Source organism: Sodalis sp. dw_96 (assembly GCF_018449575.1).
Taxonomy (GTDB): Bacteria; Pseudomonadota; Gammaproteobacteria; order Enterobacterales; family Enterobacteriaceae; genus Acerihabitans.
Genome location: NZ_JAAVUT010000003.1, coordinates 173,015 through 230,685, shown reverse-complemented (window position 1 = coordinate 230,685; position 57,671 = coordinate 173,015). Strand labels below are relative to the sequence as shown.

43 protein-coding genes (2 of these 43 running past the window's edge) are annotated in these 57,671 nt (G+C 54.5%); 13 read left to right on the top strand and 30 right to left on the bottom strand.

Features of this window, described 5'->3' with window-relative positions:
* The 14 genes from sctT to HB631_RS06365 all read right to left on the bottom strand — a co-directional run.
* Positions 1-208, bottom strand: the 5' portion of a protein-coding gene (gene sctT / locus HB631_RS06430; RefSeq protein WP_213990327.1) for a type III secretion system export apparatus subunit SctT. Its footprint begins 584 nt before the window's first position; only the first 208 of its 792 coding nucleotides appear in the window; the start codon lies at positions 206-208; its stop codon lies beyond the left edge, outside the window.
* Positions 205-471, bottom strand: a complete 267-nt coding sequence (locus HB631_RS06425; RefSeq protein ID WP_213990326.1) for an EscS/YscS/HrcS family type III secretion system export apparatus protein — start codon at positions 469-471, stop codon at positions 205-207. The genes sctT and HB631_RS06425 overlap by 4 nt, the downstream gene beginning before the upstream one ends.
* A gap of 33 nt (positions 472-504) precedes the next feature.
* Positions 505-1,161, bottom strand: a complete 657-nt coding sequence (locus HB631_RS06420) for an EscR/YscR/HrcR family type III secretion system export apparatus protein (RefSeq protein WP_213990325.1) — start codon at positions 1,159-1,161, stop codon at positions 505-507.
* Positions 1,151-2,086: a FliM/FliN family flagellar motor switch protein gene (locus HB631_RS27285; RefSeq protein ID WP_213990324.1), complete on the bottom strand. Its 936-nt coding sequence runs from the start codon at positions 2,084-2,086 to the stop codon at positions 1,151-1,153. Before HB631_RS27285 ends, HB631_RS06420 begins: the two co-directional genes overlap by 11 nt.
* A complete protein-coding gene (locus tag HB631_RS06410; RefSeq protein WP_213990323.1) occupies positions 2,083-3,030 on the bottom strand; it encodes a hypothetical protein in 948 nt (315 codons plus the stop codon). The genes HB631_RS27285 and HB631_RS06410 overlap by 4 nt, the downstream gene beginning before the upstream one ends.
* Positions 3,018-3,470 carry a hypothetical protein gene (locus HB631_RS06405; protein WP_213990322.1) on the bottom strand — a complete coding sequence of 151 codons (453 nt, stop codon included), beginning with the start codon at positions 3,468-3,470 and terminating at the stop codon, positions 3,018-3,020. Before HB631_RS06405 ends, HB631_RS06410 begins: the two co-directional genes overlap by 13 nt.
* Positions 3,454-4,749, bottom strand: coding sequence for a type III secretion system ATPase SctN (gene sctN, locus HB631_RS06400; RefSeq protein ID WP_213990321.1), 1,296 nt, complete (start codon positions 4,747-4,749; stop codon positions 3,454-3,456). Before sctN ends, HB631_RS06405 begins: the two co-directional genes overlap by 17 nt.
* Positions 4,750-5,151 carry an SPI-1 type III secretion system chaperone SpaK gene (gene spaK / locus HB631_RS06395; protein ID WP_213990320.1) on the bottom strand — a complete coding sequence of 134 codons (402 nt, stop codon included), beginning with the start codon at positions 5,149-5,151 and terminating at the stop codon, positions 4,750-4,752. It abuts the gene before it with no gap.
* 20 nt (positions 5,152-5,171) lie between these two features.
* Positions 5,172-7,226: an EscV/YscV/HrcV family type III secretion system export apparatus protein gene (locus tag HB631_RS06390; RefSeq protein ID WP_213990319.1), complete on the bottom strand. Its 2,055-nt coding sequence runs from the start codon at positions 7,224-7,226 to the stop codon at positions 5,172-5,174.
* Between the two features lie 41 nt (positions 7,227-7,267).
* Complete coding sequence (gene sctW, locus HB631_RS06385; protein ID WP_213990318.1) at positions 7,268-8,374, bottom strand: type III secretion system gatekeeper subunit SctW; 1,107 nt, start codon at positions 8,372-8,374, stop codon at positions 7,268-7,270.
* Positions 8,365-10,074: a type III secretion system outer membrane ring subunit SctC gene (sctC, locus tag HB631_RS06380; RefSeq protein WP_213990317.1), complete on the bottom strand. Its 1,710-nt coding sequence runs from the start codon at positions 10,072-10,074 to the stop codon at positions 8,365-8,367. The genes sctW and sctC overlap by 10 nt, the downstream gene beginning before the upstream one ends.
* The gene (locus HB631_RS06375; RefSeq protein ID WP_255556844.1) at positions 10,071-10,841 is read right to left on the bottom strand and encodes a helix-turn-helix domain-containing protein; all 771 of its coding nucleotides are present in this window, start codon (positions 10,839-10,841) and stop codon (positions 10,071-10,073) included. The genes sctC and HB631_RS06375 overlap by 4 nt, the downstream gene beginning before the upstream one ends.
* Positions 10,842-11,152: 311 nt before the next feature.
* On the bottom strand, positions 11,153-11,617 hold the full coding sequence (locus HB631_RS06370; protein WP_213990315.1) for a transglycosylase SLT domain-containing protein: 465 nt from the start codon (positions 11,615-11,617) through the stop codon (positions 11,153-11,155).
* A gap of 10 nt (positions 11,618-11,627) precedes the next feature.
* Positions 11,628-13,364 carry a winged helix-turn-helix domain-containing protein gene (locus HB631_RS06365; protein ID WP_213990314.1) on the bottom strand — a complete coding sequence of 579 codons (1,737 nt, stop codon included), beginning with the start codon at positions 13,362-13,364 and terminating at the stop codon, positions 11,628-11,630.
* 1,086 nt (positions 13,365-14,450) lie between these two features.
* On the opposite strand from HB631_RS06365, the gene HB631_RS06360 reads away from it, so the two are divergent.
* The 4 genes from HB631_RS06360 to HB631_RS06345 are packed head-to-tail and all read left to right on the top strand — an operon-like array spanning position 14,451 to position 23,478.
* Positions 14,451-15,704, top strand: a complete 1,254-nt coding sequence (locus HB631_RS06360) for an MdtA/MuxA family multidrug efflux RND transporter periplasmic adaptor subunit (RefSeq protein WP_255556842.1) — start codon at positions 14,451-14,453, stop codon at positions 15,702-15,704.
* Positions 15,701-18,934, top strand: coding sequence for an efflux RND transporter permease subunit (locus tag HB631_RS06355; protein ID WP_213990312.1), 3,234 nt, complete (start codon positions 15,701-15,703; stop codon positions 18,932-18,934). The genes HB631_RS06360 and HB631_RS06355 overlap by 4 nt, the downstream gene beginning before the upstream one ends.
* Positions 18,934-22,038, top strand: a complete 3,105-nt coding sequence (locus tag HB631_RS06350) for an efflux RND transporter permease subunit (RefSeq protein WP_213990311.1) — start codon at positions 18,934-18,936, stop codon at positions 22,036-22,038. The genes HB631_RS06355 and HB631_RS06350 overlap by 1 nt, the downstream gene beginning before the upstream one ends.
* 48 nt (positions 22,039-22,086) lie before the next feature.
* On the top strand, positions 22,087-23,478 hold the full coding sequence (locus tag HB631_RS06345) for an efflux transporter outer membrane subunit (RefSeq protein ID WP_213990552.1): 1,392 nt from the start codon (positions 22,087-22,089) through the stop codon (positions 23,476-23,478).
* A gap of 164 nt (positions 23,479-23,642) precedes the next feature.
* On the opposite strand, the gene HB631_RS06340 is transcribed toward HB631_RS06345, so the two are convergent.
* On the bottom strand, positions 23,643-24,311 hold the full coding sequence (locus HB631_RS06340) for a TetR/AcrR family transcriptional regulator (protein ID WP_213990310.1): 669 nt from the start codon (positions 24,309-24,311) through the stop codon (positions 23,643-23,645).
* Positions 24,312-24,959: 648 nt separating this feature from the next.
* On the opposite strand from HB631_RS06340, the gene HB631_RS06335 reads away from it, so the two are divergent.
* The 5 genes from HB631_RS06335 to cydB all read left to right on the top strand — a co-directional run bounded on the left by HB631_RS06335 (position 24,960) and on the right by cydB (position 32,095).
* On the top strand, positions 24,960-25,214 hold the full coding sequence (locus HB631_RS06335) for a hypothetical protein (RefSeq protein ID WP_213990309.1): 255 nt from the start codon (positions 24,960-24,962) through the stop codon (positions 25,212-25,214).
* A gap of 926 nt (positions 25,215-26,140) precedes the next feature.
* A complete protein-coding gene (gene fdhF, locus HB631_RS06330; RefSeq protein ID WP_213990308.1) occupies positions 26,141-29,113 on the top strand; it encodes a formate dehydrogenase subunit alpha in 2,973 nt (990 codons plus the stop codon).
* Positions 29,114-29,599, top strand: coding sequence for a DUF1641 domain-containing protein (locus HB631_RS06325; protein ID WP_213990307.1), 486 nt, complete (start codon positions 29,114-29,116; stop codon positions 29,597-29,599).
* A gap of 49 nt (positions 29,600-29,648) precedes the next feature.
* The gene (locus HB631_RS06320) at positions 29,649-31,061 is read left to right on the top strand and encodes a cytochrome ubiquinol oxidase subunit I (RefSeq protein WP_213990551.1); all 1,413 of its coding nucleotides are present in this window, start codon (positions 29,649-29,651) and stop codon (positions 31,059-31,061) included.
* Entirely contained in the window at positions 31,061-32,095 is a 1,035-nt protein-coding gene (gene cydB / locus HB631_RS06315) for a cytochrome d ubiquinol oxidase subunit II (RefSeq protein WP_345945694.1), read from the top strand. The genes HB631_RS06320 and cydB overlap by 1 nt, the downstream gene beginning before the upstream one ends.
* On the opposite strand, the gene HB631_RS06310 is transcribed toward cydB, so the two are convergent.
* The 4 genes from HB631_RS06310 to HB631_RS06295 form a co-directional block, all read right to left on the bottom strand.
* Entirely contained in the window at positions 32,020-32,964 is a 945-nt protein-coding gene (locus tag HB631_RS06310) for a lysylphosphatidylglycerol synthase domain-containing protein (RefSeq protein WP_213990550.1), read from the bottom strand. The genes cydB and HB631_RS06310 overlap by 76 nt on opposite strands.
* A 62-nt stretch (positions 32,965-33,026) precedes the next feature.
* Positions 33,027-34,271, bottom strand: coding sequence for a cardiolipin synthase ClsB (gene clsB / locus HB631_RS06305; RefSeq protein WP_213990306.1), 1,245 nt, complete (start codon positions 34,269-34,271; stop codon positions 33,027-33,029).
* The gene (locus tag HB631_RS06300) at positions 34,268-35,029 is read right to left on the bottom strand and encodes an endonuclease/exonuclease/phosphatase family protein (protein WP_213990548.1); all 762 of its coding nucleotides are present in this window, start codon (positions 35,027-35,029) and stop codon (positions 34,268-34,270) included. Before HB631_RS06300 ends, clsB begins: the two co-directional genes overlap by 4 nt.
* A gap of 339 nt (positions 35,030-35,368) precedes the next feature.
* Positions 35,369-35,593: a hypothetical protein gene (locus HB631_RS06295; RefSeq protein ID WP_213990305.1), complete on the bottom strand. Its 225-nt coding sequence runs from the start codon at positions 35,591-35,593 to the stop codon at positions 35,369-35,371.
* 28 nt (positions 35,594-35,621) lie between these two features.
* Here HB631_RS06295 and HB631_RS06290 point away from each other — a divergent pair, with 28 nt between their 5' ends.
* Positions 35,622-36,716 carry a DNA alkylation repair protein gene (locus tag HB631_RS06290; RefSeq protein WP_213990304.1) on the top strand — a complete coding sequence of 365 codons (1,095 nt, stop codon included), beginning with the start codon at positions 35,622-35,624 and terminating at the stop codon, positions 36,714-36,716.
* Positions 36,717-36,827: 111 nt separating this feature from the next.
* On the opposite strand, the gene HB631_RS06285 is transcribed toward HB631_RS06290, so the two are convergent.
* The 4 genes from HB631_RS06285 to umuC form a co-directional block, all read right to left on the bottom strand.
* Complete coding sequence (locus tag HB631_RS06285; RefSeq protein WP_213990303.1) at positions 36,828-38,054, bottom strand: anaerobic sulfatase maturase; 1,227 nt, start codon at positions 38,052-38,054, stop codon at positions 36,828-36,830.
* Positions 38,055-38,093: 39 nt separating this feature from the next.
* Positions 38,094-39,608 (bottom strand): sulfatase-like hydrolase/transferase, encoded by a 1,515-nt coding sequence (locus HB631_RS06280; RefSeq protein ID WP_213990302.1) that lies wholly within the window; start codon positions 39,606-39,608, stop codon positions 38,094-38,096.
* The gene (locus HB631_RS06275; protein ID WP_213990301.1) at positions 39,605-41,290 is read right to left on the bottom strand and encodes a solute:sodium symporter family transporter; all 1,686 of its coding nucleotides are present in this window, start codon (positions 41,288-41,290) and stop codon (positions 39,605-39,607) included. Before HB631_RS06275 ends, HB631_RS06280 begins: the two co-directional genes overlap by 4 nt.
* Positions 41,291-41,559: 269 nt before the next feature.
* Positions 41,560-42,825, bottom strand: a complete 1,266-nt coding sequence (gene umuC, locus HB631_RS06270) for a translesion error-prone DNA polymerase V subunit UmuC (RefSeq protein WP_213990547.1) — start codon at positions 42,823-42,825, stop codon at positions 41,560-41,562.
* A gap of 546 nt (positions 42,826-43,371) precedes the next feature.
* Between umuC and HB631_RS06265 the strand changes: the two genes are divergently transcribed.
* From HB631_RS06265 to HB631_RS06255, 3 genes are read left to right on the top strand one after another with little or no spacing between them, the layout of a single operon-like run.
* On the top strand, positions 43,372-45,828 hold the full coding sequence (locus HB631_RS06265) for a DmsA/YnfE/YnfF family dimethyl sulfoxide reductase (RefSeq protein WP_213990300.1): 2,457 nt from the start codon (positions 43,372-43,374) through the stop codon (positions 45,826-45,828).
* Positions 45,829-45,837: 9 nt separating this feature from the next.
* Positions 45,838-46,455, top strand: a complete 618-nt coding sequence (locus HB631_RS06260; RefSeq protein WP_213990299.1) for a DMSO/selenate family reductase complex B subunit — start codon at positions 45,838-45,840, stop codon at positions 46,453-46,455.
* Between the two features lies 1 nt (position 46,456).
* A complete protein-coding gene (locus HB631_RS06255; protein ID WP_213990298.1) occupies positions 46,457-47,317 on the top strand; it encodes a DmsC/YnfH family molybdoenzyme membrane anchor subunit in 861 nt (286 codons plus the stop codon).
* 104 nt (positions 47,318-47,421) lie between these two features.
* Here HB631_RS06255 and HB631_RS06250 read toward each other — a convergent pair whose 3' ends face one another.
* The 7 genes from HB631_RS06250 to xylF form a co-directional block, all read right to left on the bottom strand.
* Complete coding sequence (locus HB631_RS06250) at positions 47,422-48,444, bottom strand: hypothetical protein (RefSeq protein WP_213990297.1); 1,023 nt, start codon at positions 48,442-48,444, stop codon at positions 47,422-47,424.
* Positions 48,445-49,259: 815 nt separating this feature from the next.
* On the bottom strand, positions 49,260-49,925 hold the full coding sequence (gene darD / locus HB631_RS06245) for a darobactin export ABC transporter ATP-binding protein (RefSeq protein ID WP_213990296.1): 666 nt from the start codon (positions 49,923-49,925) through the stop codon (positions 49,260-49,262).
* 1 nt (position 49,926) lies between these two features.
* Positions 49,927-51,183, bottom strand: coding sequence for a darobactin export ABC transporter periplasmic adaptor subunit (gene darC / locus HB631_RS06240; RefSeq protein ID WP_213990295.1), 1,257 nt, complete (start codon positions 51,181-51,183; stop codon positions 49,927-49,929).
* Positions 51,174-53,567 (bottom strand): darobactin export ABC transporter permease subunit, encoded by a 2,394-nt coding sequence (darB, locus tag HB631_RS06235; RefSeq protein ID WP_213990294.1) that lies wholly within the window; start codon positions 53,565-53,567, stop codon positions 51,174-51,176. The genes darC and darB overlap by 10 nt, the downstream gene beginning before the upstream one ends.
* 368 nt (positions 53,568-53,935) lie before the next feature.
* Positions 53,936-55,114: a xylose ABC transporter permease XylH gene (xylH, locus tag HB631_RS06230; RefSeq protein WP_213990293.1), complete on the bottom strand. Its 1,179-nt coding sequence runs from the start codon at positions 55,112-55,114 to the stop codon at positions 53,936-53,938.
* On the bottom strand, positions 55,092-56,636 hold the full coding sequence (locus HB631_RS06225) for a xylose ABC transporter ATP-binding protein (RefSeq protein WP_213990292.1): 1,545 nt from the start codon (positions 56,634-56,636) through the stop codon (positions 55,092-55,094). The genes xylH and HB631_RS06225 overlap by 23 nt, the downstream gene beginning before the upstream one ends.
* A gap of 83 nt (positions 56,637-56,719) precedes the next feature.
* On the bottom strand, positions 56,720-57,671 hold the 3' portion of the coding sequence (gene xylF, locus HB631_RS06220; RefSeq protein ID WP_213990291.1) for a D-xylose ABC transporter substrate-binding protein. Its footprint extends 44 nt past the window's final position; the window shows 952 of its 996 coding nt (coding positions 45-996); its start codon lies beyond the right edge, outside the window; it ends in the stop codon at positions 56,720-56,722.

Below are 57,671 nucleotides of genomic sequence, written 5' to 3'. Positions count from 1 at the left end.
AATCAGCGGCATTCTCAAGGGGCAAGGCGTTTATGGGATGTGGCCATAGCGACATCCCTATCAACATGATTACCGGCATACGGATAGTGGCGCTGACCACGCTGCTGCTTAAAAAGGGCAGCAAAAAAAATGCCGGCGTGATCCTGACCGAACCCAGCACCATGGCGGCCATCCCATGCTGTATGTCGAAAATCGATGAAATATTCATTGTCCAGATCGGCTCAAGGCCATGCTTATCACTTCCCGGCCGAAGCCAAGCAGCGTTTCACCGTACCAACCGGATAAAAGAAAAAGGCAAAGCGTCACGCTTAATAATTTTATGCCGAAAGGCAATGTTTGCTCTTGTAATTGCATTACGGTTTGAAATAATCCCACCAGCAACCCCACCAGGGTCGCCACCAATATCGGCCCGGCTGACAGGATAAGCACCAGGTAAAGCGCTTTATTGCCTGCGAAAACGACATCATTCATTATTACACCTGATTCTATTCAGTAATCTAGTCATTAAGTAACCAAATCTATGTATTGTAAAATAAGTCCCTTGGATAGCAGTGTCCAACCGTCAAGCACCACAAATAAAATAAGCTTTATAGGAACAGAAATGGTTATTGGACTCATCATCATCATGCCCAGGGCCAGCAAAATGCTTGATATCAATAAATCCACCACCACAAAAGGCAGATAAAGATAAAAACCTATTTTAAAGGCGTTTTTTATTTCGCTCAGGGCGTAAGCCGGCAGCAGAGCCAGCATTGAGGGAGAAGAAACACCATCCGCAATGTCCGCATCGCTGTTTTTTTGTGATTGCGCTTTTTCAAAAAACTGGGCCAATTCGGGATCGGTATATTTCTGTAAATAGCTTTTATAACCATCCAGACCGTTTTCCATGAAGTTCATCACGGATTCCGAGTTGGTCATATCCACCCCCTGCTCGTGAAACGACTGATAGGCGTCTCGCGCCACCGGCGCCATAACAAATAACGCCAGCAGCAACGCCACGCCGTTAAGGGTCATATTCGACGGCACCTGTTGTAGCCCCAGCGCATTTCGCACCATGACAAAAACGATGGAAAATTTGATATAACAGGTGCCGGATGCAATCAGGAACGGTAATAGCGATAAGAACGATAAGGTGCCGATCAGGCCTATATCAGTGTTCATTGGGGCTATCCGTATGTAATGCCGTTATTTCAACCCCAAGCCTGTCCTCCAGTTGCACCAGTTCGCCAGTCGCCAGCAAATGACCGTTGGCGCGGATTTCGATATTTTTTTCACCCGCGGGATCGATCTCCATCACTTTGCCTTTGAATAATTGCTGTAGCTCGCCGATGGCCAGATAACGTCGCTGCAAGATGAACTCCAGCTTCAACGGAACCGTTGCCAATACGCCGGAAAGGGGTTCTGCCGCCGACGACGCAATGGCATCGTTCTCCGGCACGTCGCTAATCTGTTGGTTTTCTTTCATCATAATCTTCTCTTCATTTTGCCAATAAGTACCGATTATCATCCCCTGGCAGCGTAGCTGATATTGTGCCTGGTTAATCAGCAGGACATCGCCAACGGACAGTGTTGCCGCCAAAGCGCCGTGCAAAAAGCTTGAGCCGATAATCCACTCCGCCGCCAAAGGCATCTCCCAGAGGCAGGCCGTGGCGATGGGGGGGGGCATCACTAAACGGTCGGTGATGGCGGTGAGCCACAGCGTGCATTCCCGAGCGGACAACCGGGGCAAAGGTTCTGACTGCCCTTGGCCGCCATCAATGAAACCTTCGGCCTGCAACACCCGGTAAGTCAGGACGCCGTGGGCGAAGGTCAACGGCCGGGATCGGGTATTGAACAGCGCCATGATTTTCTCATCGTCACAGGCCGCGCCGGCCAGGGCCGCCAGCTCGGGCAATTCATGGCTCAGCCACTCTCTGGGATCGATAACCGCCCGCCAGGCGCCGTTATCCGCGCTGATTGCCATGCGGCGCCCAACCTGAGGCGGCGGCTGCAGAGAGGCGGCGATATTATGTACTTGCCAGCCCGCCAGCACGCGCTGCCAGCTCACCTGCGCACGAGTCAAGGTTCGCAGTTGCCGATAGCTCACTGATCCTCTCCCGGTTCATCATCCCGATCGTGCCGCTGCCGCTGCTGCTGTTCTCGGTCGGAAGCGGACTTAACCACATATCCCTGCGCCTCGCTTTGGTTCGCCAGCAGGTTTTCCTGGGTGGTTCTGTTGGAGGGCGTCAGTACCGTCGAACCTTGGAATGAAATCTGCACCTGATTGACCGTCATGGCATCCGACGAAACGGCGTTGCCTTTGTTGAAGGTATACAGCAGCGTACCGCCGCGATCGCCGCTATGGTTTTTCATCTCCGGCGCGAACTGCGTCGTGGCAAGCTGTCGCTGGCTCAACAGCGGATCGGGCGCTTTTAACTGCGCCGGCAATAACTCTCCCGCCGGACGTGAATTCACCGGAACGCCGGCGGGAACAAGGCCGCTAAACGGATTCTGGTAGCCCTCGCCGGTAACCTCGCCGGCGCCCAAGGCTGCGGGCTCCGTCATATCGTTAATCTTGAGGTCGGCGACATTATCCACCGGCGACAGCGGAGCGGCCCTCAGGGCGGCTGCGTTTACCCGTCGACGGCCTTCCGCCTCGGTTAAGGCGCCGGGGATGTCTTGACCCGCGCCGCGAAGCGAGAAGCTTTGCCGGGAAGCGGGTTTCCCTTCCCGCAAAGCCGCCGCGTCTTCTTTGAGCATGACGCCGGCAAAAGCCTGTCCCGCGTCACCCTCCAACCCGAGCGGCTTCTTTTTCCTGCCGATTCGCCCTTCGTGAGGTGAATCTTGCCCGGAGGGCGCCGAGGCGTCGCCATCCGCCGCCAATTTATCCCAATCCGCCGTTTTTTCCCCTGCCTGCGGGTTGGCCGACGGCCCGTCGATTGCCGGTTTATTTGCGCCTGAATTGGCGATGACCTGTTGTATATCGACGACGCTATGCCCATCGCTGTATAGATTGCTGTCAACGCGTCCTGAAGCCGTTAAGATTTCCACGTAATGATCTCCTGCATTTCAATGTCTTCCTGGCGTAGCCGCACTGTCCGACGCTGCTGTCGCTGTCGGTCGGCCCAACGCTGATATTTTTCCTGCTGCCGCTGCCAGTGCTGTCGGCGGTCCTGGATCTCCCGCATTTGCCGGGAAACAGCCTCAATATCTTCATTGAGCTTTTTTTCCTGGAGCTGCATATCAAGAATTTGCCGGCGCAATACCGCCAAACGGCGCTGGCGCAAAAAAAGCTCTGCGCGGTCCAATTGGCCTTGCGGCCGCTCAAGCTCGATTAACTGCCGCACACCCTCGCCGTGCTGTTGCAATTCGGTAATCTCATCGATAAAACCTTTTCGCCGCCGCTCGTCGTTAGCCAACTGCAGTTCACAGCGCTGACGACTGACGTCGCAACGGCCGATTAGGGCTTTTATCTTATGAAATAACGTCATACATCCCCTGCAGCGTTGCCGTGAAATCGGTCTCTTCGGCGGTGGATTGGCATAAAAAATCCCGCAATACCTGGCGTTTGTTGATAGCGCGATCGTTTTCGGGATTTTCGCCGGGCTTGTATTCACCCAGGTCGAGGAAAATCTGCAGTTCCTCAAGCTTGGCCAGCAGTTTGCGTACCTCTCCCGCCATAAGCTGCTGGTTATTGTCCGTCACCTGTCCGGAGACTCGGCTGATGCTGCGCAGGACGTCGATGGCGGGGTAATGGTTCTGCGCCGCCAGTTTGCGGCTCAGATAAATATGGCCGTCGAGAATCGAGCGAATTTCATCGGCAATGGGGTCCGGCTCGTCGTCGCTTTCCAGCAAAATGGTATAAAAGGCGGTAATGCTGCCCCGGCGGGTGTTGCCCGGCCGTTCAAGGATGCGCGGCATGGCATCGAACACCGAAGCGGGATACCCCCGCCGGGCGGGGGCCTCACCGGCGGCCAAGGCCACATCGCGTAGCGCGCGGGCATAACGGGTGATGGAGTCGATAAACAGCACGACTTTTTTGCCCTGATCGCGGAAATATTCCGCCACGGTGGTGGCGACCATGGCGGCATTGCAGCGGTCCAGGGAAGAATAGTCCGAGGTGGCGTACACCAGGACCGCTTTGTGCTGCCGTCCGGAAAGGCGCAATGCCTCGGTGAATTCGGTGACTTCACGTCCGCGTTCGCCGATCAAACCGACGACAAACACCTCCGCATCGGAGCGCTCGATAAGCATGTGCATCAGCACGGTTTTGCCGCAGCCGGCGGAGGCGAAAATGCCGACCCGCTGACCGATACCGCAGGTCAATACGCTATCGATGGCCCGAATACCGGTAAAAAAAGGCGAATGGATACCGATACGCTGCAGATAGGTCGGCGCATTGGTGTCGATGGGCCTGATTTCCGGGGGGAAATCCTGATCCGGCCGGCCGAGTCGCTCGGTTATATTGCCTTGCGGATCGACAACCGCGCCCAGCAGGGCATCGCTGACGCTTACCGTCAGCTGCGCACCGGTGGGATGCAGGACCACGTCCCGCGACAGCCCCCGACTGTTGCCGATTAAACTCAGCACGGTACGTTCATGGTGGAATCCCATGACCTGGGCGCGGGCAATCACCTCCGACGAGGTCCAGTTGCGGCGGATTTCGCAAATCTCACCCACCTTGACACCCGGCAAAGCCGCTTCGATGATGGGGCCGGCCAGCCGCAGGGGCATGGCCTGCCGACGCAACAACCGCAAGGTGCCGGTCATTTACTGTATCACCTCGACAAAACGTTCAAGTCTCTCAAAGAAGCCGCTCAGGGCAACCGCAAAATTCTGCCCGCTGTTCAGGCACATGGGTTTCAGCAGGGCCTTGAGTTCGAGGTAGCCCTCGTTCTTGGATAAATGAAACTGTTCGCCGCGGATAAAATCAGCGCCGCTCATTAATTCATCAAGCAGGGCATGGGCCCGTTGCTCCAAAATATTATCGTTATATTCAGTTAGACGCGACCAGAGCCAAATATCCTCCTCCTGACTGCTGATATAGATACTTGGCAAATCATTAAAATCCAGGGCGATAGTTGAATGACTATCAAAGTTATCCAGCAGATTCGGATCGCAACCGCTTTCTAACAATGCTTCGCGGACCAACTCTGCAATATCAACATGCATGTATTATACTCCAAGGTTAATTAAATGGTTTTGATAACATTAACATTGACAACCTCTGTCAATTCGCCGAAAGACATCACTTCAAGATCGCGGAATCGCGTTTCAATCAATTTTTTAACAAAACGGCGAATATCCACCGACGTCAATAAAACCATGTCTTTATGTGCAATCAATATGTTTTCTAAACCTACAGTAAATAGATCCATTAATTCATCCGAAACTGCCGGTTCGAGATTAAGAAAAGCCCCCGAGGAGGTATTTCGGATACCGCCACGGATCGTTTCTTCAACTTCAGCTGAAATAATTATCGCCCTAAGCTCATTATTCACAGCGAATTTATGACAAATATAGCGCGCCAGCGTATTGCGCACATGCTCAACCAGGGTGATAACATCCTTTTCCCGCGGCGCCCATAAGGCCAGCGATTCCATAATAAGCTTCATATTGCGGGTGGATATCCGCTCTGTTAACAGCCGTTGCAGCACTTCGGCGATACGTTGTACCGTAGCGTGACGCAGTACTTCCTTCAACAGGTCGGGATATTTGCTTTCCATCATATCCAGCATGTGCTTGGTTTCCTGCACACCGAAAAATTCATTGACGTGATGGGTAAGCAACACCGAGAAACAATGATAGATTTCGTCCACAGCGGAGCGCAACTGATACCCTAATTGTAATAATGTTTCCTGCGCCTGGCGCGGCACCCAGATAGCGTCATTTTCCTTCCGGGTTTCGATGCCCAACTGATAAAGTTCGTCTGTGCCGTTTACCACCCTCATCAAATTGAAATGGATGGTGAACGCATCCGCGCGAATCTCATTGATCAAGACCACTACCGTTTGATCGTCGACATTATCCGAGGCGCGCAGCATCAGCTCCGGCAATTTGACGCCATAGTCCACAAAGAACTGGCTGCGAAGCCGTTCGCATAGCTGATCTTTTTCCAGCACGCCGTGGTTGCCGCGGGAGACGAGCAGGATCAGCGCGACGGTCTCGGCGGTCATATGATCGAGATCATTGATGATGCCCAATTGGCTTTCCATGCCGGGATTTTGCGCCGTCGAGCCCTCCTGGAACTCCATGGCGGCAGAAGCGGCGCCCCCACTCGACCGCCGGCTTTTGCGGTGCTTGAAATAGAACAGGCCGCTGAGCGCCGCCGCCAGCAGAACAAACACCGGCATCGGGAATCCCGGCAGCATGCCGATACACAGCGCCAGCATGGCGGTGATGACCAGGACGAAGGGATTGCCCAGCAGCTGCTGCATGATGGTGCGGCCCATATTGTCGCCGTCGCCGTTGACCCGGGTGACAATCAGGCCGGCGCTGATGGAGATAAGCAATGCCGGTATCTGGCCCACCAGCCCGTCGCCGATGGTCAACATGGTATAGGTGTCCAGCGCCGTCGACATGTCCATGTGATGCTGGTTCATGCCCACCGCCATACCGCCGATAAAGTTAACGAAGGTGACAATGATGCTGGCGATGGCATCGCCCTTGATGAATTTCATCGCACCGTCGTAGGAACCGTACAACTGGCTTTCCCGCTCGAGCACGCTGCGTCGTTCGCGGGCGCCGTCCGCGTCAATCATGCCGCTTTTGAGATCGGCGTCGATACTCATCTGTTTACCGGGCATACCGTCAAGTGAGAAGCGCGCGGCCACTTCAGCCACCCGTTCCGAACCCTTGGTGATGACGATAAACTGCACCACGGTCACGATGGCAAAAATCACGAAACCCACCACCAGGTTGTCGCCGATGACGAACTGGCCGAAGGTGGCAATGATCTCGCCCGCGTCGGCGTCGGTGAGAATAAGACGCGCGGTGCTGATGGTTAGCGCCAGGCGGAATAGCGTGGTAATCAGCAGTACGGAGGGGAAGGTGGAAAAGCTCAGAATACGCTCTATATAAAAAGCGCCCATAAAAACCAATACGGCTATAACGATATTAAGGCCAATCAAAAAATCCACAAGATAAGTTGGCAATGGAATAATGAGCATAGCGATGATCATGATTACCAACGCTAATATCAGCAGCTCTGGCCGCGAATGTATGTTATGTAGTAATTTATTAAACACGTAACTATTCCATTACAATTTACTTAATAAGTGATTGTGGATTATCTTCTTCTGCCTTCAATTAATTCACGCTTATAAGCAATGGAGGCAAATGATTGCAAATTTTTGAGCAGCGTAAAGGCCGAATCAGCACATTCAAATAATTCATGTGGTAATGATTTACAAGCCTGATAGATTATTTGCAGTATGGTCGATCGCTCTCTATGGTAAGCCAATAGAAAGGAATCGCCCAATAATAAGTGAAGATGCTCGCTAATTTCTTCAGGATATTCCAGTAGCGAAAAAAACAGCATCAGCCAGTCAGGCTCGCCTTTATTTAGGTTAATGATGACTCTATTAGTCATTAATTTTTTTATAAATAATTCATCGCCGGAGCGCAGCCGCTTAAGCTGGCTCAGCTTGCCGATCAGATAGCCGAATTCCAGCCTCGAACAGCTGGGATCCTGTGAATCAATATCCGTAAGCAGAGCCGATTTGATAAAATCCAGTACCGGGCCGCGATATTGATAACCATAAATGGAAATCCAATCTTTGTAATCTTCGATGGCGTCCTGATCGTTTTGCAGAAAACGACGATAGCTCCTGCGCAATAAAGGCGGTTTCAGCGCCAGGTATTTCTGGCCGAAAAGGCGCGCTTTCAGCGCGCAATTGATGCCCGCTTTGGACTCGCGGGGATTGGCTTGCGCCACGACTTCATCAAGCAGGGCTTTAAGCCTCTCCTTCATGGTCTCGCTTGATTTGTGACGCAAAAGCTCCCGCAGCACCATGATCAAATCGCTGTCGTCGGGAAACATCGAACGGGCGTAAAGCAGCAGATTCACCAGAGATTCTTCTTTTACCGATGCGACCTTCAACAGTGATTTGGCCTTGGGTATCGCGTCTTCCTCCAGAACCCGTTCAAACCCATCGGACAGGGATTCCCCTTTTTTATCGAACAGGCGTCTATTGGCGAACTGAGACGCCAATGCCGACATTTCGTCGCTGGATTGGAGAAACTTCAATAACTGTCCGACCGGCGCTTCCTCAGCCTCAATATTATCGACCATCGCGTGCGCCGCTGTCGGCGCCGTATGCGGTTTCGTATCCGCCTGCGCCGAACTGCCGTAAGCAGCGGGTTGAGGCATAGGATTGTTGATGCTCAGCGCCATTTTTGACTATCCAGGTAATTGCGCGACCAATCGGGTAAATGGTCGTTCTCGCGGCTGCCGGTTTGTCCCCGTGCGAATTCCCCCGCGTCCGTCGACAAGGGTTCGGTAATCTCACGGGGCTGGATAAGGAAAATCCGCACGGTATTGGACTGGCTCTCCTGTTTGTAGCGGAACAAACCGCCGATAAGGGGGATACTGCCCAGCACCGGTATTTTCCCTACCTTGCCGCTGGTTTCATCCCGCGTATAGCCGCCCACCAGCAGGCTTTTGCCTTTTGGTACCCGGGCCACGGTGCTGATATGGGTGCGGCCGACTTTCGGCAGCAGCGCGTGAGCCGATTCGTCATTTTGCGGTATTTCATTGCCGTCTTCGATATTCAGCACCATCTCTATCTGCCCGTCGGCGGCGAAGCGCGGCAACACGCTTATCATGGTGCCGTAGGTGACGTGCTGCAGATCGGCGAACCGCTCGCCCAGCAGCTCGGTATAAAAAGTGCGGTTATTGTCAAACAGCGCCGGCACGTTTTCCTGCGTCAGCACCACCGGACGGGAAACGATATTGGCCCGTTTTTTCTGCGACAGGGCCTGGATGGAGGCGACGAAGCGCCCGCCGTCCAGCGTGGAATAGGAGCCCTGGTTGAAGGTGGCGGCCAATTGGCTGCCGATTCTGACGCCGCCCTGCCAATCGACGCCCAGTTGATCCAGGTCCTCTTTTTGCAGGTCCACTATCCACAGCGAGAGCTCCACATGGCGTTTGGCGGTATCCAGCGCCGACACCAGATTGGTTACCAGCTGTACCTGCCGGGGGGTGCCCTTCACCAGCAGACTGTTGGTGTCGGGATTGGCGATAACGTTGATGGTGCCGGTGCTTGCCTCGGCGCGCAGCGCTTCCGCCAGGCTTGACCGGGGCTGGTAGTCCAAACCCCGCGCCCCGATATTCTCCCCGTTGAACGCCGGCATCGCCGGCGCCGGCATCGCCTCGGGCACCAGGTTCAACACCTGGGGCTGCACCGCTTTAGCGCTGCTTTTGTTTCCCCCGTGCAGCAGTTGATCTATCACGGTGGCGATACCGGGAATGGTGATTTTCTCACCACGTGATTCATAGGTGCGGTCAACGACAAAGGTATTGCTCAGACGAATTACCGCGGTTTTCTCGCTGCCGCCCACCGTTTCGGGCTGTTCATCCATAAACTTGGCGGTATTTAACACCAGGTCCACATAAACCGGCGGTCCGGAAACGTAGAATGTGCCGCTGTTGTCATCGCCGCGCAGCGCATAACGCTCATCGTAGAGCTTTGAATTGCGCAGGAAATTATTCACGGCGCTGAAAGAGGTATTGCGCAGCGACATGACCGAGTTGCGCATTTCGCCGGCGTCATATACATAAATGGCCTGACCGTCGTGATACCAGATTAACCCCAGCTGTTGGGATATCTGTTCCAGCAACGCTTGCGGCTGGCTGAAATCAAATTCGCCGCTGATTTGCTTGCGCGCCGCAAGCTTGCTGACGATCACCGGCTTGCCGAGGCGCGAGGATAATGCGTCGAAAAATATTTTCAGACCGTCTTTATTGGCGATATAGCCTTCGGTATCGGCGCCTTTACCGCCGGCAAGAGGCGCCGCCTGCAAGGGGACGGATAATAGACCGCAGGCCAGGCACCATGAAATAAATGTCAATTTAAAATATCGTAACGATTTCATTTTTCCGATTTCTTGTTGATCATGTTCCATAGACCTCTGGGTGAGACACCGAACGCATCCCTGATGTCATTTGAAAGATGCGAAGATGAGGCATAGCCGTATCGCATGGCGACCTGGGTCAAGCTTTGACCCTCTTCAACCACATCCAGTAACGCTCTGGCGATGCGCCAGCCGCGCAATTCGCTTTTCGCTGAATTACCCAATGCATTACGGCATAAACGCCGGAAGTGGGAATAGGACAAGCCGTAACGCGCTCCCAGTTCATGCAGCTTGCCGTTATTAACCGATTCATTGAGCAAAAACCGGATCAACCAATACCATTCCGTTCGGCGCAAAAAGGAAGCCAGGGTCGCCATTTCCATTGGCAGTTGGTGGTTCTGCGTTAATAACCAGCGCTCCACATCGCTAAAGGAAGTGATATGCGGATAATTATTAAGTTCGATAGACTCCCAATGCTGCGGCTGTTCATATTTCAACGTCAGGCTTTTTGATTCATCAATAAAGACCTGCAATTTAACCAAGGCAAATAAAGGTAATTCCTGCTGTTTCACCGCGCCGGATATCACCCCGACATTGACCCGATTCATCAGCAATATGCCGCGCCAACCGCAGGCCAGTTCAAGATAAGTTTTTTCATCTCCCCATTGAAAATCTACGCGGCATACGTTTTCACCGGTTTCCACCAACCAGCAGGTGGGTGAACTAATACCTTCTTTGAAGGTCTTCACAAGCAGTCTTTCGGGAGCAATAATATTTTCGCTGTTCATTATTCGCCCTGCTCGTCTTTGGTTTACCTTTACATTCATTATGATGCCTATCTATTTTTGAGAAATCATGATGGGAATCTGATTCATGGTATAAAAATTGGTTTTTTCATAAGACAAAAGAATAGTTAAACAACGAGTAAATATATTCGCCGCCCGATCGCGTCAGGGCAATTAACGCAGTCCTTCACGGTCAATATGTTTAGCAACTCAAATTTATTACTTGATTTTTATTTTTAGCTAAATTTAGTTATGAGCATTAGTCATTTCCTTTACAAATAAACTTTCACTCCCTATTTTTACGACCTGGAAGATCAACCCGGCGGCATTGTGGCCGGACCGGCGGCAGGAAGTTTCGCATAGCGATCCCAGACCCGTTTGGCATAACGCCGCCGCAGTTCCCGCCGATCGGCGGCTGTACCGGCATTGTAAGCGCCTACCGCCTCCCAGGAATAACCATAGACTTTCATCATATCCGCCAATACCGACGCCCCCACCATGACGGAAAGGCAGCTGTTGTCATAGAGCAGTTGTTCATCAATGCCCAATGTTTTCAACCGGGGCAGATGAATACTGTTTATCTGCATCAGCCCGATATCATGGCTACCGTTCTTATTGATGCCCGTGGCCCGGGGGTTCATGTTCGATTCTGTAATGGCTATGGCCTGCAATAATCGGGCTTCGATGCCAAAATGGCGCTCCGCATCGCTCCAGCAGGTGGCGGACGCACGGGCGGAGGCCAGCAGCAACAGCAGGCTGAGGGTTCGACGGACTAACATGATGGTAGGTTTACTCCCCCGCCATGCCATAAAGCTGTTTTACCCGCGGATCGTGACGCCATAACATCAAACAGGGCGAAGACGCGCTGGTTAGTCGGTCGTACCATTTTTTGGCGGCACGAAGCCCATGGCATTGCATAATCACCGGCAGCAGCGCCGAAGGCATGGGATGCTCCGGTTGTGTCATCATATGGGCGAATTGCGCCGTATCCGCGGCGGCGGGTTGGGAAAACAGACGGGCGTAAAGGGTATTAAAAAAGACAATCCCGTCCCTTTCACTGCCATGCCGCAGGTGATCGATCAGTTCCTTGGCGCGGCGCGGCTGTCCTTCGGTACATAGAATAACCGCTTTCATGCTCAGCAGGACCGGATGCCACATGGCCTCGTCCGATTGCCCATCGGTAATCCGCAGGGCGGCGGCGGCGTCACCGTCGCAGTAGGCCAGCCACATCATCAATATCTGCATTGCCGTCATTGCCGGCAGCAGTTCATGGGCCTGCTGGGCGAAATGCCGCGCCCGTTTGATTTCACCCACCAAAAACAAATGCCAGGCGTAATAATACTTTACCGACGGATTTTCCGCCGACAGCGTCAGGGCGGTGCGGAACATCTCCGCCGCCTGGCCTAATTCGGCGTTCAAACCATGCAATACTCCCCTCAGCGCCAGCGCCAGGGAATGCCGGGGCGCCTGCGCCAAGATCGTCGCCACCAGCGCGCCGCACTCATGCAGTGCGCTGTCCAGTCCCTGCATTCCCATTTGCCCCAGAGCGAAATAGCACTCCGCCAAATGGCACAGGACATCCATATCCTCCGGCAACCGCTGCCGGCATTGCTGGAACAAAGAGAGGGCCAGGGTCAGACTCTGCGGGGTATATTGCAGGAAGGCCTCGCGCCCCTGCCGCAACATCATGGCCGGTTCGCTCTTTCCCTGTGGGGTTGCCGCACTTTCCCGCCGGTTCCGCAGGCAGGAGATTTGCCCCAGGAGAAGGGGTTTCAACAGCGCATTGATATTATCAGCGGACGGCGGATTGCCCAGGGCGATGCCGGTGCGGTGCATGACCACGTGATCATGGGCCCGGATAAGTTCCATACGCAGGCAAGGCCCGTCCGACAGCTGCAATTCATAGCCGGTGAGGTAAAAATCGGGACGGATTTTTTCCAACATGTCCAGGGTGGTGAGCATGGAACCGCAGTTGAGTGTCATGGAAGACGGCAAAACGTGCAGTCCCGCCGACGCATACCCGGACATTTCCTGCACGATGGCATCATGCAGGCCCAGCGCTTGCGGCTGGCTGTTCAGTTTAAAAGGCAGTACGGCGAAAATACAGCTGGCGGAGACCGGCCGCTCGACCGGGACAACCTTGGTCACCGGCAGGGAAAAACGATACCCTTTACCGTAAACCGTATCGATAAAGCGTTGATGTTTACCCTCCTGCAATATGCGTCGCAAGACATAAATACACCGGGTCAGGGACTCCTCGCCGACGTTGCCGCCGCACCAGACGTCATTGATAATCTGTTCTTTGGTGACCACTTCCCCGGCGGATTCCAGCAGTAAAATAAGCACCCCTAGTTCTTTGGGTGAAATATTGATTTGCTTGCTTTTATGAAACAAAACGCGGGAGGGCTGTAGAATAAAGTCGCCAAAAGAGTATTGCACCCTGATTCGATTGATAACCTCTTTCCTTACCCCTTTGATGGGCAGAGGAAAGGACTTCTCGGTAAGCGGTCCATTTAATGATGTCATCGTGATTTAACACCCCTAACGAAATTAATATACGCCTAATATTTACCATGGCTCAACTAAGAATATGATAAATCTTGTGTATGCTTCATCAATGAAACGAATTAACTCTTATTTATGTACAGGCTGTGTAATTCACTCTATATCAGGAGCCTCATGCGGATAAAGCTATCACAAATTATTAAGCATTATGAAATAATTATCTAAAACAATGATGTGATATTGATAAGCGAATATATTCAACCTTACCCCTGCGCAATTAAACATATTAAATAGAGCTTACAGATAAAAAGTCATTCCTTTTGCTGCGCAGATCAAAAATGTAAAATAATACATTTACAATCGCTGCACATTTTGCCTCAGAAATCCATCGATGTCTCCCCCACTCGCTATTCTGAAAGAGTTTACCTTAATACTTTACCCCTATTCAGATAAAATCACCTGATAGATAATGGCCGAACGCTGATTCACATTTTGAGTTGAGTATATAGTGAGTATGCTTACGGTCAAATTAAGCACAATTGACAAGTGTAAAGTTATGGCATCAGAAATTGTCTGCGCGGAGAAACGGAGATATTTAAGAATAAAACCGGGCTGGATTATACATTAAATCCGCAAAAAAAATCATTTTTTTAACATTTTTTTAATCTCATAATAATAATGAGCCGCGGCAGCCAAGAAGATGTTTGATAGGGGGAAACGCGGGCCAAAAAATAAAGCCTCACATAAACAAGGGATTGAAGCGAGAGGGGTCAGCGGAAACCACAAAAATTGACTATAAATATCAGATATTTACGAAGATTTTTTTTATGCGGCTACTACCCTCTGTTGACAATATACTTAACTGCATTATATACGTTGCGCCCAATTAGGCTGAGAATTGATTCACTCCACTTATAGGATCCTAACGTTTCTTTTACAGACCCTCATCAGCAGCGGCGGCAGATCTGCGCAAGAAAGCCCGGATGGCGCCCTCAATCTAAGGGAAGTGAAATGGTTTTTGTCAAAACTTTTACAGTAACCAGCAGTAAAATACTTTATCCTTGTTGAATCATTTAACTTATGACCGCCTTTGGCCGCAAGTATCACATGAAAACCCATTCTGCCTCTAAAATTAAATGGCGTAACGTCATCCTGCTATTAGTTCTGTTATTGTTCATCGCCTTTCTGGTTTTTTATTTCTTCATTCGCCACCCCGCCGGGGATGGGCGCGGCAAGCCGGGTATGGACCTCGCCACGCCGGTGCATAGCGGCGTGGCGCGACAAGCGGATGTACCGGAGTATCTTTCTGCGCTGGGCACGGTGGTCGCCAATGCCACGGTGACCGTCACCAGCAGGGTGGACGGCCAATTAATGGCGGTGTATTTCATCGAAGGCCAGCAGGTGGCCAAAGGCCAGCTGCTGGCGCAAATTGATCCCCGCGGCTATCAGGCTACCCTTGAGCAGTATCAGGGCTCCCTGGCGCAAAACCAGGCTCTGCTGAAAAGCGCCCAGTTGACCCTGGCGCGCTACAAGACGCTGTTTGCGCAAGATTCCCTGGCCCGGCAGGATTTGGACACCCAGACCGCCACCGTGGGCCAATATCTCGGCGCCATCAAAGCCGACCAGGCGCAAATTGACGCCGCTAAACTGGATCTGGAGTACGCCCGCATCACCGCGCCCCTGTCCGGCCGGGCGGGATTGCGTCTGGTGGACCCCGGCAATATGGTGCACAGCAGCGATACCACGGGAATTGTAACCCTTACCCAAACCCAGCCCATCGCGGCAACCTTCAGCGTGCCGCAGGTCTATTTGCAGACCCTGTTGAAGGCCCTGCACCAGGGCAACGGCCTGCCCGCCACCGCGATTGATCAAGACGGGATCACGGTATTGGCTCAAGGCAAGCTTAATTTTATCAGTAATCAGATCGACAGCGATACCGGTAGTATCAAGCTAAAGGCGGTTTTTGATAATAAAGACGAGCGGTTGTACCCAAACCAGTTCGTTAACATCCGCTTACAAACCGGCACGCTGGCAAACGCGACGGTGATTCCCGCCCAGGCGCTGCAACTTGGCAGTGACGGCGATTTTGTTTATATCATCAAGGCCGACAATACCGTGGTACGGCAGGCGGTTAAGGCCGGGCCGGTCTTCGGCGACGATATGCAGGCCATTCTTTCCGGCGTCGCGCCGAATGATCGGGTGGTGACCGAAGGAATCGATCGTCTGAAGACCGGCAGTAAAGTCTCGGTGGTGAACAGCGCAGCGGTGGGTACCGCCGCGCCGACGCCTGAAAAAGCCCAGGACGCCGCCGGCGCTCCGGCGCATAAAACCCTCCAGAATAAAAGCGTGACCGCGCAATGAATCCATCCCGACTATTTATTGAGCGTCCGGTTGCCACGATCCTGCTGATGATCGGCGTATTGATTGCCGGGATTTTCGCCTATAAGCTGCTGCCCACCTCCGCGTTGCCGCAGGTGGATTATCCCACTATCCAGGTCACCACGCTTTATCCCGGCGCCAGTCCGGATGTGATGGCGTCCGCGGTAACCGCCCCGCTGGAGCGACAGCTGGGCCAGATGGCCGGCCTGAGTCAGATGTATTCCACCAGCTCCGGCGGCGCGTCCGGCATTACCCTGAAATTTTCCCTGGACCTGTCTCTGGACGTGGCGGAACAAGAAGTGCAGGCCGCTATAAACGCCGCCAATAGCCTGCTGCCCGACGACTTGCCCAATCCTCCCACCTATAAAAAGGTCAATCCGGCGGATACCGCGGTGATTACCCTGGCGGCCACCTCCGACACCTTGCCGTTAATTAAGGTTCAGGATCTGGTGAATACCCGCATCGCGCTGAAGCTTTCGCAGATTTCCGGGGTCGGCATGGTCACGCTGGCCGGCGGCCATCAGCCGGCGATTCGGGTGCGCATGGATCCCCGCGCCCTGGCGGCGCGCAATCTGACCCTGGAAGACGTCAATACCCTGATTGGCAATAGCAATGTCAACGGATCCAAAGGGGGATTCGACGGCAAGCACCATTCCATTACCATTGACGCCAACGACCAGCTCCGCACCGCGGCGCAGTACGGCAATTTGATCCTCTCGTATCAGAACGGCGCCGCGTTGCGCCTGCGGGATATTGCGCAAATCGACGAGGCGGAAGAGAACATTTACCAGTCCGCCTGGGCAAACCGGCAGCCGGCCATTATTATCAGCGTCCAGCGTCAGCCCGGCGCCAATGTCATATCGGTGGTGGATGCGATTAAAGCCCAGCTTCCCGCCTTGCAGGCCGCGCTGCCGGACGGGGTCAAAGTCACTGTTTTATCCGATCAGACCCAGACCATCCGCGCCTCCATCAGCGATGTGCAGTTTGAATTGCTGCTGTCGGTGGCCCTGGTGGTCATGGTCACGTTCCTGTTTCTGCGCAACCTGGCCGCCACCCTGATTCCCAGCATCGCCGTGCCGCTTTCCCTGGTGGGCACGTTCGGCGTGATGTATCTGGCGGGTTTCAGCCTGAATAACCTGTCGCTGATGGCCCTGACCGTCGCCACCGGCTTTGTGATAGACGATGCGATAGTGGTGGTGGAGAATATCTCGCGCCGGCTGGAAGACGGTGAGACGCCGATGCAGGCCGCGCTCAATGGATCGGCGCAGATAGGCTTCACCATTATTTCCCTGACGTTTTCCCTTATCGCCGTACTGATCCCGCTGTTATTCATGGGGGATGTGGTGGGGCGCCTGTTCCGTGAATTTGCCATTACCCTTGCGGTATCGATCCTGGTTTCCATGGTGGTGTCGCTGACCCTGACGCCGATGCTGTGCGGTTATTTGCTGCATCATATTCCGGAAGAGCGGCAGAGCAGGTTCAATCGCAAAGGCGGCCAGATATTCGATCGAATGATTGCCGGTTACGATCGCCTGCTGTCCATTGTTCTGGACCATCAGACCATCACCCTGCTGGTGGCCCTGGCGACCCTGCTGTTTACCGCCCTGCTGTATGTGATCGTGCCGAAGGGATTTTTCCCCACTGAAGATACCGGGCTGATTCAAGGCATCACCATTGCCTCCCAGGATGTGTCTTTTAACGAAATGGCCACGCGCCAGCAGCGGCTGGCGGATGTCATCCTGAAAAACCCCTCGGTGGCGAGCCTCTCCTCCACCATCGGCATCGACGGCAACAATACCAGCCTGAACAGCGGACGGCTGCAGATCAATCTCAAGCCCTTCGCCGATCGGGATCTGCGGGCGGAGGACATCATTCCACAACTGACGGCCGCCGCCCAAAAGGTCGCCGGTATCCGGCTGTATCTGCAATCGGCTCAGGATCTTACGGTGAACGATCAGGTTACGCCCAGCCAGTACCAATTCACTCTTGATGACGCCGACAGCGAAAATCTGGTGAACTGGACCCCCAGGATGGTCGCGGCGCTGCAAGCACAGCCGGCGTTCAGCGATGTGGTGAGCAATCTACAAGATCAGGGCCAGGTGGCCTATGTGGAGCTGAACCGCGATGAGGCGGCCCGTTACGGCATTACCGCCGCCGATGTGGATACCGCGTTGTACAATTCATTTGGGCAACGGCTGGTGTCCACCATCTTCACCCAATCCAATCAATATCGCGTGGTGTTGGAAGTCGAACCGAAATATCAGCAGTCGCCGGCGTCGCTGGATGATATCTATCTGGCCGCCGGTTCCACCAGCAGCACCGATTCTTCCACCGGCACCAGCACGTCAAGCACATCCGGCAGTTCCACGTCTTCCAGCAGTAGCAGCACGAGCAGTAGCAGCACGAGCAGTAGCACCACCAGCGATTCCGGTTCTTCTTCCACTACCGGCATGGTGAAGCTGACTTCCATTGCCCATATTCATCTGCGTACCGGTTCGCTAGTGTATGCACGGCTGAATCAATTCCCGGCGGTGACGCTCTCGTTTAATCTGCGGGACGGCTATACGCTGGAGGATGCCCAAAAGGCCATAACCCGCGTCAGCAGCCAGATAAAACTGCCGGACACCATCACCCTGCGTTATCAGGGAGAGGCCTCGGCGTTTCAAAGCTCCACCGACAACACCCTGTGGCTGATCCTGGCGGCGTTGCTGACCATGTATGTGGTGCTGGGCATTCTTTATGAGAGTTTTATTCATCCGGTGACCATTTTGTCCACCCTGCCTTCGGCGGCGGTGGGCGCCCTGCTGACCTTACTGTTCGCCAATACCGAATTCAGCCTGATTGCGTTGATCGGCGTCATTCTGCTCATCGGCATTGTTAAAAAGAACGCCATCATGATGATAGATTTCGCCCTCGAGGCGGAGCATAAACAGCATCTCTCCCCGCGGGACGCCATCCACCAGGCGTGCCTGCTGCGCTTTCGTCCCATAATGATGACCACCATGGCGGCCCTGCTGGGCGCTCTGCCGCTGATGCTGGCCCATGGGTCGGGGGCGGAGCTCAGGAGACCTCTGGGGCTGGTGATTGTCGGCGGGCTGATATTCAGCCAGGTGCTGACCCTGTTCTCAACGCCGGTTATTTATCTGGGGTTTGATCGGTTGTCTCAACGCAGCCGGCAGGTATGGCAGCGGTTCGGCCGGCAGGCGCGCTAATGAATATCTCCCGGGTATTTATCTTCCGTCCGGTGGCCACCCTGTTGCTGACCGCGGCCATCCTGCTGCTCGGCATCCTGGGCTATCGTCTGCTGCCGGTGGCGCCGCTGCCGCAGGTGGATTTCCCCACCATTATGGTCAGCGCCAGCCTGCCCGGCGCCAGTCCGGAAACCATGGCCGCCACGGTGGCCACCCCGCTGGAACGGGCGCTGGGGCAAATCGCCGGCATCAGCGAGATGACCTCCAACAGTTCCCAAAGCTCAACCACCGTTATTTTGCAGTTCGATCTCGATCGGGATATCAACGGCGCGGCGCGGGATGTGCAGGCGGCGATTAATGCCGCGCGCAGCCTGCTGCCCAGCAGCATGCCCTCGTTGCCCACCTACCGTAAGGCCAATCCGTCCGATGCCCCCATCGTGATGCTGGCGCTGACCTCCGCCACCCGCAGCAGCGGCGAACTGTATGATTTGGCCTCCAGCCAGCTACAGCAGAAAATCGCCCAGGTGGACGGGGTCGGGCAGGTCTCTGTCGTGGGCAGTTCGCTGCCGGCGGTGCGTATCGATTTACGGCCGCAGATGATTACCCATTTCGGCCTTTCCCTGGATACCATTCGCAGCGCCATCGCCGACAGCACCACCAACTTACCCAAGGGAATGTTGGAAGGAGATCATCAGTCCTGGCTGGTGGACGGCAACGGTCAGTTGGATCAGGCCCGGGACTACCGTACGCTTATCGTCAGCTACCGGAACGGCCATGCCGTGCGACTGGGGGATGTGGCCAATGTCTATGACTCGGTGGAAGATAAATACAATGTCGGTTTTTACAACCAGACCCCGGCGGTGATGATAGGCGTTACCCGCCAGGCCGGCGCCAATATGCTGGAAACCATCGACGCCATCAAGGCCCGGGTACCGGCATTGGCCGCCACGCTGCCCGGCGACGTCAGCCTGAATATCGTCATCGATCGATCGCCTACGATTCGCTCATCCTTGCGTGCCACCGAAGAAACGCTGTTGATTGCCATCGCCCTGGTGATCGGCGTGGTATTCATCTTTTTACGCAATCTGCAGGCGGTGGTGATCCCCGCGCTGGCGTTGCCGGTGTCGTTGATCGGCACCTGCGCGGTCATGTATCTGCTGGGCTACAGTCTGGATAACCTATCGCTGATGGCGCTGATTATCTCCACTGGCTTTGTGGTGGATGACGCCATCGTGGTGCTGGAAAATATCACCCGTTATATCGAGGAAGGGCTCGGTCCGGTGCGGGCATCGCTGAGGGGGGCGAAAGAGGTCAGTTTCACCGTGCTGGCCATGACGGTATCGCTGGTAGCGGTGTTTATCCCCATTTTGCTGATGGGCAGTATCGTCGGGCGTTTATTTAGGGAATTTGCCGTTACCCTCACCGTCTCGCTGTTGATTTCCATGCTGATATCCCTCAGCCTGACGCCGATGCTATGCTCGCGCCTGCTGAAGCGTAAAGCGCCCCCCACCCGCCGGCCACCCCGCCTGTATCTGCTGATCGAACGGGGCCTGGCGCGGTTGCTGGCGGGTTACTCATTGGCGCTGGCCTGGGTGATGCGCCACCAGGGATTTACGCTGCTCACACTGCTGCTTACCATCGTCCTGAATATTTTTCTTTATACGGTGGTACAGAAAGGCTTCTTCCCCAACCAGGATACCGGTTTGCTGATGGGTATGCTGCGCGCCGATCAGAACGTGTCGTTTCAACAGATGAAACCCAAGCTGGCGGAATTCTCCAAGCTGGTGCAGCAGGATCCGGCGGTGGACGGCGTGCTGGCATCCATGGGCAGCGGCGGATTCGGTTCGCGCAATACGGCCAATTTTTTTGTGCATTTGAAAGACTTCAGCCAGCGGGACGCCGATGCCACGCAGGTGGCGAACCGGCTGAGCGCTAAAACCCGTAACCAGGCGGGTGTCCAGCTGTTTTTAATGCCGGCGCAGGATTTACGTATCGGCGGGCGCAGCGCCAATGCCCTGTATCAATTCAGCCTGCAGGCGGACGATCTGGCCCAACTGCGAATCTGGACGCCCAAGGTGCAGGCGGCGCTGGAAAAAATACCGCAGTTGACCGGCGTGGACAGCGATGCCCAAACCGGCGGCCAGGAAGTGATGCTTAACATCGATCGCGACAAAGCCACCCGGCTGGGGGTGGACGTCAAGATGCTGGATACCCTGTTGAACAATGCTTTCAGCCAGCGGCAGGTAGCCACCCGCTATAAGACGCTGAACCAATACCATGTGGTCATGACCCTGGACAGCAGTTTTACCGCCGATCCGTCGGTCCTCAATGAACTGCTGGTGGTGAACGACGACGGCAAACAAATTCCGCTGTCCGCTTTCGCCAGCTTCAGCGGCGCCAATACGCCTTTATCAGTGGCGCACCAGGGGCAATCAGCCACCAGCACCGTGGCGTTCAACCTGGCGGACGGGGTTTCGCTGGAACAGGCGCAAGGGCTCATCAAAACCGCCATGGCGCAGATCGGCCTGCCGGATACCATCCAGTCCGGTTTCCAGGGGACCGCCAAGGCCTTCACGTCCCTGGCCGCCTCGATGCCCTGGCTGATTCTCGCGGCCCTGGCGGCGGTTTATATCGTGCTGGGCATGCTCTATGAGAGTTATATCCACCCGTTGACCATTCTATCCACCCTGCCCTCCGCCGGCCTGGGGGCGCTGCTATTACTGCTGATCACCGGCACGCAGCTCACGGTTATCGCCCTGATCGGTATTTTACTGCTCATCGGCATCGTGAAGAAAAACGCCATTATGATGATCGATTTCGCGCTGGCGGCGGAGCGCACGCAAGGGTTGACTCCTCAACAGGCCATAACCCAGGCCTGCCTGATGCGTTTCAGACCGATCATGATGACCACGCTGGCGGCCTTTTTCGGCGCCTTGCCGCTGGCGTTGGGCAGCGGCGGCGACGCGGATCTCCGCCGCCCGCTGGGAATGGCCATTGCCGGCGGCCTGGCGTTGAGCCAATTGCTGACCCTGTTCACCACCCCGGTGGTATATCTCTACATGGATCGCCTGAGCCGTGGCAGCCGACGAGTCTGGCGGCGCTACGCTAAGCGCGACGCGGTTTAACCTGATAACGACGATGGAATTATGCTAAAAAAACCCGGACTGCCCGCCATGAAGCTGCTCCCTTTAACCGTCATGCTGTTACTGGCCGGCTGCCTGAACGGTTGTATGGTAGGGCCGGATTACCGACGCCCGGCGGTCCAGGCGCCGGCCCAGTTCAAACAGGCGAAAGGCTGGACGCAGGCGGTGCCGCAGGATCAGGCGGACAAAGGAGAGTGGTGGGGGGTCTATCAGGATCCGGTCCTGTCCAGCTTACTGCGCCAGGTGAAAATATCCAATCAAAACGTAGCGCAATACGACGCGCTTTATCGACAGGCTCGGGCATTGAGCGCCGCTTCGCGGGCCAATCTTTATCCTACGGTAACAGGCACCGCCGGCACCACCCGCAGCGGTACCGCCAGTTCCGCCACCACCGCCCACAGTGCCGAGGTCAGCGCCAGCTGGGAGCTGGATATCTGGGGTAAACTGCGCCGCACGCTGGAAGAGAATCAGGCCAACGCACAGGCCAGCGCCGCTGAACTGGCCAATATCACCCTGAGCGCCCAATCTGAACTGGCGCAGGATTATTTTCAGCTGCGGGTGATGGACCAGCAGATCGCCCTCTATCAACAAAGCATCGCGGCGTATGATCGCTACCTCCAGATCATAAACAATAAATACCGTGCCGGCAGCGAGTCTCGCGCTACGCTTGCCCAGGCGCAGACCCAGTTGGAGAGCGCCCGCGCCTCGGCGCTGGATCTGCAATGGCAGCGCGCGCAGTTGGAACACGCCATTGCGGTGTTAATGGGGAAAGCACCGGCGCAATTCAGCCTGCCCGCCGCGCCCCTAACCGCTACCCTGCCGCGCACACCGGTGGAATTGCCGGCGCAACTACTGCAACGGCGGCCGGATATCGCTTATGCGGAGCGAAGCGTCGCGGCGGCCAACGCCGCGATCGGCGTGGCGCAGGCGGCTTATTACCCCGACCTGACCCTGAGCGCCAGCGGAGGTTTTCAAAGTTCGGTGCTGCATAACCTTATTTCCATGCCGAACCGGGTCTGGTCGCTGGGACCGCAGCTGAGCGGCACCCTCTTGGATTTCGGCGCCACCAAGGCCGGCGTGGAACAGGCACAGGCCGCATATGACGCCAGCGTCGCCAGCTATCGGCAATCGGTATTGGATGCGTTCCAGGAAGTGGAAAATTACCTGGTGGAACTCTCGACGCTGGAACAGGAAACCGCCGCGCAGCAGCGCGCCGCCGAGTCGGCCCAGGAGTCCGCACGGGTGACCTACAATCAATACCAGGCCGGCATGATAGATTATCTGGATGTCGCCACGACGCAGAATACCAGCCTTTCACAGCAGCAAAATTTGCTGTCCCTGCGCAGCACGCAGTGGGTGGCCAGCGTTCAGTTGATTGCGGCTCTGGGTGGAGGATGGCATGGGGAAGGAATGCAGCCCTGAATGTCCGGCATTACGCTTCGATGCCGGACAACGGCTTGGTGGGATCACACTGCTTTACCTGTACTGCTTATCTGCACTGCTTATTAACACAACCCCGACAATTCCGCGGCCGTGCCGAGCCGTTTCAGGACGGGTCGGCGGCGTTATGGTCCGCACGTCTTGCCTCAGGCTTCCACCGCAATCCGGGCTTTATCAATACCGGCGCTGGTGAGATCAGGCCAGACGGCCATCAGCGTGGAGACGATATTATCCAGTTCTTCCTGGGTTGCTCCGTCACGAGCCTGCACCGCCATGCCCTGCATGATACACATCAGGTATTTAGCCAGGGTGTGAATATCGGCCGCCGGGGATATATCGCCCTTGACCTGCCGCGCCCGCAGGAAATCCGCCAGCATATTTTCCTGGAAATGATGGCGCGCTCTCAGCATTTGGGCCACATCGTCCGACTGGGAAGAAAGCGCCGCGGAGGTACAGATAAGAAAACAGCCCGACGGCAGGTTTTTATCGGTATAGAGCGCCGCCGTATCGCGCATGAAATCTTCCGTTGCTTCCGACACCGTGCAGTTCGGATTGGTCAGCAGCGCCCTGCCCCGTTCGGCGAATTTCGTCATGTAACGTTCAGCCGCCGCACGGAACAACCCTTCTTTATTGCCGAATTCACCGTACAATGTCGGTGCCTTCGCGCCTGTTGCCTCAACCAAGTCGGCCAGCGAAGTCGCTTCATAGCCATGGCGCCAAAACAACTCAAGCGCCTTGTCCAGCGCATCGTCACGATCGAATTGTTTTGGACGTCCGCGTCCCTTTTTGGCGGACACAACATGATCAGTACTCATAAGGTCCTCTCTTAGCAAAAAATGCCATCACCATATAATTAACGATCATTAAAAAAATTACAACCTGTTTTTGTCATTACGGCAAAAAATGTTAAATTCATTAGAAATGTAACTGTATTACGCCATGCCACAGCCGGATTTTTTTCAACCGGATCCGAACAAACAGGCAAAGCATTAATACGTTTCGTTTACTAAATCAATTATATAGTTATTATATTAATGATCATTAAAATTTTAGTTGATCCCAGTCACATTTACCATTAATATTTTATTATCGAACGTTAATAAACAGTTGAACTAATCTAAAACAGCCCCACCCGCTTGGCTCCGCTTCCTGCCCCGGCCGGACACCTTGTCAACAAACTCCAACAGCCCTTCGGCTGCTTTGTTTATCGGAGTCGACCGCCTTGCCGCAGCGGTGGTGAACCTTCGCCGCGATGACGGCGGAGGCCGGGTGGGCACAGAGAAAACATTCTGGCGGCTAAACTAGAATAAATAACTATAAATCAATATATTAACTTTTAAATTAACGATCATTATATTATTTACTTGATACTCTTTGCCGCTTGTACTACCATTTACTTAGCGAATGTTAATAAATTTACGGCCGGTTGAAAACCATCATTGCCGCCGTGAGGAGCAAGCACCATGAGTAAGATACAATCAGTGAGTTTGGCCATTGTCTTAGGGGTCTTGTCTTTCGGCGGTTTCGCCGCTGAACAGATAACCACCCAGATAGCGGGGCAGGCGCATGCCACGGTTATCAGCGCCGGCTCGGTCCTGTCAACATCGGCGCCCGGCGGTTTGAATGAAAAAGCCGTGCCCGATGGAACCCGTTCCTATCCGATGACCTCTGTTTCCGGACAGCGGAATATGCACAGCACGTCGGTGGTGTATGAATAATGAGCCCCCTAACAAAGTCGGCACATTTTTTATCCGCTTAGCCGGTCTTTCTGAAAAGCGTTTGCGAGAAATTTAGCGAACGCTTTTTTTTTACCGAGTTTCCCTGTATTTTACCGCGCTATTTCGCTAATATAGATTTATCTGAAAAAGCAAAATAATTATTTTAATTTAAGTCTTTTCTTATTTCTAAATAGAGAGTATGTTTAATATATCTTCGAGAAACTCCCTCCTCGTTAATAATCGTAATTTGACACATTTCTAATAACTATTTTTACGGTTACTCTTATTGACCTATTATTCATTAAGGTCAATTATCATGGGGTATGCAATACTTAATTAACTGGAGCTTGCCAATGCGTCGTATTTTAACTTACCTCGGGATTATTATGCTCAGTGTCGCTTTGAGCGGCTGTTTCTGGCCAGGACCGTGGGGTGGCCGCGGCCATGACGGCGGCGGGTATCATCGCCATTATTAATACCGGCCTTTAACACTCTGTAGCGAGAGCTGCGCCCCAAATGCCGTTGCATGACCTGACGTTTGGCGGCGCAGTTTTTTTATATCGTCGCACAAGCTTTGCCGGCGTCGTCAGAATAAAAGGATTCATCCCTACAAGCAGTTTACGTCTCATAATATGTCCTTTGTCTGCCGTTTCAGGCCCACAGCTAAAATCACGGACAGCAATAATCTGCAACAATTTAATATCCGCCATTTTACAGCACTTCACATTGCGCTTTGGCCATTCGAAGCTACCTTTTAAAATAACAGTTTTGTTACATTAGCCGTTATCTTGATCCTCATGACGGGAAACCCTTTGTTTTATTGCCCGAGGGTGAGATCCCCGGGATGTTATCGCCTGCTGCGTTTTTGGAAATTAATCCGCCCGTCGTCGAGCCGATGGCCGTTTTTGATTATTAGAGGTGGCCTGATGAAACAGACACTTTGCACCATTCACTTCGACGGAATGCCACTTACCGGCGAAGCGGATATACCCCTGGTTGACTTCCTAACCGCACAGGGTATTAACCTGCCTCATGTTTGCTATCACCCGGCGCTGGACCCACTCGAAACCTGCGATGTCTGCTGGGTTAAACAGAATAATCGGCTGGTGCGCGGCTGCACCCTGCGCACCGCCGACGGGATGAACATTGTCAGCCAACAGGCCGAGGTTCAGGCTGCCCAGCATGAGGGCATGGATCGCCTGCTGGCGAAACATGAACTTTACTGTACCGTTTGTGAACATAATACCGGCGATTGCACCCTGCACAATACCATGGCGGACATGCATATCCCCATTCAGCACTATAAATACCAACGCAAACCCTACGAAAAAGATCATTCAAATCCCTTTTATACCTACGATCCCGATCAGTGTATTCTGTGCGGCCGCTGCGTAGACGCCTGTCAAAATGTCGAAGTGAATGAAACCCTCACCATCGATTTTAACGCGCCCCATCCAAGGGTGTTATGGGATGGAGGCGAAACCATTGCCGGGTCGAGCTGCGTGAGCTGCGGTCACTGCGTGACGGTCTGCCCCTGCAATGCCCTAATGGAAAAAACCATGCAGCCGGACGCCGGTCCCTTCACCGCCATGTCTCCCGCGCTGAAACGCCCGCTGATCGATATGATCAAAACCATCGAGAACACCACCGGCGCGGAAATCATCACGGGAATTTCCATGATGGACATGCATTGGCGTCAGCCGGAAATCAAGCGGACCAAAACGGTGTGTACCTACTGCGGCGTTGGATGCTCATTCGAAATGTGGACCCGCGATCGGCATATTCTCAAAGTGCAGCCGACAGTGGATGCGCCGGCCAATGGCATTTCCACCTGCATCAAGGGGAAGTTCGGCTGGGATTTCGTCAACAGCGATAAGCGCCTTACCACGCCGCTCATCCGTGAAAACGGTCGCTTCCGGCCGGCCGGCTGGGATGAGGCCCTGACGCTGGTCGCCCGGCGGTTGCTGGATATCCGCAATATACACGGCGCCGACAGCATTGGTTTTATCGGCTCAAGCAAAGGGAGTAACGAAGAAGCCTATTTGACGCAGAAAATCGCCCGCCTGATTATAGGTACCAATAGCGTTGACAACTCATCCCGCTACTGCCAGAACCCGGCGACCCAGGGCTTATTCCGTACCGTGGGATACGGTGGCGACGCGGGCACCATCGCCGACCTCGCAAAAGCCGAGTTGATAATCATCATCGGCAGCAATACCGCTGAAAATCATCCGGTAATCGCCGCCAAAATCAAAGCAGCCCGCAAACATTATGGCCACAAGTTAATCGTGGTGGACCCGCGCAAACATGAAATGGCCGAACGGGCCGATATCTATTTGCGTATCAAATCCAGTACCGATATGGTATGGGCATCCGCCATGGCCCGCTATATGTTCGACCAAGGTTATGCCGATAGGGATTTTCTCGCCACCAAGGTCAATCAGGTGGAAGCCTACCGTGATTCTCTGGCTCCCTTTACCCTGGCGTTCGCCGAACGCATCACCGGTATCCCCCGCCCGCAGCTCATCGATGCAGCCGAGATGATAGGCCGGGCAGAATCCGTCTGTATAATCTGGGCCATGGGCATCACCCAGCATAGCCACGGCGCGGATACCAGCACCGCCTTGTCGAATCTGTTGCTGGTCACCGGCAATTATGGCCGCCCCGGCACCGGCGGCTATCCCATGCGAGGACATAACAATGTTCAGGGGGCGAGCGATTTCGGCTGTTTGAAAGATTATTATCCCGGCTACGAAAAAGTCACCGATCATGAAATCCGCGCAAAATGGGCCAAAGCCTGGGGTGTGGCCCCCGAAAGCTTGTCAGACAAAGCCGGCGACGATAATTTTATGATGGTGCAGCACGCAAAGGATAAAAAAATCAAGGCCATGTATGTGATTGGCGAAGAAACCGCCTTCTCGGACGCCGATGCCGCCAATGTGCACCAGGGTTTCAGCAATCTGGATTTCATGGTGGTGCAGGATCTGTTTATGAGCCGTACCGCCGAATTCGCCGACGTGGTATTGCCCGGTTGTCCCAGCGTGGAAAAAGAGGGAACTTACGTCAATACCGAGCGGCGCATCCAACGCTTTTATGAAGTGATGCCGCCCCTGGGGGAGAGCCGCCCGGACTGGCGGATACTCACCGAGCTGGCGGCGAAAATGGGCCATGACTGGGGGTATACGCATCCCTCTCAGATCATGGCGGAAGCGGCGGGCATCGCCAAGGTCTTCGCCGGAGTGAGCTATGAGCGCTTGGAAGGATGGAAATCCCTCTGCTGGCCGGTGAAGGCGGACGGCACTGATACGCCGTTATTATATACCGACGGCTTCCATACAGAAGACCGCAAGGCCGTCCTCTATCCGCTCACCTGGAAGGAACCGGCGGAGGAACCCGACAGAGAATACGACCTGATGCTCAACAACGGCAGGATGCTGGAGCAATTCCAGTCCACCAATCAGACCGGTCGCGGGCCGCGCATCTGGTCCCTGACACCGAACTGGTTCGTTGAAGTAAGCCCCTCCCTGGCCGCCGAACGCGGCATTGAGGAGGGAACATGGCTGCGGCTCACCTCGCGCCGGGGCTCCCTTGAAGTGCCGGCGGTGATTACCGATAGGGTGCAGGGTTCCACTCTCTTTATTCCCATCCATCAGGGCAAAGACGGCGTGAATGCGCTGACCGGGGAACACCACGATCCCGATGTGAACACTCCCGCCTATAAAGAGCTGGCGATCAAAGCGGAAATATTGCCGAAAGAAAAATGTCCGTCGCCGATACCCAGGCATAATTTCCGCTTCGGCAATCGCACGCCAATCCATAAAGTCCCCGTGGAAGTGAAATGGGCGCGGGAAGATTATGTGTCGCCCCCGGGGCAAGAACCCTATCCGGAGAAATTTTAAATGGCCAAACCTATCAGTTATGCGGTTGAACCGCCTAAAATCGGATCGGATGCCCATGAAGAGCTGGAGCGACTGCTGCAAACCCTGCATGAACACGGCATTCTGCGCTTTGCCAACGATCTGGCGGCGGCCAATAATCAGGTGGCCCAAGTGCTTGTAAACGGGCTTAACCGTGAGGGATCGCTGAATGCCATACAAAATCTGTCAATACTGATGATGGCCCTCTCCACCTTTCCCCCCGGCCAGTTCTATAAATTGGTGTTCGCGGTGCGCGATATGCTCGATACCCTCGGCCGCGACCGCGGGGAGAGCGAGGCGGACCGCGAGCCGCCGGGCGTGCGAGGGCTGTATAAAATGCTCAATGACGAGGCCTTCTGGCGAACCGTCACCCCGTTTATCGAAGGGCTGAAGGCCTTTAACCGCCGTATGGATGAGTCGGTGGATAAGCCGATTTCATCCTTCAGCGGCAAGCCCAGCGACGCCTGATGCCTGGGACGTCCGTCATGAACGGCATCAGGCCGGACCGGAGTCACGTCTGATGACCGCTGATTCCCTGCTCGTCATCGCCAGGTCTCAATTTGCCTTTACCATCGGTTTTCATATCGTTCTGGCCGCGTTTACCATCGGACTGGCCCATTTCCTGATGGTCATCGAGGGGCTCTGGCTCTGGAGCCGGCGTCCGGCGTACCTTGATCTTTACCATTTTTGGCTCAAGATTTTCGCGCTGAATGTGGCTGTGGGGGTGGTTTCCGGCGTCATCATGGAATTTGAGTTCGGTACCAACTGGGGGACATTCTCCACCCGCGCCGGCGCAATTATCGGTCCGCTGATGTTTTATGAAGTGCTGGTGGCGTTTTTCCTGGAAGCGGGCTTTATGGGCATCATGCTATTTGGCATGGGTAAAGTCGGGGCCAAACTGCATTTTTTTACCACCTGCATGGTGGCTCTGGGTTCCCTGTTCAGCGCGTTCTGGATTTTGTCGGCCAATTCCTGGATGCAAACCCCGGCCGGGATTTCTCTGGGCGCCGATGGACGCTTTCAGCCGGAGGCCTGGCTGGATATTATCTATAATCCCTCGTTTATCTACCGCCTGGCGCATATGCTGCTGGCGGCATTTTTAGGCACCGCTTGCATGGTTGCCGCCACGGGAGCTTGGCACCTGCTGCGCGATCACCGAAACCCGGGGGCACGCATCATGTATTCTCTGGCGCTTTGGATCTTGACCATCGCCGGACCGCTGCAAATCATTGCCGGCGATTTGCATGGGGAAAATACCCTGCGCTATCAGCCGCAAAAGGTCGCGGCCATGGAGGGTGATTGGCAAAGGCCGCCGCCGGGGGCCGGCGAACCGATGCGGCTGTTCGCCGTGCCGGATACCGCCCGGGGGCGTAACCGATTGGAGCTGTCCATTCCCCGCGTCGGCTCCCTTTATTTACGTCATAACCTGACCGGCACCATTACCAGCCTGAATGAATTCCCCCGCCGGGACATCCCTTCCGTACCGCTGGTCTTTTTCGCGTTTCGCCTGATGGTGGGACTCGGACTGCTGTTGACCGCCGCTGGCATCTGCGCACTGGTGGTACGCTGCCGCCGTCATCTCTGGCGGGCGCGCTGGCTGCAATGGTTTATGCTGGCCCTGGCGCCGGCGGGGTTTGTCGCCATGCTCGCCGGCTGGGTCGTCACCGAAACCGGCAGGCAGCCGTTTATGGTCTACGGTCTGGTGCGCACAGGAGAAAGTCTTTCGCCGGTATCGCCACCGTTGGTGCTGTTTTCCAGCGCCGCGCTGGCGGTGGTTTATTTGGGCGTGTTCGGTACCGGTATGGTCTATATGCTGCGCCTGCTGAGGCGTCCGCCGCAGCCTGGCGAGCAGGGGCCGGTTCCTTCTCTTGCCCGGCAAACCGCGCCGGAGCGCAATGACGGGCAAAAACAACCTGGGGAGGACCTATAGTGGATTGGGGAATATCGGCTGGGCACATTCAACTATTGGCGGCCGCCGCGCTGGCCTTCAGCATGCTGATTTATGCCCTGCTGGACGGCACCGATTTGGGCACCGGCATGTTATATGCCTTTCATCGGCGCGAGGAAGATCGCCATGTCATGACCCTGACGCTGCTGCCGGTGTGGGACGGTAACGAAACCTGGCTGGTCTTGGCAGGCGGCGGCATGCTGGCTCTGTTTCCCGCCGCCTACAGTATTTTTTTCAGCGCGCTATATGTGCCTGCGTTTGCAATGCTGCTGGCGCTGGTCTTGCGCGGTATGTCCATTGAATACCGCGATCATGCCCGGTTGGAACGCCGTAGGCTATTGGACACCATGCTAATGGGCGGTTCGGCCGTGGCGGCCTGCGCCCAGGGCGTTATGATGGGAGCCTTAATCCAGGGCATACCCAATGACGGGACACATTATACCGGCAACAGCTGGGAATGGTTCTCCGTTTTCCCGTTTTTTTGCGGTCTGGCGCTGATGTCCGGCTATACGCTGCTGGGAACCTGTTGGCTGATTTGGCGTACCGAACAGAGCCTGCAGGCACGGGCGCGGCGCCGCGGGCTGATGTTGGGGGCGGTAACGCTGGTATCGGTAATCGTTCTGGTGTTATGGACCGGCGCGCTGCATCCGGTCTACCGCGCCCATTTGCAGCAGTTGCGATTCACACTGCCCCTCGGGGCCGTTCTGTTGATATGCGCCATTGGATTTTGCCGGTTGCTGCACAGCCGCGTTTCCATGCTGCCTCTGTGCATGGCGTTGGGGGGCGTAATGGCGTCTTTCGGTCTGCTGCTGCTGGCGCTCTATCCGGCGGTAATTCCGCCGGGGCTGCTCATCCCCCAGGCCTCCGCGCCGGCGCGGAGCCAGGGATTCATGCTGACCGGGTTCGCCCTATTGATTCCGGTCACACTTGCGTACAACACCTACGGCTTTTGGGTATTTCGCGGCAAGGTCCGCTTTTCCCGCAGGGCATCGGCGCGGCTTTCCAAACCGAAATAGAGCACAATCGCCAGGAGCAGCGGCGCGATAAAATAGATGGCGCGATAGGCCAGCAGGGCGGCGATAATGGCGCCGTGACTAAGATGTCCACCCCCGAGCATGGCGACGAACACCGCTTCCAGCACCCCGATGCCCGCCGGAATGTGCACAATCACCCCGGCAATACTGCTCACCAGCAGCACGCCGAGCACCAGCGGGAAATCCGCATTATCATTGAGCAGGATAAAGATAATCGCCGCCATCACCAACCAATTGGTGCAGGAGGCCAGCAGTTGGGCGCCGGCCATACGTAGCGACGGCAGCACCAGCTTCTGGCCCTTAATGGTCCAGCGGCGGCGTTTGGCGAATGCGCAGCACCACAGATAGGCGGCGATAAACAGCAATAAGCCGATGCCGATCAGCCGCAAGGCAAGATCGCTGATATCCCATTTGCCCGGCAGTTTTATCACGCCGAACGCGCAGACCACGCCGGACAACAGAATATACCCCAGCCAGTTGGTGGCGAGGCTCAGGCTGAATATCCGGGTGATGGCGCTGTTGGATAGCCCGAGGCGGGAATAGAGCCGGTAACGCATGCCGATGCCGCCGACCCAGGTGCTCAGGGTCAACGTAAAGGCATAACAGATAAATGAAACCAGCATGACCCGCGACACCGCCAATTTGTGCCCGCAATAAGCGCGGCCGATGAGATCGTAAATGCCGTACAGCAGGTAGCTGACCACCACCAATCCCACCACCATCAGCACCGTGCGTTGGCTGTAATGGGTAATGGCGTGGGCGACGTCGCCCCAATCCACCTTGCGGGCATACACGACCAGTAAAACCGCCACGGCGATAAAAAACAGCAGCGTCAGGATTTTTTTTAACACCGGCCGGCGCCGGCGTGTTTTTTCCGGCTGTGCCCGGTGCCGGCGGTAAGAGCCGTTATACTTCACGGCTTGGCGCCCTCGTTTTCAGGTTCGGCCCGGTCTTGGGTCTCAATTTCCGGCTGCACCGGGGGCGGCACCAGGGATAATTTCGGCGTATGGGCCGGAAGCCAGCCGATCCAGGCCGGAAAGTGCCGCAGGAAATGGAACACCACTACGCTTTTCGCCAAATGCCAGTAGGTCTGTTTCGGCACCTGGCTCTCATCGATAAGCTGGCAATCCTCCGCTATCAGCCGGTTGAGTTTGTCACGCAGCAAACCATTGAACCGGCTGTCGTGAATCATCACGTTAGCTTCCAGATTCAGCGACAGGCTCAGGGGATCGAGATTACTGGAACCGACGGTGGACCAGTAGTCGTCCTTGACGGCGACTTTGCCGTGTAGGGGACGGCGGCGATATTCATAAATCATCACCCCTTCCGGCACCAGGTAGTTGTAAAGCATGCGCGCGCCCACCTTCACGATGGGCATGTCCGGCTCTCCCTGAACGATCAATTTCACCCGAACCCCGCGCCGCGCCGCGTTACGCATCTCCTTGAGCAGGCGGTAGCCGGGGAAAAAATAGGCATTGGCGATGATCACATCCTGCTTGGCGGTACGCAGCATATCGAGATAATGCCGTTCAATATCGGTATCGTGTTCGTCGTTATCTCGAAAGACGAACAGCGCCTGGGCCTCGCCGGGCTGGCGGTTATAGGCCGGCAGTTTTGAGCGGCGGCCCCACCAGTTGCGCTGCCGGGCCTCGCTGTACAGCGTTTCCAGGGTGTAGCGGTGGATATCCGCCACCACCGGCCCTTCCAGCTCCACCGCATAATCCTGTTTCGCCTGCGCACCGTAATCGCTGTAATGCTCGGCGGAAAAGTTGATCCCGCCGATAAAGGCAATGCGCCCGTCCACCACCACCGTTTTACGGTGCAGGCGGCGAAACATATTGGTACGCATCCCCATAAAGGCCGGGCGGGGATCAAAAAAGCGAAAACGAATCCCGGCGGTGGTCATGGCGGCGATATATCCTTCGGAAAGATTCGCCGAACCGTAACCGTCCACCATCACCTCCACCTTTACGCCGCGCTGCGCCGCGGCAATGAGATTCTCTTGCAGGGCCAGACCGACCTTATCCTCAAACAGGATAAAGGTCTCCAGCAGCACTTCCGTTTCCGCCCGGCCGATTCTGTCATAAAGCCGCGGGAAAAATTCTTCGCCGTTTTCCAATAAAGTTATTTTATTGCCCTCACGCCATTCCATATTCATAGCAAAATCTCCACCGCCAGGGGGGCGTGATCGGATAAATGCGACCAGGGCTGATTGGCCAGGGAGGTGGGCCGGCTGATGCGGGCATTACGGACATAGATGCGGTCCAGGCGCAATACCGGGAAACGGGCGGGAAACGTCTTGGCCGGACGACCGTAAGCTTTGGTGAACACCTCTTCCAGACCGGCCTCCCGTCCGAGCAGGCCATTGGCCTGTTGACGCCAGTCGTTGAAATCACCGGCCAGCACCATCGGCGCGTGCACGGGCAGCGAGGCGATATGTTGGCTTATCAGCAGCATCTGCTCACGGCGATGCCGCTCTTTCAGTCCTAAATGCACGCACATCATATGCAGCGGCACATCCCGGCCCGGCACCTGGAGGATGCAATGCAGCATGCCGCGCTTCTCGCTGCCCTCGACCGACAGGTCCAGATTACGGTAACTTGCAATGGGAAAGCGGGAAAGCAGGGCATTGCCGTGGTCACCGTCGGCATAGACCGCGTTGCGCCCATAGGCGAAGTTCGCCCATAGGGTATCCGCCAGAAATTCATACTGCGGCACTATCGGCCAATTTTCAAAACGCCGGGAATGTTTCTCATTGGCTCCCAAGACCTCTTGTAAAAAAACGATATCGGGACTGACGGTACGTACCGCTTCGCGCAGCTCCGGCAGAATAAACCGCCGGTTAAACGCGGCAAAGCCTTTATGGGTATTAATGGTCAATACTTTGAAGGAGAATCCCTGCTCCGCCGGCGTCATGCTCACCGTTTCTTTTTTCTCTACTTGGACGTTCGTTCGAAGCATGTTGTCAAACCCCTGAGTTATCCTTTGGCAAAAGCTCGCCGCTTCCGATGACGGCAGGCGAAAAGTACAAGGCTGGCTTGAACCGCAAATGTTAAGGCGCGGAGCTTAACGGCTTATGCCGCGAAACCTGGCGGCGAAATGGGTGAAAACCTTCATGGCGAGGATTCCACATTTTATTGAATTTTATGATCATGCTTATTATCGTAGCCATCCAGGGGCAACTCCGCCAATGAGGATCGCCTGCGAAGACGTCGCCGCCCTCTTTACAGCTAATATCCAAACCTGGTTATCTGATTAATAACGCTTACTTTTACCGGCACGATCGCCATCAGGAAAGCCACGGAGGCAGAGACAAATAGCGACAGATAAAGTTATAAAAATATATTTCGGGTTACTCTTTGTTACCCATTGAAGATAAATAACATCTTTTAACCCACCGGCGTCATAGCCCTTTTCCACATCCGTCAGCGGGTGGACCGTACACCCTTGCGGAGACAGGGAATTTTCATTAGCCTGCATTATCGCAGCCATTGGCCGGAGAAATGGAATGTCCGAACAAAGCGCCCCGGCGCTGAAAGAGATTTTCAATGCACAGCGGCTTGAATTTATCGCCGCGCAAACCGCATCCGTCCACGGCGATTTCGATACGGCGCGTTTCTTGTCCGCCGCCGCCGCGGGTCTGGAGGGGTTATCGCTTATGGCGCGATTGCGCCGGGTCAGTATGTGTCTTCATGACGGCCTGCCGGCCGAATTCCCCGTTGCGCTGGCGATCCTTAAGCGTCTCGCGCCACGGCTGGATAAGGGCTTCGTTACCCTGATTTTACCGGAATACGTCGCCATGTACGGTCTGGAAGATTATGACCTGTCCATGGAGGCGCTGCGATTCTTTACGCCCTTCGGCTCGTCGGAATTCGCGGTGAGGCACTTCCTGCGCCAGGATCTGCCGCGAGGGCTGGCGCTGCTGGAAACCTGGTCGCGGGATGAGAACGAACATGTCCGGCGGCTTTCCAGCGAAGGCAGCCGCCCGCGTTTGCCCTGGTCCTTTCGGCTGGAAGCGCTGCGGGCGGATCCCTCGCCGGTGCTCGGCATCCTGAACGGCCTGCGCGCCGATCCCAGCCTTTACGTACGTAAATCCGTGGCAAATCATCTTAATGATATCACCAAGGATCATCCTGATTGGGTCATGGACTTACTGGCGGGCTGGCCGCTGGATAATCCCTCTTGCGCCTGGATCGCCCGACATGCCTTGCGTACCTTGATCAAGCAGGGAGATCGGCGCGCGCTGGGGCTGGTGGGGGCCGGTAACGCGGCGCAGGTCAGCGTCGAGGCCTTCACGGTCACCCCGGCGGCGGTAGCGCTGGGGGAACCGATAGCACTGGCTTTCAGCCTGCGCTCCACCTCGGCGCTGCCGCAGCGGCTGGTTATCGACTATGCCGTGCATTACGTCAAAAAATCCGGCGTGACCTCGGCCAAGGTGTTCAAGCTCAAGACACTGACGCTGGCCGCCCATGAAACGGTTGCCATAACCCGCAGCCAGACGATCCAAAACTTCACCACCCGGGTGCACTACCCCGGTAAACATGTGGTGGAAATCTTTATCAACGGCGAGTGCCTGGAGCGGGGCGCCTTTGTGATCCGCTGAACCGGAGGGGGCGCTCCCTGTCCTGACGCGCGGCGACAAACCGGAATGCGGCCTGCGGATAAGCCGTCATATGGCGCTGCGACAAACCGGAATGCGGCCTGTGGATGAGCGTCATATGGCGCTCATCCAGTCGGCCGCGAGGGATGCCGCCACCGCCATCACGTTGGCCGGCGGCTGGTGCAGCTGAATCTGCCGGGCCATATAGCGCATATAGGGATCCATATGGCTGAAGATGGCTTTATAACCGGCGCACAGATGGTTATGCCAATGGTTTTCCACCTGAAGAATCCGGTGTTTCGGACAGCCGCCGCGGCAGGCGAACCGATATTCACACCGCTGGCAAACCGGGGGAAGTAAGGCTTTTTGCATGCCGAACTGCTTCTGCTTTTTGCCGTAGACCATCTGGTCGAGCCGGTCCCGTTTGATATTGCCCAGGCGATGCTCGGGAAAGACGAAATGGTCGCAGCTGTAGATATCGCCGTTCTGCTCCACCACCAGCCCATAACCGCAGGTGGGCTGCATAATGCACAGGCTGGGTTTTTCGCCGGCCCAGGCCGCCAGGGCGTTATCAAACAGCTGGACATACACCCGGCCCACATCGTGCCTGACCCAATAATCAAAAATGGCGTTGATAAACCGGCCGTACTGCTCGCCGCTCACCGACCATGGCGTCAGGGCCCGGTCCCCGGAGGTTTGAGGATGAATCAACTCTCCGGCCGTAAGGGACGCGGGCCGCTGCTCCACCACCGGAATAAACTGGACAAACCGCGCCCCCAGCTCCCGTGTCAGAAACAGGTAGATCTCCAGCGGGGCCTCGGCGGTGTCATGGTTCACCACCGTCAGGATATTGAACTCCACCCGGTATTTTTTCAGCAGCGTAATGGCGTTGAGAACCCGGTCAAATACCGATTTCCCGGCGGAAGTTTTACGATAGAGATCGTGCAGGGGCGCCGGACCATCCACCGAGATACCCACCAGGAAGCCATTGTCCGCCAGAAAGCGCGCCCACTGCTCGTTTATCAATACGCCGTTGGTCTGGATACTGTTATGGATGATTTTACCGTCGGCATAGTGTTGCTGACAGTCCAGCACCCGCTGGTAAAACTCCAGTCCCGCCAGGGTCGGCTCCCCGCCCTGCCAGGAAAACTCCACCTCTTGGGTGGGGCTGCACTGGATATACTGGCGAATATAGGACGACAGCACCTCATCGTCCATGTGCCGCCGGGGCTGCTTGGCTTTCAAGGTGCCCTGCTCTTTCTCCAGATAAAAACAGTACTCACAGGCTAAATTGCATTGATAGCTGGTGGGCTTGGCCATCAAATGAAAAGGACGCTGCATAACCTCTCCGGGTAAACCCCGCCGTCACGGCGGGGATGTTCAGAATTTTTGCTGTTTGGTTTCCACTTTGGTTCCCTTGGTGGGCAAACCGGTATCGTAATCCCGCACCACCGGCGACACTCCGTCCGCCGGTTTGGGACGAAAAGCCCCCATCCACTGCGGTTTAAGGTCAGGCCGCCATTCCCGCGTTGCCCATTGATAACCGCGAAAGGGATCGCGGATGCGGTCCATATAGGCCAATAGCGCATCATGCAGCCGATCCCGTCGCTCATGATATTCCTCATAATGAATCAGATTCACCATCTCTTCGGGATCCCGGACGCGATCGTATAACTCATCTTCATCAAACAGATTAATCACCAGCTTGTACTCCGCGGTCACCCAGGCGCGCATGGGAATAAAACCGCCGAAGCTGTCATGTTCGATTTCGTAGCGATTGAACTCCACCATGACGCCGCGTTCCGGCCACCGATCCGGTGCGGTGAGCAGCGGCAGCAGGCTACGCCCCTGCAGGGCATCCGGCACCGATAGACCGGCGACATCCAGCAGGGTGGGCAGCAGATCGAGATGGCTCACCGGCTGCTCCCGGACGGCGGCCTTGCGTCCGGGGGCGTGGATTAGCAGAGGGATACGGCAGATATCGTCGTAGGCGGCGGAGCCTTTGCTTATCAGGCGATGCGCACCCATCATTTCGCCGTGATCGGAGGTGTAGACTATCCAGGTATTATCCCACTCGTCGGCGGTGAGGCTGTCCAGGACCCGGCCAATCTGATCGTCGACAAAATCATTGCAGGCAAAATAGAGCGGATGGACATAGTGTTTTTCATCCGTGACCGGCGACGGCATGGCTTGCGCCCAGAGCCGTTGATGGGTGGGTTTGTCCGCCAGGGTATCCCGCGCCTTGTTGCCCAGGGGGTAGGAAAAATTTTCGTAATTTTCAACATAGCGCGACGGACAGGTGAAGGGATGATGGGGCTCATCATAAGACAGCACCAGTAAAAACGGCGTCTCAGGCTCGGCCCGGGCGCTGTGGATAAATTGTATGGCCCGCTCGCTGATATGCCAGGCCCAGGTGAATTCATCGTCTATGCCGTAGGCATCCAAATCCTGCCGGGTGTTGAGCCCGTTACGCCATAAGCTGATTTGTTGTTCCGACAAATCCGACAGGTAATTTGCCCCGTCATACCAATAGCGGGCATCCCACTCATCAGGGCAGATACCGGTGCCGAAATAGTCATGACCGTCCAGATGCCATTTGCCGATAAAACCGGTATGCCAGCCGGCGGCCTTAAAATAACTGCCCATGGTGCGCATATTTTTGCCCGGCGCGATATTGTTGGTCCACGGCCCGCTCTGGTTGGCATAGATCCCGGTGAACAAGCCGGCGCGCGCGGGAGTGCACAGCGGGCAGGTGGTCCAGGCGGCGTCGAATTTTACGCTTTTGGCCGCCAGGGCATCGATATGCTGCGTGTTGAGGGGTAAGCCGGTGTAACAGCCCACCATATTGGTGGCCTGGGTGTCGGTCATGATAAAAATGATATTGGGCTGGCTCATGAAGGAATTTCTCTCACTTTTTTCCCACGGGACAGGCTTAACTTTAGAACCACCACGACCACCACCGCAATACATATGCGATACAGCCAGGTGGAATGATAGCCGCCGAAGCGGGCCAGATAGGCATAGACGCCGATCATGGCGGCCAGCACGCCCACTGACGCCAATTTTACCTGCCGCCAGGGCGCCATATCCACGGCGAAAGCGTCACGAAAGGCAAACGGCGTGGCGCGGGGGGCTATCTTGCCTATCAACAGCATCAGGCAGACATTCAGCAAGAAGGTGAAAAACAGCACGTACAGAAAATGGATATCCCACTTCACCAAATAATTGATGGTGATATAGCTGAATATCCCCAACAGTAACGCCACCTTGGCGGCCAGGGCGGGGATGCGCGGGAAGAAGAACCCCATGATCACAATGGTCACCAGCGGCACGTTGTAAATACCGTTGAGCTGTTTCATCCAGCTGTAGAGTCCCTGCGGCGCATTGGCTATCAACGGCGCCACCGCGATGGACACCAGGGCCAAAATCACGGCGAACCGCCGGCCGACTTTCACCAGCAGGTGCGAAGAAGCCTGCTGGTTGATTAATCGCTGGTAAATTCCCAGGCTGAACAGGGTGCTGGCACTGTTAAGAAAGCCGTTGAACACGCTGATGATGGCGCCAAACAGTACCGCGCCGAAAAAGCCCACCAGCGGTGCGGGCAGGACCTGGTTCACCAGCGTCGGATAGGCCATGTCAGCCTTCGGCAGGCCGGCGTACAGGTGATAGGCGATGACCCCCGGCAGTACCAGGATAATAGGATCCAGCATTTTCAGCACCGCGGTCAACAGGGCGCCTTTTTGCCCTTCCGCCAGGCTTTTTGACGCCAGCGTTCGCTGGACGATGCCTTGATTGGTGCACCAGTAAAAGGTATTTACCAGCACCAGCCCGGTCAGCGCCGCGCCGATGGGTACGGGGTCGGTTTGACCGCCGATGGAGTTCAGGCGTTCGGGATGAACTGTTGCCAATTGCCCGAGGCCGGCGCTGAAACTGCCGTGACCCATGGCCATCAGGCCGAAAAAAGGCACCAGCAGGCCGCCGATCACCAGGCCGATGCCGTTGGCCACATCCGCCACCGCAATAGCGCGTAAACCGCCGAAGATGGCATAGGCCGAACCGGCCAATCCTAACAGTACCACCACCACTCTCAGCGACGCGCCGCTGCTCAGGCCGAGAATATCGCTGACATGAAACAGACTGTTCAACGCCAGCGCCCCGGAATAGAGCACCACCGGCAAAAAGCAAATACCGGTGGCGATAAGGAAACAGCAATCCACAATAATGCGGGTGGTTTTATCGTAACGTTCCTCAATAAATTCCGGAATGGTGACAATGCCCCGCTGCAAATAGCGGGGCAAAAAAATCAGCGCCAGAAAAATCAGCGGGATGGCGGAGACAACCTCCCAGGCCATAACGGACATGCCGCTGTGGTACGCCTGCCCGCCCAGTCCCACCAGTTGCTCGGTGGATAAATTGGTTAACATCAGCGACGCGGCAATCACCGGCGCTTTGAGGGAACGACCGGCCAGAAAATAACCGTTGCGTGATTGAATATCGTTGTTTCTTATTTTCCACCAGGTAATCAATGCCACCAAGGCGGTAAAAGAAAAAAAAGATATAATTTGTATAATATTCATACCTATTCCTCACTACACCGCACCTTAAACCCGTCCGGGGAAATGCGACGCGGGAGGACGATAGTAGAGGCACGCAAGACGGTTTAGATAAAACGAGCGTAAATGTATGACATCCTTTGTTTTTAAATTCTAATAATTAATACGCCTAAACAATCACGATGTGATCTATGAAAGCGTTAATTTCCTGATGTCATTCTCCAAAAAAACGCATTTTTAACGCGACCTATGAATGCTTAAGCAAGTGGCTATATCGTCAGGGCATCCGACCGTCATATCGACACGCGGGGCAAATCCCTTAACTGGGTGGTATAGGCCGGCGACAGCATGTCCCGTTTCATTTGCCATTGCCGGCGAATGCCCTGGCCGGCGAAGTAGATTTTACTTTCGCCGCTGCGATTGAGTTTATCCATGATATGCATTAATGACGCACTGTTTGCCCGCGGCCTGTATTCATCAAATAAGCCGAGCTGCGCCACGCCCCGGTCAAAAAAATCCCCCAACACGACCCCTGCCTTCAAATAACGATTTCCCTCCAGCCAGATAGTATCCAGGCATTGCACGGCCCGGGCGATAATATCCCGGGTGTCATTGGTGGGTATGGGAATTACGCTGGTGGATTGATTGCCGTAGAACCGCTCCCCCTGCGCATGGGGGCTGGTACGGATAAATACCGATACTTGCCGGCAATATTGTTTCTCGCCGCGCAATTTCTCCGCCGCCCGCCCGGCATAATCACATACCGCTTCCCGCATATCCTGATAACGGCTGATACGTGAACCGAAGCTGCGGCTGCTGATAATCTGCTGCTTTACCGCCGGCATCTCCTCCACCGCAAGGCAAGATTCGCCGCACAGTTCCCTGACGGTCCGTTCCAATACCACGCTGAAATTTTTCCTGATAAACGCCGGCGGGGAATCCGCCAGCTGCAGCGCGGTGCAAATACCCATGGCCCGCAATGTTTTCCCCAGGCGCCGCCCGATGCCCCACACGTCTTCCACCGGCATCAGCGCCATTAATTTGCGTTGCCGCAGGGGTGAAGAGAGATCCACCACTCCGCCGGTTTTACGCCACTTCTTGGCCGCATGATTGGCAAGTTTGGCCAGTGTTTTGCTGGGGGCGATACCTACCCCGGAAGTCAATTTAGTGCATTGCAGCAGGGTTTGACGCACCTCGCGTCCGAACTGTTCCAGCGATGTGCAATGGCTGACGCCGGACAAATCAAGGAAGGCTTCATCGATGCTGTAAATTTCCACCGCCGGCGCCATCTCCTCAAGCAGGGTCATCACGCGCTGCGACATGTCGGCATACAGGGCATAATTACTGGAAAATACCGTCACGCCGTGACGGGCAAGCTGCTCGCGGATTTTGAAATAGGGTGCGGCCATGTCGATTCCAAGCTGCTTGGCCTGGGCCGAACGGGCAATGACACAGCCGTCGTTATTACTGAGCACCACGATGGGCCGATCCCGTAATTCCGGTCGAAATACCGTCTCGCAGGAAGCATAGAAAGAGTTGATATCCACCAGGGCATACATAGAAGCGTTCACTTAAATACTGTAATTTTATACAGTATAGCCAAATACCCTTTGCCTTGGGAAGCCATCCCCCACGGGTAACTAGCCAACCCGTTGTTAAATGGAAATATTCAGTAATGAGCTCGTTGACAAAGTGTCCGGTCGGGACAAGATGCTGGATCATAAACACGCCGTGAACCCGTCTCTGGGGGCTCGATCCGCGCCATCCATGGCGCGGACGGTTTACTCTTCCAACATCCTGTCCCTCCTTATTAACTCCGAATACTTTGTCAGCAGTCTGAGTAATCCCTCATCTTTCGCATTGCAGCTGTATTGGCCGGATTTGCGATAAAAAAACCATCGCCGCTATATAATAAAATACCTAACGGATCATATTTTTTGCTTTTAAAAAAACGGGGTTTTAATAACAAAATTGTTCGGGAACAATATCTGCTGATTATTTTTCATTCATCATCATGAAAGTAGTTCATACAAAAATCATAAGCACTCTATGTATATTGATGCCGGCGCTAGAAACGTTGTGATGAAAAAATCGGGGAATGATAGATGAAGGAAAATTCACTTTTAACCAACTTGGCCGAGTCCGGCATCAGCCGGCGCAGCCTGGTGAAAGGCGGCATGGCGGCGGGAGGATTGCTGCTTGCTGGCAGCGCGCTGCAATTACCCTTCAAATTTGCCCGTGGCGCCACGGCCCCGATCCCGGCGGTGGCCGGGGCAAACGATAAAACGGTCTGGAGCATGTGCTCCGTGAACTGCGGCAGCCGCTGCGCGCTGCGCCTGCATACCCGCGATAACGAAGTGTATTGGGTGGAAAGCGATAATACCGGCCAGGATATTTATGGCGATCATCAGGTACGCGCCTGCCTGCGCGGGCGATCCATCCGCCGCCGCATGAACCACCCCGATCGGCTGAAATACCCGATGAAACGGGTGGGGCTGCGTGGAGAAGGCAAATTCGTCCGCATCAGCTGGGATGAAGCGCTGGATACCCTCGCCGCCAATCTCAAGCGCATCGTAAAAGACTACGGCAACGAAGCGGTGTATATCCACTACTCTTCCGGCATTACCGGCGGCAACTTCACCCGTTCGTCCCCGTCGGGTTCGCTGGTGACCCGGCTGATGAACTGCTACGGCGGCTCCCTGCAGCAATACGGCACCTACAGCACCGCGCAGATCAGCGCCGCCATGCCCTACACCTACGGCGGCAACGACGGCAACAGCACCTCGGACATCGTCAATAGCAAACTGGTGGTGATGTTCGGCAATAACCCGGCGGAAACCCGGATGAGCGGCGCCGGCATCACCTACCATCTGGAGCAGGCCCGGCAACGTTCCAACGCCCGCATGATTGTTATCGATCCGCGTTATACCGATACCGCTGCCGGGCGGGAAGACCAATGGATTCCCATCCGTCCCGGCACCGACGCGGCGCTGGTCTCGGCCCTGGCCTGGGTACTGATTACCGAGAACCTGGTGGATCAGGCGTTTCTCGATACCTATTGCGTCGGTTACGACGAAAAGACCCTGCCCGCCGGCGCGCCGGCCAACGGGCATTACAAAGCCTACATCCTCGGCCAGGGGGATGATAAAACCGCCAAAACGCCGTTCTGGGCGGAAAAAATCACCGGCATCCCACGGGATCAAATCATCAAACTGGCGCGGGAAATCGGCGGCGCCAAGCCAGCCTACATCTGCCAGGGATGGGGACCGCAACGACAGGCCAACGGCGAACAGACGGCGCGCGCCATCGCCATGCTGCCCATTCTCACCGGCAATGTGGGCATCAACGGCGGCAACAGCGGCGCACGGGAATCCACCTATACCATCACCATCGAACGGATGCCGGTACTGGAAAATCCGGTGAAAACCCAGATTCCGGTATTCATGTGGACCGACGCCATCTATCGCGGCAAAGAGATGACCGCGCTCAAGGACGGCGTCAAAGGCAAGGCCAGGCTGGATGTGCCCATCAAGTTTATCTGGAACTATGCCGGCAATACCCTGGTGAACCAGCACTCCGATATCAATCGGACCCACAAGATCCTGCAAAACGAGCAGGACTGCGAGATGATTGTGGTCATCGAGAACTTTATGACCTCGTCGGCGAAGTATGCGGATATCCTGTTGCCGGACCTGATGACCACCGAGCAGGAAGATATCGTGCCCAATGATTATGCCGCCAATATGGGGTATTTGATTTTCGGCCAGCCCTCCACCACGCCAAAATTCGAACGGCGATCTATTTATGAGATCACCCAGGGCATCGCACAGCGTCTGGGGCCGGATATCGAACAGAAATTTACCGAAGGGCGCAGCCAGTCCGACTGGCTGCGGTTTCTCTACGGCAAGATGCTGGCAAAAGATCCCCTGTTGCCCTCTTACGATCAATTAAAAGCCCAGGGGATTTATAAACGCCGCGATCCGGACGGGCACTTTGTCGCCTACCGGGATTTCCGCCAGGACCCTAAGGCCCATCCGTTAAAAACCCCCAGCGGCAAAATCGAAATTTATTCCAGCGCCCTGGCCGCCATCGCCGCCAGCTGGGAACTGAAAGCGGACGAAGTCATCAGCCCGCTGCCCGTGTATGCCAGTACCTTCGAGGGTTGGAACGATCCGCTGCGCTCCCGTTTTCCGCTACAGCTGGCCGGTTTCCACTATAAGGCGCGCACCCACTCCACTTACGGCAATATCGACGTGTTGCAGGCGGCCTGTCCGCAGGAAGTCTGGATCAACCCCCTCGACGCTCAACCCCGTAACATCAACAACGGCGATAGGGTGCGGGTGTTTAACGATCGGGGTGAACTCAGGATCTTCGCCAAGGTGACGCCGCGCATCCTGCCGGGCGTCACCGCCATTGGACAAGGGGCCTGGCACCAGGCCGATATGGCGGGGGACAAGATCGATCACGGCGGCTGCATCAATACCCTCACCACCCAGCGGCCATCGCCGCTGGCAAAGGGCAACCCGCAGCATACCAACCTGATTGAGATACAGAAGGTCTAGGAGTAGCCGATGAGTACGCAGTACGGTTTTTATATTGATTCCAGCCGATGTACCGGGTGTAAAACCTGCGAGCTTGCCTGCAAGGATTACAAAAATCTCGGTCCCGACGTCAGCTTTCGCCGCATTTATGAATATGCCGGCGGCAGTTGGCAGCAGGACGGCTACGGTTATCGCCAGGACGTCTTCGCTTACTATTTGTCCATTGCCTGCAACCACTGTGAAGATCCCGCCTGCGTCAAGGTGTGTCCCAGCGGCGCCATGCATAAAGGCGAAGACGGCTTCGTGGTGGTGGATGAAGATATTTGCATCGGCTGCCGCTACTGCCATATGGCCTGTCCTTACGGTGCACCGCAGTTCAACGCCGAGAAAGGCCATATGACCAAATGCGACGGCTGCCGTGAACGAGTGGCGGTGGGGCAAAAACCCGTTTGCGTGGAGTCCTGCCCGCTGCGGGCGCTGGATCTGGGTCCCATCGGCGATTTACTCGACACCTACGGCTCCCTGGCCGCGGTGGCGCCGCTGCCCGACCCGATGTTCACCCAGCCCAATCTGGTTATCAAGCCCAACGCCAAGAGCCGCCCGCTGGGGGATACCAGCGGCTATCTTGCTAATCCCAAGGAGGTCTGACATGGGTAACGGATGGTCGGAATGGCCGCTGATGTTTTTCACCGTGGCGGGCCAGTGCGTGATCGGCGGTTACCTTATCATGGCCGTGGTGCTGCTGGCGGGCAACCTGACGGCGGCGGGCACCCGTAAAGCGCATCTGTCGATGTTCTTTTTATGGCTGCTGATGGGGCTGGGATTCCTCGCCTCCATGATGCATCTGGGTTCGCCGCTGCGAGCCTTGAATTCCTTAAACCGCATCGGCGCCTCGCCGCTGTCCAACGAAATCGCCGCCGGCTCGCTGTTTTTCGCTCTGGGCGGTATCTACTGGCTGATAGCGGTGCTTAATCGCATGCCCCGGATGCTGGGTAAAATATGGCTGGTGATGACCGCCCTGTCCGGCCTGCTGTTTTTATATGCCATGGGCCGGGTCTATATGATAGATACCGTGCCCACCTGGGATAACGTTTATACCCCTCTCGGCTTTGTACTGACGGTATTTATCGGCGGCCCACTGTTGGGCTACCTGCTGCTGCGGGTGGCGGGCATCGATGGACCGGGCTGGCGCTACCTGCCTTGGATAAGCGTTATCGCGGTGGCGATAAGCCTGGCGGCGGTGATGATGCAGGCCGCCGGTCTGGCCGCTATCCACAGTTCGGTGCAGCAGGCCTCAACGCTGATACCCGGTTACGGCCCGCTGATGGCCGGACGGGTGCTGCTGCTGGTCCTGGGACTGGCCTGCTGGCTGTGGCCGGTGGTACGGGGCAAAACGCCGCCCGCGGCCGGTCTGGCGCTGGGACTGGTGCTGATTATCGGCGGCGAGCTTATCGGCCGGGCGGTATTCTATGGTCTGCATATGACGGTGGGCATGGCGATTGCGAGTTGATGCATGCCGTTAGGGCCGGGTTGGCGCTGGCATAAAACAAACCCGGCTCGCGGGGGAGACCGCAAGCCGGGGGAATATTCAAAAAAATATTACAATAAAGAGGGTTAAACCGGCTTTCCGTGAGTATAGGTAGCGACGGTGCCTAAAGAGCTCATGATGGCTCCCGTCCGCGGATCTCTATGAACCTCACGGGACTCTAAACCATTGATATTTTCATAATTGGAAATAGAGCCGGTTATTGACCTTGCCATTGTGACAGGACCCAAACCGCTAAAAACGTTAGTCGCTCCGGCTGAGGGACCCGGTCCGACCTTGGCACTGTGTGATGACCCTTGAGTTGATTTTGTATGAGCAGAACCGGCGCTGTTTGCCGACCCTTGAGTTGAGCTTGCACGATCAGAACGGGCGCTGTCTTTATTGGTTGGCTTTCCAGGGGGATTGATTTCATTTCGGACATGACTTCTTCTGGATGTCGATCCGCTCGTAGAGAAAGTGGAAGTCAGATTTAATGAGCCAATCGTTTTCGCCTCAATATAATCACCATCATTAGCGATTATATTTCCCGTAGTGTGATTGGTATTATTCAAAATCTTGTTCAAACGTACAAAACGATCTTCTGGATCATAATCGTTCGAATCATGATATGTCGTCGCAGTTATATTGCCGATTTTTATGGATTTAATGACATCACCTGTGTTAGCCACAAGATTACCGTTACACTTTTCAACATTTTCGATGCTCTTTTTCAAATTATCAAAATTATCGGTGTTTCCCGCCCCATAATTTTTCACCGATATTATTTTATCAATGTTTTTCGCTTGGTAAAAATCGCCGCCATTGACAATCAGATCGCCGTCTACGTTTGCACAACCACAGCCGTCAGACTCCGGGATGAATGAGGATGGGGAGGATGGGGAGGATGAGGAGGAAGATGAGGAGGAAGATGAGGAGGATGAGGAGGAGGATGGGGAGGATGGTCGCCCCGCAATATCGTTTCTTACGCCGAAAAACTCCCCCCCAAAAATTTGGGATAAATTATTTGCAATTATTTGCCTCCGGGATGAATTAGCATCCTGACTCGCACGTAGATTTGAACTTGGCGGTAAATTTCCTGATATATTTTGCATAATGTCGAACTCCATGTTGTTTAATAGTACATAATTCATAAGAGTAAATATTTAAGTATTCCCTTATAGTATATTTGATTTATCCTGTATTGCTCAAACCCTGAGACTTCATTCTGGAAAGAAAACAAAAATCCGTTTATTTTATATGACTGCTAATTTTTTAATATAGTCTTATCCCGATATCAAGTGAGTTATGAAAGTGCCCTATAAAAATGTTTGATTGAGTCAATAAATGATATATATAGTTAAAAACATCAGAGTAGCTCTGTTAGTTTACGTCAAGAAAAAGCATCATTACAACATACCTTATCAATCAGATTCATTTTACCCAAGATAATAGCGCTTTTATTACCCATTAAAGAATATATTTGAATATAATCCCTCATATAATCCCTCCCCAATAAATTCAAAGCTATGTGCTAAATCATAGGGGCAAATCATTGAATTGGTGCACGCTATGATATCTGAAGTATTCATTACTCAAACTCCCGTAGTCCCAATGGCAATATATGCCTTTCCAAAAGAAAAAATAAAAATTAAAAAGATGATTATAGTAGTGATTCATTAAACGAACCCATAACAGCTTTATCTTAAATACGAATTATCAAACGTATCATTACGGATAAAATACGTATTCCTGAGCATAGTAAATTTTCGCCGTCGCTGAAAGTTTTTTCTTCACTATTCTGCGATGTTCCTCTCCGCTGCCATCAGCGGTCGTATTCGTTCAACGCCCCGGCAATGCTCATCAAATCGGTCGTCAAAAAGGAGACGTGCTTAATGCATATCTAATCGAACATCGGCCAGGGGCATGGTCAATGCCTGTCAAGGCGTCCATCCCGCATTATAAGGACACGCCCGGCATAGCTGGACGCTTCCTGGGAATGGGTCACCATCACCACCGTGGTGCCCTGCCCGTTGATTCTTTTGAGCTGCTCCAGAACTTCCCGGCTGTTTTTGCTGTCAAGATTGCCGGTGGGCTCATCGGCCAGAATAAGCGCCGGATGGGAGATCATGGCGCGGGCAATGGCAACTCTTTGCTGCTGGCCGCCCGAGAGCTGAGAAGGAAAATGTTCCGCCCTGGGTGTCAACCCAAACATCTCCAGCGTCTGTTTTACCCGCATTTTACGCTCTGGTTTGGGGACATTACGATACTTTAGCGGCAGCGCGACATTTTCATTGACCGTCATATGGGATATAAGATTAAACGATTGAAAAATATAACCTATCAAGCGACGCCGCAGGGCTATTTTTTGCGAATAGCTCAATCGTTCCACTACTTCACCGGCCAAGGTAAACCGGCCTTCATCCAGGGATTCGAACAAGCCCAACACATTCAACAGGGTGGATTTTCCGGAGCCGGATGGCCCCATGACCGATAAAAACTCTCCGACGGGAATGGATAGATCCACGTTATTCAGGGCCAATGTCTTGATGGTTTTGGTGGTATAGAATTTTCCGGCATGTTCCAATTTTATCATGTCACTCGAACTCTATGATGTTGGATTTTTCATAGTCGTTGTCGGCGAAGGTCACCACTTGCTGTCCCTCGGCAAGGCCGCTGATGATTTCTGATTGCGCCGCCCCCTGGCGCTTGATCTTTACCGGCGTTTTAACCGCCCGCCGCGTCTGTTTATCAAAGACATACACCAGGGCCTGACCCTCCTGAAAAAATATAGCTTCCGAGGGCGCCAGCAGCGCATCAAGGGAAGTCCCCAGGGATACGCGCAAATCGATGGACTGACCGCGTTTCAATGCAATTTGCCTAGGTTGGGACATCAACAGCTTTGCTTTGAACTTGCCGTTATCCACCACCGAGGAAACCGTCTCGATGGTCAGCGGAATGGCAATCCCGCCGGCCTCGGCCATAACGTTTACCTGCGGCTTTATTTTGTCGAGATAATATTCGCTGAATGCGGCCTCAAAATAATAAGAGTGCAAATTATCAATCACAGTTACTTTTTCACCGGGATTGATTTGTTGGCCGATTTTAATATCCAGCGCGGTAAGCGTGCCCTCTATGGGGGAGATTATAGTAAGCTGTTCCAAACCGCCCTTAATCAGATCAACCAATTTGCCCAAACGTTTAATGGATTCATCTATCTCCCGATATTGATGGGGCAAAATGATGGCTTGCTGCGCATTGTGTTCAGATAAAATTTCACAGGTCTTTTTCCAATACGCCACTTCATCTTGCAGGTTTTCATATTTGGCTTTTTCAACGATGGATTTCTCGTATAGCTTTTTATTTCTTTGCAGCTCCTTTTTTGTTTTCAAAAAATTATAACCCGATTTCTCCAATTCTAATTTAGTATCGCGGCTATTGCGCTCCAGCAACATACGCATATTACGCAAATTGTTTATCTGTTCGGTGGCATCAGCGATGCGTGAGGTGACCTGTAAAACGAAGTCGTAATTGGAAAGCCTGGCGATAACCTCACCCTTTTTGATGAAACCGGAGGAGGATTTATAAATTTCAACCACTTTGCCGCCGCGCTCTGAAGAAACGACAACGCTTTCATTGGGAATGGCTATGGCGCGGGTGACCAGCGTATCGTTATACGAGCCGCGCTTTATCGAGTGAAACGTTGCGCCGGATAGGGGCACCCGCAGGAAGTTATCCGCGGTGGCCAATCGATACAACAACCCGCACAGCACAATCAATATCACTAGCGCGGTCCAGGCCAGCCATTTGGCCCGCAGATGAATGAAGGGCCTTTTTTCCAGTTTCACATCCATGGTAACACCCCCCGCCGGCGCCCTGCGAACCCTAACCGCCCGCCACCCGCCAGCGATGCCAGCACCATAACCGCCGCCACGCTCAAGGCCAGCAGCATCAGCGCGGCAAGCGCATAGGTATAGGTTAACCCCGTTACCACGTCATATTGCCTGAGCCAATGATGCAAAAATCCGAAACCGATAATAAAGGCGATGACGGTTGAAATAAGCAGGGGCACCACGTTTTGGTATAGGAAGAAAACAATGCCGGTATAAATCGAACCGCCCACCGCTTCCATAATTTTCAGGGTTTTATTGAGCCGGCGGGCTTCGGATATGCCGATGATAAGGGCGCTCACCAGCATCAGCAGCAAGGAGATCGCCGCCACCAGCCTTATCACACCGGATATCATCAGACTGTTTTTAAAATGCCGGCGGTGCAAGTCGTCCACAGACTCTATTTGCCCCTCCGACAATCCGTAGTCCTTCAGCATCGAGACGATGTGATCCCGTTGCCGTAGGGTGGGATATTTTACCGAGCCATATTTTTCAATATTATCTTTTATAAAGATGATTAACGGCTGCGGTAGCGTTGTCCGCTCGCCGAGGTAGACATTATCCACGATACGTAGCACCCGCAACGCTTTTTTCTTGCCATCCAAATCAATATAAAAAGTATTATTCATCACTTCATCATAGGTTGACTGCCCCATCGCATTCATAAATGCCCGCGTGACAATCACGTGAAGAATCGCCGGATCCTGGCTCTCGATGACCGCGTTTTCTTCGCCGGCCAGGGTTTCCAAGCCCCACACCCGCAGGAAGTTACGGTCCGCGGCAAAGGTATTGATGGCAATGAACTGATCCTCCGACTGCTGCCGGGCATGCTGCACCGTCATTACCGGGCGGGACATATCGAAGGGACGCCAGCTGCTTAACGCGATATTAGACGTACCGGCGGTCTCCTTCAGCCGGTTTTGCAGCACCCGCAGCATGGCGAGAGAATTCAGCTGGTCATTGGTTTCAAAGGTCAGCAGATTTTTTTTGTGATAGCCAAAATCCGTATCCAGAATAAAATGGTTCTGCGTTATTGCGCCAGCCCAGATATAGACCATGCTTCCTGAGATTAATAACTGGGCCACCAGAGACAGCTTATTGATATAATAGGAGGCCTTATTCTCGTAACGGACATGCTCCCGCCCGTTTCTCGCCCTGAAGACAAAAAAATAAAGATAAGCCGACTGGCACAGGCCGATCATGCTTCCCATGATGAGCGACACCGATAAAAATACCCAAGCCTGCGATGGACGGGGGACCTGATACAATAATAACTGTACCTGGCGGGAAAATAGCGCGGCTCCCGTAAGCATTACCAGGGCAACCAATACGATGCAGAGGAATTGCGGGATCATAACACCGCAATATTCCGCGAAAATTTGTTTGTCGGATGCGCCAATGCTGCGTTTGATATGCAGGCTGTTTCTCTTGGCGGCGTTCACGATGCCGTTAATATTGAGGAGATTCACCAGAGAGGTTAACAGGACAAACGACGCCGCCCCATAAAGGGTATGTAGCAAAGGCCTGGATTGTACTGACGCAAGTTCGTCGGAATACCCTTGGTCATAGTGCATATCCAGTATGTTGCGGGCGCTGAAATGGAGATATTCACCGGGAGTGGAAGGCGCACCGGGTAATTGCGGCGCATAGCGTTCCACCGCCTGCTTCAGTATTCGATTATCAAATGTTTTTTGCGCCCCACCGTGAACAAAGGCAAAAACATGATTGTGGTACCAATCATCCCGTTTATCGTTATAACCTTCCATCATCCAGGGTGAAAAAGCGATCATAGCCGGCATATCAAGGCTTCCGCCTTTATGCGGGTCCAACACGTCCTTAATGGTGAATTTGCCCTGATTTCCGAGCCGGATAGTCTTGCCTCGGGGGTCGGACAACCCGAGGAATTTCCGGTTGAAAGCCGGGGTAATATAAATTTCGTTGGGCCCCAATGGGGTAACGGACTGCTGGTAAGGATTCAGGTACGTTAAAAATTCGGGGCTGACCGCAAAGATTTCCACTCCGGAGATCACCCGCCCTTCGCTGCGGACAGAGGTGAAAAAACGGTATGCGTAACTGACGCTTGCGATGCGCGGATCGTTGTTCAGCGCGTTGATTAAGGGCAGCGGCACCTGCGCGAAGCGCGCCCATGAGCCGTTGGGCAATGAAAACCGCGACTCCAGCCGGTAAAGGTGTTGATGATCGGGATAAAACCTATCCGTAGAGTAGTCTGAGATGAACAACAGTAAGGTGAGAAACGTCGTCACACAGCCGATAGCGCTGATAATAATACCCAGGATAATCGGTACCGGATTCAGTTTAATGTCATAATAAAAGTCATTTAGCATCATCGGCGGATTATCTCGATGTTAAAACCGCTTTATCGATACAGAATCCTGTTCAAGCAGATATAGTATTAATTCCATATAATTAAAATCACAAGCAATTAGACGTTAATTAAACAACAAGTAAAATATACGGTTCATGCTAATTTTGAGGACATTGATAAAATCTCTATTCTACATAAATTACTTTATAATGATATTCACCATAAGTTCAGTATAAAATAACCGGAAATTGATATTCCCATGACATGACACGAGGGCGTAATCGCCCTCGTTTTTTAATGCCTAGAGACTGTCATACTTCAAATTGCGGGGGCGTTGACCTTCCCGCAACGCGAATTATTCAAGGTATAGCGCTGTATTGATATTCCCGCCTACGCCCGTTTTTTGGTGGCGGTATCCATCCATACCGCCAACAGCAATATCGCGCCTTTAACGATATATTGCCAAAATGTGGACACATCAAGCATGCTCATGCCGTTATCCAGCGACGCCATGATAAAGGCCCCCATCACCGCGCCGGCCACGCTGCCGACGCCGCCCGCCAGGCTGGTGCCGCCGATGACGCAGGCGGCGATGGCGTCCAGCTCCGCGATATTGCCGGCGGAGGGCGAACCGGCACCCAGGCGGGAACTGAGGATCAGCCCCGCCACCGCCACCATCAGACCGTTGATGGCGAATACCGCCAGTTTGGTGCGCTCTACATTTACCCCGGACAGCCGGGCGGCATCGATATTGCCGCCGATGGCGTAAATCCGGCGACCGAAAGCGGTGCGGGACGCCAGAAACAGTCCCGCCAGCATCAGCGCCACCAGAAGGAGCACCGGAGTGGGCACGCCACGATAATCATTCAGCAGATACACCGCCCCCAATACCAGGACCGCGGTGATAACCTGCCGGGTAAGATCGCCGGTGCGGGTGGCAACGGATAAACCCAGGCTCAGGCGTTTGCGACGCCGGCGCCACTGCCAGGCGATAAACAGCACCAGGCCGATAAAACCGATGCCGAATCCCGCCCCGTCCGGTAAATAACTCTGCCCGATCTGCGACATGGCCGCCGAGGTGGGTGACACGGTGGTGCCGTTGGTAATACCGATAAGAATACCGCGAAACGCCAGCATACCGGAGAGGGTGACGATAAAGGACGGCACCTTGCGGTAGGCCACCCACCATCCGTTCCAGGCCCCCAGCAGCAATCCCAGCAGCAGGGTCACCAGGATAGTCAGCGTCAGCGGCCATTTGAACCAAACATCGAATATCGCCGCCACCCCGCCCAACAAGCCCATCATGGATCCCACCGACAGATCGATTTCGGCGGAAATAATCACAAAGACCATCCCCACCGACAAAATGCCGGTAATGGAGGTTTGCCGCAGCAGATTGGAAATATTACGGGCGCTGAGATAGGCTCCCTCGGTGGTAAAGGTAAAGAACAGCATAATGACCACGATGGCGGCCAGCATGACAAAGACCTGCAAATTTAATGGCTTGTTTTTGCCGACGGCGTTATCGCCGACAGCCGTCAAGCGGTCAGACCGCGTGATTTTCAACATGGGAGTCACTCCTCAGTGCCGCTTCCATTACCTGTTCCTGCGTCAGGTCGCGGTTGATAAGATCGGCTTTGATTACCCCTTGGTGCATCGCCAGCACCCGATCGCTGATACCCAAGACCTCCGGCAGCTCCGACGAGATCATGATGACCGCAATCCCTTGCTGAACCAATTGGTTTATCAAGCGGTAAATTTCCTGTTTGGCGCCGATATCGATACCGCGCGTCGGCTCGTCAAGGATCAAGATTGACGGATTCAGCAGCAGACATTTCGCCAGGATGGCTTTTTGCTGATTGCCGCCGCTCAGGCGGCCGATGGCCAGCTCCGGCGAGGTGGTTTTCACCTTGAGGCGCGAGATGGCGTCGCGAATGGCCGCCTGTTCGCCGGCTTCATCCACGACGCTTAAAGACCCGCTGAACTGGCTGAGGGCCGCCAGGGTAATATTCGATCCGACGCTCATGATGGGTACGATACCGTCTTTCTTCCGGTCTTCCGGGACCATGGCTACTCCATGGCTCATGGCCTGCCGGCAATTTCTGAAACGAACCGGCTTGCCTTGCAGCGTTATCCGGCCTTCCCAGCGGCCGGGATAACAGCCGAACAGGCATTGCGCCAACTCGGTGCGGCCCGACCCCACCAAACCGGCAATACCGAGAATTTCCCCTTTATGCAGGCTGAAGGAGGCATTATCCACCCGCCGGATATGCTGGTTCACCGGATGCCAGGCGGTCAGTCCCTCCACCCGGAGAATCTCCTCACCCACCGCATGCGGTTCATGAGGATAAAGCTCGGTAAGCTCGCGCCCCACCATCATTCGGATCAGGGCCTCTTCGCTCAGGCCCTCGGCCGCGCGGGTCGCGATATGTTTACCGTCCCGGATGACGCAAATCACATCCGAGATAGCCTTGACCTCGTTCAGCTTGTGGGAAATATAGATACAGGCAATATCGTGATTACGCAGATCGTTGACGATATCCAGCAATATGGCGGTTTCGCTTTCGGTCAGGGAGGCGGTGGGTTCATCCAGGATCAGCAGACGCACCTGCTTGTTTAACGCCTTGGCGATTTCCACCAGCTGCTGTTGTCCCAGCCCCAGCTCCCCGACCCGGGTATTGGGATCGATATCCAGTTTCACCTGCGCCAGCATACGGGCGCAGCGCAGATACATATTGTCGTAATCCATGACACCGTATTTGGCCCATTCGGCGCCGAGAAAAATATTTTCCAGCACCGTCATTTGCTTCACCAGTGCCAGCTCCTGATGAATAATGGCTATGCCTTTTTGTTCCGTGTCGCGCACGCCGTGCGCCACCAACGGCTCGCCGCCGAACAGGATCTCGCCCTCGAAGGTACCGAAAGGGTAAACCGCCGACAGCACTTTCATCAGGGTGGATTTGCCCGAACCGTTTTCACCGCATAACGACAGTACCTGGCCCGGTTCAATGCTCAGGGACACATTATCCACCGCCTTTACCACACCGAACCGTTTGGTGATATTTCTCATTTCCAGTAAAACAGACGCCATGATAATTTCCCTCCGCAGACGGACCGCCTGATTCGGCGGCCCGTATATTTCACGTCACAAACAACAATCGGCGTAACGGCGGATCAGTTCAGCTCGGACTTTTTATGGAAACCGTCGGCAATGACGGTGCTGTCGATATTACTTTTATCCACCGCGATTGGTGTCAACAGATAGGAAGGGATAGCCCGCAGACCGTTATTCAGCGAGGCGTTGGATTTGGGTTTTTCACCCTTGGCCAACTCAATGGCGATAATGGCGGCGTTGGAGGCTTCCTGTTTGATGGGTTTATAGACCGTCATGGTCTGGGTGCCCTGGATGATACGTTTAATACCGGCCAGATCCGCATCCTGCCCGGAGATGGCCACTTTTCCCGCCAGACCTTGCGCCGCCAGGGCCTGAATAGCGCCGCCGGCGGTGGCGTCATTGGAAGCCACTACCGCGTCGATTTTGTTATTATTGGCGGTCAGCGCATTTTCCATAATTTTTAAAGCGTTTTCCGGTAACCAGCCATCGGCCCATTGGTCGCCCACCACCTTGATTTTGCCGCTGTCGATTAACGGTTGCAGAACTTTCATCTGGCCGGCGCGGAACATCTTGGCATTACTGTCCACCGGCGAACCACCCATCAGGAAATAATTACCCTGGGGAACGCGGCTGACGATACTTTGCGCCTGTAGTTCGCCGACCTTCTCATTATCAAAAGAAATATAAAAATCCACATCGGCATTATTGATCATCCGATCATACGCCAGGACCTTTATTCCCGCCTGTTTTGCTTCCGCGATAACATTACTTAAAACGTTCCCATTATAAGGAATAATAACTAATACATCGACGCCGCGATTGATCATATTTTCAATTTGCGACATCTGGGTTTCTTCATTACCGTTGGAGGATTGAACAAAAACATCGGCACCCAGGGACTTGGCTTTATCAACAAAAATATCACGATCCTTCTGCCAGCGTTCCAAGCGCAGATCGTCCACCGCCATACCGATTTTGATTTGTTTGGCAATACCCGGTTGGCAGGTTAAC

Coding starts and splice junctions, on each gene's coding strand:
- HB631_RS06280 (WP_213990302.1), bottom strand. CDS start 39,608: ATGAGCCAGCCCAATATCATTTTTATCATGACCGACACCCAGGCCACC.
- HB631_RS06340 (WP_213990310.1), bottom strand. CDS start 24,311: ATGAGTACTGATCATGTTGTGTCCGCCAAAAAGGGACGCGGACGTCCA.
- HB631_RS06370 (WP_213990315.1), bottom strand. CDS start 11,617: ATGTTAGTCCGTCGAACCCTCAGCCTGCTGTTGCTGCTGGCCTCCGCC.
- HB631_RS06285 (WP_213990303.1), bottom strand. CDS start 38,054: ATGCAGCGTCCTTTTCATTTGATGGCCAAGCCCACCAGCTATCAATGC.
- darD (WP_213990296.1), bottom strand. CDS start 49,925: ATGATAAAATTGGAACATGCCGGAAAATTCTATACCACCAAAACCATC.
- HB631_RS06345 (WP_213990552.1), top strand. CDS start 22,087: ATGAAGCTGCTCCCTTTAACCGTCATGCTGTTACTGGCCGGCTGCCTG.
- sctN (WP_213990321.1), bottom strand. CDS start 4,749: ATGACCGGCACCTTGCGGTTGTTGCGTCGGCAGGCCATGCCCCTGCGG.
- HB631_RS06250 (WP_213990297.1), bottom strand. CDS start 48,444: ATGCAAAATATATCAGGAAATTTACCGCCAAGTTCAAATCTACGTGCG.
- umuC (WP_213990547.1), bottom strand. CDS start 42,825: ATGTATGCCCTGGTGGATATCAACTCTTTCTATGCTTCCTGCGAGACG.
- HB631_RS06295 (WP_213990305.1), bottom strand. CDS start 35,593: ATGCAGGCTAATGAAAATTCCCTGTCTCCGCAAGGGTGTACGGTCCAC.
- HB631_RS06360 (WP_255556842.1), top strand. CDS start 14,451: ATGAAAACCCATTCTGCCTCTAAAATTAAATGGCGTAACGTCATCCTG.
- darB (WP_213990294.1), bottom strand. CDS start 53,567: ATGATGCTAAATGACTTTTATTATGACATTAAACTGAATCCGGTACCG.
- fdhF (WP_213990308.1), top strand. CDS start 26,141: ATGAAACAGACACTTTGCACCATTCACTTCGACGGAATGCCACTTACC.
- HB631_RS06425 (WP_213990326.1), bottom strand. CDS start 471: ATGAATGATGTCGTTTTCGCAGGCAATAAAGCGCTTTACCTGGTGCTT.
- HB631_RS06355 (WP_213990312.1), top strand. CDS start 15,701: ATGAATCCATCCCGACTATTTATTGAGCGTCCGGTTGCCACGATCCTG.
- HB631_RS06255 (WP_213990298.1), top strand. CDS start 46,457: ATGGGTAACGGATGGTCGGAATGGCCGCTGATGTTTTTCACCGTGGCG.
- clsB (WP_213990306.1), bottom strand. CDS start 34,271: ATGAATATGGAATGGCGTGAGGGCAATAAAATAACTTTATTGGAAAAC.
- HB631_RS06275 (WP_213990301.1), bottom strand. CDS start 41,290: ATGAATATTATACAAATTATATCTTTTTTTTCTTTTACCGCCTTGGTG.
- sctC (WP_213990317.1), bottom strand. CDS start 10,074: ATGAAATCGTTACGATATTTTAAATTGACATTTATTTCATGGTGCCTG.
- HB631_RS06350 (WP_213990311.1), top strand. CDS start 18,934: ATGAATATCTCCCGGGTATTTATCTTCCGTCCGGTGGCCACCCTGTTG.
- HB631_RS06260 (WP_213990299.1), top strand. CDS start 45,838: ATGAGTACGCAGTACGGTTTTTATATTGATTCCAGCCGATGTACCGGG.
- HB631_RS06375 (WP_255556844.1), bottom strand. CDS start 10,841: ATGAACAGCGAAAATATTATTGCTCCCGAAAGACTGCTTGTGAAGACC.
- xylH (WP_213990293.1), bottom strand. CDS start 55,114: ATGTTGAAAATCACGCGGTCTGACCGCTTGACGGCTGTCGGCGATAAC.
- HB631_RS06265 (WP_213990300.1), top strand. CDS start 43,372: ATGAAGGAAAATTCACTTTTAACCAACTTGGCCGAGTCCGGCATCAGC.
- HB631_RS06325 (WP_213990307.1), top strand. CDS start 29,114: ATGGCCAAACCTATCAGTTATGCGGTTGAACCGCCTAAAATCGGATCG.
- spaK (WP_213990320.1), bottom strand. CDS start 5,151: ATGCATGTTGATATTGCAGAGTTGGTCCGCGAAGCATTGTTAGAAAGC.
- HB631_RS06225 (WP_213990292.1), bottom strand. CDS start 56,636: ATGGCGTCTGTTTTACTGGAAATGAGAAATATCACCAAACGGTTCGGT.
- darC (WP_213990295.1), bottom strand. CDS start 51,183: ATGGATGTGAAACTGGAAAAAAGGCCCTTCATTCATCTGCGGGCCAAA.
- sctW (WP_213990318.1), bottom strand. CDS start 8,374: ATGGCGCTGAGCATCAACAATCCTATGCCTCAACCCGCTGCTTACGGC.
- HB631_RS06335 (WP_213990309.1), top strand. CDS start 24,960: ATGAGTAAGATACAATCAGTGAGTTTGGCCATTGTCTTAGGGGTCTTG.
- HB631_RS06290 (WP_213990304.1), top strand. CDS start 35,622: ATGTCCGAACAAAGCGCCCCGGCGCTGAAAGAGATTTTCAATGCACAG.
- HB631_RS06300 (WP_213990548.1), bottom strand. CDS start 35,029: ATGACGCCGGCGGAGCAGGGATTCTCCTTCAAAGTATTGACCATTAAT.
- HB631_RS06405 (WP_213990322.1), bottom strand. CDS start 3,470: ATGACGTTATTTCATAAGATAAAAGCCCTAATCGGCCGTTGCGACGTC.
- HB631_RS06420 (WP_213990325.1), bottom strand. CDS start 1,161: ATGAACACTGATATAGGCCTGATCGGCACCTTATCGTTCTTATCGCTA.
- HB631_RS06365 (WP_213990314.1), bottom strand. CDS start 13,364: ATGACATCATTAAATGGACCGCTTACCGAGAAGTCCTTTCCTCTGCCC.